Source organism: Bradyrhizobium sp. WSM1253, assembly GCF_000244935.1.
GTDB classification, from domain to species: domain Bacteria; phylum Pseudomonadota; class Alphaproteobacteria; order Rhizobiales; family Xanthobacteraceae; genus Bradyrhizobium; species Bradyrhizobium canariense.
Genome location: NZ_JH600073.1, coordinates 8,134,742 through 8,190,864, shown reverse-complemented (window position 1 = coordinate 8,190,864; position 56,123 = coordinate 8,134,742). Strand labels below are relative to the sequence as shown.

Below are 56,123 nucleotides of genomic sequence, written 5' to 3'. Positions count from 1 at the left end.
TCGATCACGCCATAGAGCACGTCGATCAGCAGATTGATGGCGAGAAAGGACAGCACCACGACGAGAATGGAGCCCTGCACGGCCGGAATGTCGCGCTGCAGGACACTGTCGACCAGCAGCGAGCCGATGCCCGGCCAGGAATACAATTTCTCGACCACGACCGCCTGCCCCATCAGCCCGCCGAACTGCAGGCCGACGGTGGTGAGAATGATGACAAGCGCGTTGCGCATCACATGCCACTTCACGACCCGGGTCTCGCTCATGCCCTTGGAGCGCGCGGTGCGAACGAAATCCGCGGTCATGATCTCGAGCACGGCGGCGCGTGTCGTCCGGGCGAACAGCGCCATCGGCGAGACGCCGAGCGTCACGGCAGGCAGGATCAGATATTTCAGACCGCCATCGCCATAGCCGAAACTCGGCAGCCAGCCGAGCTTCAACGCAAACAAATACATCAGCACCAGTCCGAGCCAAAATTTGGCGATCGAAAGTCCTGACACCGCCACGACCATGGCCAGCGTGTCGACGATGCCCCCCGGCTTCAGCGCGGCGATGAAACCCAGGGGTACCCCTATCACGACAGAAAACACCATGGCGGTGAAGATGAGCTGGAGCGTCGGCCATATCCGTTTGGCGATCATGAACGTCACAGGCTCGCGCGTGCGGAACGACGTTCCGAAATCACCGGTCGCAAGCTTGGCGATGTAGGTGCCGAAGCGGATATAGACGGGATCGTCGAGGCCGAGCTGCTTCTTCATGCGCAGCTCGACCTGCGGATCGGCATCGTCGCTCATGGACGAGACGATGCTGCCGGGAACGACGCTGAACAGCACGAACACCAGAGCCACCACCGCGAGCACGGTCGGAATGGTCTGCAGCAGGCGGCGGAACAGGAAGGAGAGCATCGGCAGTTTTCCTCTCTCCCTCCGTCGTTCATCTCGACGGAGGGAGCGCGAGAGCGTGTGTCACTTCGCGGGCGAGCTCTCGTCGACCCAGAGGTCTTCGACGTTCTGATGGGTGAGTTCCGTCGCGTTCAGCTGAATTCCCTTGAGCCACGGCTGCACCGCCATGACCGCCTTGTTGTAGTTGAAGAACCAGACCGGCGCCTCCTCGTAGAGGAGCGCGTTGGCCTTTTGCAGCAGCTGGGTACGCTTTGCAGCGTCATCGGACTGTCCGGCCTCGTCGATCAGCTTGTCGAACTCGGGATTCTTGAAGTTCATGTAGTTGCAGGCTGATTGCGGCGTCGCCGAGTGGAAGCATTTGAGGGCGGCCTGGGGATCTGGTCCGGTCGCCTGCGAGTAGATGAAGGCCTGGTAGTCGCCGCTGCGAACCACCTCCGCCAGCACCGCGGTCTCGACCTGCTTGACCTTGGCCTTGATGCCCACCCGGTCCAGCATCGGGATCACGGCCGAGACGATCGGCAGACCCCAGCTCTCGTTCTGGCTGGTGGTCCATTCGAATTCGAAGCCCGTGGGATAGCCGGCGTCAGCGAGCAGCTGCTTGGCCTTGGCGGGATCGAAGGCATAGGGCTTCATGGCCTTGTCGTAGGCGGGAGAGGTCAGCGGCAGCCAGCTGGTGGCCCGGTAGGCCTTGCCCTTGACCAGCTTGTTGATGATCAGGTCAGTGTCGATCGCGTAGTTGATCGCCTGCCGGACCCGCTTGTCGGCGAACGGCTTGAACGCGGGATTCATCCCCATGTAGCGGGTGAAGACCTCGGCGACTTCGACGACGGTGCCCTTGAGGTCGGCGTCGTTCTGATAGGCGACATATTGCGCCGGTCCCAGCACCGAGGTGTCGATCTCCTTGTTGCGGAAGGCGACATCGCGTGCCGCGGCCTCGCCCATGACCGACACGATGATCTTGTCGGCGTAGGGCTTGCCGGCCTTGTAGAACCGGTCCCACCGCTCCAGAACGATGCGCGATCCCGGCACGTGCTCGACGAACTTGAACGGCCCAAGACCGATCGGCTTCTGGAGAAAGCTGTCCTTGGCGGCTTCGTCGGCGGGATAGATCGACGTGATCGCGTTCCAGAAGTAGAAACCCGGATCGACTTTCTCGGTCAGCTTCATCTCGATTGTAAAGTCGTCGATTTTCTTCAGGCCGGAGATCTCCTTGGCCTGCCCCTTCTCGACCGCCGCCGCGCCCTCGATCACGCGGACATAACGCGCGCCGGGATAAGCCTTGGTGCCGTCCATGATGCGGTTGTAGGTCCAGATGACGTCGTCGGCCGTCATCTTGCGGCCGTTGTGGAAATAGGCGTCGTCGCGCAGCTTGAAGGTGTGAACGAGACCGCCGCCCGAGATCACATCTTCCTTGGCAAGCTCCAGAACCGGCTTGCCTTCCGCGGAATTCCAGATGTAGAGCGACCGGTGCAACGCCTTGGCGTAGATCTCGTCCTGGGCGCGCTGCGTGGTAAGAATGTCCAGGCTGGTGAAACTCGAGCCATAAGGCGCGGTCATGCGGATGGTTCCGCCCTTGCGCGGCGTCTGGGCCTCCGCCGAGGCGACGAGCGCCAGTCCCAAACCCGCGACGATCGCCACTATCCTGAACATCATGGTCCCTCCGACAACGCAAGCCGTGCTCTGGTCCGAGAGTTGATCATCCGCGGCACGTCGAGCGCAAGCGCCTTGAAGGGGTTGACGTATGCGCGGGTCGCGCCGATTTGCGAGGACGCCCGCTAGAACTCCGGCTGCCAGTCGCGCAATTTTCGCGCTGCGGCGGTGACGTCCGCGATGGTCGGAAACGCCCCCGTCTCCAGCATCATCGTCCTTGCCAGCCGCACGGCGCGTGCTTCGCTGATCGCGCGCCGGCGCGGATCCTCGATCAGCTCGAAATCGATATTGTGGGCGAGACCGAAGATGCGGCGGATGGTTTTTGCCGCGGCGAAGCCGACCGTGTCCGCAAACAGCCGCTGCATGTAGGCCTGCCGCTCGGCCTCCAGTCGTGCCGCGCCTGTCTCGCCGGCGAAGAGCGAGGCGGGATAGGCATCGCCTGCGGCGCCGGCGCGCCAGAGCTCGAGGAACTTGCGCGCGAACGCGTTCCAGACGTTCTCGACCGTCTCCAGCACCCAGGCCTCGAACGCACGCCGCTCGCCCGGCGAGCGCTCGTGACCGGCGGAGGCAAAATAAGCCATCAGGAGGTTCGCCAGCACCGCGCCGACGTCGAAACCCATCGGGCCGTAGAATGCGAATTCGGGGTCGATCACCCGCGTCTCGCCGTCCGTGACCATGATCGAGCCGGTGTGCAGGTCGCCGTGGAGCAGCGCCTCGGGGCTGGCCATGAACTTCAGCTTCAGCCGGGAGATCGCGACATGCAGGTCCATGTCCTCGCGGAGCTCTGCGGCGAGCGCATCGAGATAGGGCGCGGTCCAGCGGTTCTGCTCGGCGATGCGGTAGGGATCGGTGAAGATCAGATCCTCAGTGATCTTGCACAGTGCATGGTTGCCGGCGAAGGCTGCGATGGCTTGCTTCTTTTCGGCCGCCGACAGCGCGAGGTCGGAGGTGAAGAACAAGGTCCGCGCCATGAAGGTGGTGATGTCATCGACAAAGCGCGGGTACTGAGTCCCCGCAACCATCCCCTTGCGCATGATGATGTGGGGCTCGAGCAGCTCCATCACTGTCAGCGCCAAGGCCTCGTTGTGATGCAGCAGCGCCGGCACGAGGCCGGGCGCGAGCTCGGCCTGCCGCGACAAAGCGAGATATTCGTAATGAGCCCGGGACAGCGGCAGTGGCCAGCTTTCGCCGACGAGGCGGACATAGGGCAGCGCCTGCTTGACGGCGACGCCGCCGCGGCCGCCCTTGACGATGAAGACGAGATTGAGATTGCCGTCGCCGACTTCGGTGATCGACCAGGAGGCCGGCTCGCCACCGAGGGTCCCTGCGAGGTCCGGAACGCCTGCGAGATAATCCCGCAAGTCAGCCTCATGCAGAATCCGATAATCCCCTGCCCCGTCTCCGGTCATGACGATCCCATCCCATCTAGGGGCCGGATCGTTACTCCCGCTCCAGGAAGCTCGAGCCGATCTCGGCCTTTCTTTTGATCGGATCGTAATCACAATAGACGCTGTCCGCCACCAGCGTGTAGCTGGCGCTGACGGTGTATTTGTCTGTTTTGACCGAGTTCAGGCCGATCACCGCGGTGCTCTTGCCGCCGTTCCATTTGAACGGCGTCGAGCTCTTGGCCTGCTCGCAGGCGATCACGGCCTCGTTGAAAACGTAGCCCTCGACAAACGCCTTCAGGGTGCGCACCTGCACGGCCATCTTCCACTCGAAATAGCCGATGGCACCGAGGCCGGCGACGATCAGCACCAGAAGCGCGACGACGATCCTCTGAAAAGTCATTGGTCCCCCAACAAAGCCAACCACGAAATCCTAAAACGGCATGCCCATCAATTTCGACAGGCGTTCGATCGAGAGATAACCGGCGTGATAGGCGACCATGGCGATCCCGTAGATGATCGCCGAGATGATAGTGGTCCAGATCAGCTTGCTCCTCATCCGCGTCAGGATCGGCGCGCCGGGGTCGCTGCCCGGCACTCCGACGCCGTCCTCGTGCTGGCTGCGCACGCCGAACGGCAGCGTCAGGAACAGCGCGATCCACCAGATGACGAAGTAGATCGCGATTGCCGTTGAGATCTGGATGGCCATGGCTTCGGCCTATGCCTGCTCGATTTCGACCAGCGCGCCGGAAAAGTCCTTCGGGTGCAGGAACAGCACCGGCTTGCCATGGGCGCCGATCTTCGGCACGCCGTCGCCGAGCACTCTTGCGCCCTCCTTCACCAGCGTGTCGCGCGAGGCGATGATGTCGACCACCTCATAGCAGACGTGGTGGATGCCGCCGTCGGCGTTGCGGTCGAGGAACTTTGCGATCGGCGAGGCCTCGCCAAGCGGCTCGATGAACTCGATCTTGGTGTTGGGCAACGTCGCGAACACGGTGGTGACGCCATGCTCGGGCAGCGCGACGGCCTCCGAAATCTGGGCCCCGAATGCGGCGCCATAGATTTTGGCGGCCTTGACGGCGTCCTTGGTCGCGATCGCGACATGATTGAGCCGGCCCAGCATGTTTCTCTCCCGTTACACTGTCAGCACATGTACCAGACAGGGGGGCTTCTTACCCCAATGTTCGTTGATCACCGAACGGACAGCGCGTCGCACAGATTCAGCCAGCGCATCCGCGTCGCGACGGCGCGCCTTCGGCAGACCTTCGATGGTGGAGACCACGGCGTCGAAGACGATGTCGTCGAAGGGCTCGCCCGCTTTGTTCTTCTCGGGGATGCCGATCAGATCGACCTCGGGATCGTCGACGAGTTCACCTTGCTGCGTCATGGCAATGGCGACGAAGGCGCAGCCGGAGAAGGCCATGCGGCGCCGCTCCACCACGGCGCGGGACTTGGAGTCCTCCAGAATCGTGCCGTCCTTGTAGAGACGGCCCGCAGGCACCTGCCCAATGATGCCGGGATCGCCGGGGCCGAGCTTGACGAGGTCGCCGTTGCGGCAGACCAGCACGCGCGGCACGCCGGCGGCACGCGCGAGCTTGGCGTGCTCGTTCAGGTGCAGGGCCTCGCCGTGGACCGGGATCAGGAGCTGCGGCCTGGTCCAGGCGATCATGTCGCGCAATTCGTCGCGGCGGGGATGGCCGGAGACATGGACCAGCTGGTCGCGGTCGGTGATGACCTCCACGCCCTGCAAGACCAGGCCATTGATGATCGCGCCGACCGCCTTCTCGTTGCCGGGAATGGTGCGCGAGGAGAAGATCACGCTGTCGCCGCGGTTGAGCGTGATCTCGGGATGGTCGTCATTGGCGATCCGCGCCAGCGCGGCACGGGGCTCGCCCTGGCTGCCGGTGCAAAGCGCCAGCACCTTGTCCTGCGGCAGATGACCGTAGACCTCGGCGGAGCGGAAACTCTGCACGCCGTCGAGATAGCCGGTCTCGCGGGCGACCTGCACCACGCGTTCCATGGCGCGGCCGACCACGACGACCTCACGGTCGGCGGCCTTCGCAGCGATGGCGACGGCCTTCAGACGCGCGACGTTGGAGGCAAAGGTCGTGACTGCGACGCGGCCCTTGGCGGCCTTGACGAGCTCGGTGATGGACCTGGCAACCTCGGCTTCCGAGGGTGAGCGGCCGTCGCGCACGGCGTTCGTGGAATCGCCGATCAGGGCGAGCAGGCCCGCATCGCCGAGCTCCCGCAGCCGCTTTTCGTCGGTCGGGCGGCCGATGATCGGGGTCGGATCGATCTTCCAGTCGCCGGTGTGCAGCACCGTCCCGACGTCGGTGTGAATCGCCAACGCATGCGACTCCGGAATCGAATGCGCGACCGGAATGAACTCGACGTTGAACGGGCCGATATCGACGCGCCCGCCCGACGGCACCACCGTCACCGGGATCTTCGGCGCATTGCGCTCGGCGGCACACTTGGCCTCGAACAGCGCGGCGCTGAACTGCGTCGCGTAGATCGGGCATTTCAGCTTCGGCCACAGGTCGATGATGGCGCCGAAATGGTCCTCATGGGCGTGGGTCAGCACCAGCCCCATCAGGTTCTTGCGTTCCTTCTCCAGGAAGCTGACGTCGGGCATGATCAGGTCGATGCCCGGCAGATGCTCCTCGTCGCCGAAGGAGACGCCGAGATCGATCGCCAGCCAGGCCCGCTGCTGGCGGTTGCCGAGGCCGTAGATCGACAAATTCATGCCGATCTCGCCGACGCCGCCGAGCGGTGCAAATACCAGTTCTTCAGGCTTCGCCATCACGCAGCTCCCACGGAGGCGGCCGTGCCGAAGAACACCTCGCCCGCGGCCACCGGCACGCGCCGGCCCTCCGCAGTGCGGACGATCAGGCAGCCGGTGTCGTCGATCGTGTCAAAAATGCCTTCCAGCGTCATCACTCCCGTGTGGATCGCGACCCGCTCGCCGAGGCCGGCGGCGCGCTCCAGCCACAATTTGCGAATTTCGGCAAAGCCGCGGCCATTGTCCCAGATACCGCGGAACTCCACCCAGGCATCGGAGAGCGCCGAGAACAGCTCTTCAGCGCTGATCTGGACGCCGAGCGCGGCCAGTGACACCGCCGGTGTGGGCGTGCCCTCGGGCGCGGCGACGACATTGGTGCCGATGCCGACGACGATGGCAAGGCGGTCGCCGATGGCTTCGGCCTCCAGGCCGATGCCGACCAGCTTCTTGCCGCTGGCCAGCACGTCGTTCGGCCATTTCAGGGTGTAGCGGGGACGGCCCTCGCCAAGGCGCAGTGCCGCCTCCAGGCTGACCTTCTCCAGGGCGGCCTCCTCGGCCAGCCCGGCCGCAAAGCCGATCGTCGCGGCGACGGAAGGGGCGACGTCGAGGACTTCGAGGACGCTGGCGGCAAGGTTGCCCTTTGGCGCGATCCAGGCGCGCTGGCGGCGGCCACGGCCGGCGGTCTGCTCCGACGTCACGAACCACATCGGGCCACGTTCGCCGCGCCTCGCGTGCTCGATCGCCTCGGTATTGGTCGAGCCGGTCCGTTCGAAAGCTGCGAGCTTGTAGCCCGCCGACGCCGCACGAGGACCGAGCGCGAATGCCATCCTAGAACAGCGACTTGGCCGCGGCGGAGGCGACGCTCACCACCGGGCCCGCGAACAGGGCGAAGAGGATGTTGAACAGACCCGCAACCGCCAGCACCGTCTTGACTTCGACGCGCACCGGATCGACCTGCCCGGCCGGCTCGTCGAAATACATCGTCTTGACGATGCTGAGATAGTAGTAGGCGCCGACCACGCTGGTCAGCACGCCGATAACGGCGAGCGTGAACAAATTCGCCTTGATGGCGGCGACGAAGACGTACCATTTGGCGAAGAAGCCGGCCAGCGGCGGGATGCCGGCGAGCGAGAACAGCAGCATCGCGAACATGAAGGCGAGCAGCGGATTGGTCCGCGAGAGACCCGCGAAATCGCTGATCTGCTCGACCGGCTGGCCGTTGCGCTTCATCGCCAGGATGATGGCGAAGGAGCCCAGCGTCATCGCGACATAGATCACGATGTACATCAGCACGCCCTGCGCGCCCTCGACCGTGCCTGCGGCGAGGCCGACCAGGGCAAAGCCCATATGGCCGATCGAGGAATAGGCCATCAGGCGCTTGATGTTGCTCTGCCCGATCGCGGCGAACGAACCCAGCGCCATCGAGGCGATCGACACGAACACCAGGATCTGCTGCCACTGCGAGACGATCCCCGGGAATGCGGTCAGCGTGACGCGCGTGAAGACCGCGAGCGCGGCCACTTTCGGGGCCGAGGCGAAGAAGGCGGTGACCGGGGTCGGTGCGCCCTCGTAGACGTCGGGTGTCCACATGTGGAACGGCACGGCCGAGACCTTGAAGCAAAGGCCGGCGAGCAGGAAGACCAGGCCGAACACCAGGCCGACATTCGAGATCGTCGCGGCCGCCGCGATGCCGGTGAAGGCGACGGTGCCGGTGAAGCCGTAAATCAGCGAGGAGCCGTAGAGCAGCATGCCCGACGAAAGCGCGCCGAGCACGAAATACTTCAGGCCGGCTTCGGTCGACTTGGCGTTGTCACGGTTCGAGGCCGCCACAACGTAGAGCGCCAGCGACATCAATTCGAGGCCGAGATAGAGCGAGATCAGATCGCCGGCCGAGATCAGCACCATCATGCCGAGCGTCGAGAGCAGCACCAGGATCGCGTATTCGAAGATGCGGCGCGACGGATCCGACAGGAACTCGGTCGACAGCACCAGCGTCACGGCCGAGCCGATCAGAGCCAGGATTTTCATGAAGCGGGCAAAATCATCGACGATGAAGCTACCGCCGAAGGTCACGTGCTTGCCCGCGGGCAGCATGTATTCGAGCACGCCGACCACGATCAGGAGCAGCACCGCAAGCGTCGTGACCGTCTTGGTGGTCTCCTGCCCGCGATAGGCGCCGAGCATCAGGAGTGCCATGGCTCCGACCGCGAGCACGAGCTCGGGCAGCACCGGCGCCAGTTGATAACCTGCAGTCTCAAAGCTCATGGCGATATCCTGACCTGCCCGCTCACTGGAGCAGTGCGGCGGCCTTCACGGCCGTCACAGCGGTGTTGTAATTGTTGACGAGTTGCTGGACCGAGGCCGCCGACATGTCGAGCACCGGCTTCGGATAGATGCCGAACAGGATCGTCAGCGCGATCAGCGGGAACAGCGTCAGGCCCTCCCGGAAGGTGAGATCCTTCATGCTCATCAGCGACGGCTTGACCAGCGCCCCGAAGACGACCTTGCGGTAGAGCCACAGCGCGTAGCAGGCCGACAGGATCACGCCGAAGGTGGCGAAGAACGCGGTCGGGATCGAGACCTTGAAGGTGCCGAGCAGCGTCATGAATTCGCCGACGAAGCCGGAGGTGCCGGGCAGACCGACATTGGCCATGGTGAAGACCATGAAGGTCAGCGCGTAGAGCGGCATCCGGTTGACGAGGCCGCCATAGGCCGCGATGTCGCGGGTGTGCATGCGGTCGTAGACGATGCCGACGCAGAGGAACAGCGCGCCGGAGACGATGCCGTGCGAGATCATCTGGAACACGCCGCCGGCGACGCCCTGCATGGTACCGGCAAAGATACCCATGGTGACGAAGCCCATATGCGCCACCGAGGAGTACGCGATCAGCTTCTTCATGTCCTCCTGCATCAGCGCCACCAGCGAGGTGTAGATGATGGCGATGGTCGAGAGCGTGAACATCAGCGGCGCGAAGTCGTGCGAGGCCAGCGGGAACATCGGCAGCGAGAAACGCAGGAAGCCGTAGCCGCCCATCTTCAGCATGATCGCCGCCAGGACCACCGAGCCTGCGGTCGGCGCCTCGACGTGGGCGTCGGGGAGCCAGGTGTGCACCGGCCACATCGGCATCTTCACCGCGAACGAGGCGAAGAAAGCAAGCCACGCCCAGGTCTGCAGCGAGCGCGGCACGGCGGTGTGCATCAGGGTCGGGATATCGGTGGTGCCGCCGTTCCAGTACAGCGCCATGATGGCGAGCAGCATCAGGACCGAGCCGAGCAGCGTGTAGAGGAAGAACTTGAAGGACGCATAGACCCGGCGCGGACCGCCCCAGACGCCGATGATCAGGAACATCGGGATCAGGCCGCCTTCGAAGAACAGGTAGAACAGCACGAGATCGAGCGCCGAGAAGGTGCCGACCATTAGCGTTTCTAGGATCAGGAACGCCATCATGTATTCGCGGACGCGGTTGGTGATCGCCTTCCAGCTCGCGATGATGCAGAACGGCATGATGGCGGTGGTCAGGATCACCAGCGGCAGCGAAATGCCGTCCACGCCCATGTGGTAGGTGATGCCGGTGGCGAGCCAGTTCGCCTTCTCGACGAACTGAAAGTCGGCGCTCGACGCGTCGAAGCGCATGACCAGGATCACCGACACGGCGAAGGTGATCAGTGTGGTCCACAGCGCGATCCAGCGCGAGTTGCGCCGCGCCGCCTCGTCATCGCCGCGGCTGAGATAGACGATCAGCGCGCCGACCAGCGGCAGGAACGTCGTGACGGATAGAATTGGCCAGGTCGTCATTTACTGGCCTCCAAAGCCGAACATGAACCAGGTGATCAGGCCGGCGGCACCGATCAGCATGGCGAACGCGTAATGGTAGAGATAGCCGGTCTGGATCTTCACGACGTTGCGGGTGACGTCCAGCACGCGGGCCGAGACACCATCGGGGCCGAGGCCGTCGATGATGAAGCCGTCGCCCTTCTTCCAGAGCTGGTAGCCGATCCACTTCGCCGGACGGACGAAGATGATGTCGTAGAGCTCGTCGAAGTACCATTTGTTGAGCAGGAACTTGTACAGCATCGGCTGCGTGTTCGCGAGCTCGACCGGCAGATAAGGCCGGCGGATGTAGAACAGGTACGACACCAGGAAGCCCAGCACCATCATCACCGTCGGCAGGAAGGCGATGGTCTCGGGGATGTGGTGCATCTCCTCGATGATGTGCGGGTTCATCTTCACGGATTCGCGGAAGAACTCCTCGATGCCGTGACCGGCGAACAGCTCCTTGAACGGGAAGCCGGCCAGGATGGAGCCGACCGCGAGCACACCGATCGGAATCAGCATCCAGATCGGCGCTTCATGCGCAGCCTCGTAGTGATGCTCGTCATGCGGCTCGCCGTGGAAGGTCTTGAAGATCAGGCGCCACGAGTAGAACGAGGTCAAGCCGGCCGCGATGACCGTCATCAGGAAGCCGTACATCGCGAATGGATTATGCGAGGCGTAGGCAGACTCGATGATCGCGTCCTTGGAGAAATAGCCGGCGGTCAGCGGGAAGCCGGTGAGCGCGAGTGTGCCGACCACCATCACCGCGTAAGTGTAGGGGATCTTGCGCCACAGGCCGCCCATGTTGCGGATGTCCTGCTCGTGGTGCATCGCGTAAATCACCGAGCCGGAGCCCAAGAACAACAGCGCCTTGAAGAAGGCGTGCGTGAACAAATGGAACATGCCGACCGAATAGGCCCCTGCTCCCATCGCCACGAACATGTAACCGAGCTGCGAACAGGTCGAGTAAGCGACGATGCGCTTGATGTCGTTCTGGACGAGGCCGATGGTCGCCGCGAAGAACGCCGTGGTGGCGCCGAAGAACATCACGACGGCCTGCGCGTTCGGCGCGAGCTCGAATAGCGGCGACAGGCGCGCCACCATGAAGACGCCGGCGGTGACCATGGTCGCGGCGTGGATCAGCGCCGACACCGGGGTCGGGCCTTCCATCGCGTCCGGCAACCAGGTGTGCAGCAGGAACTGCGCCGATTTGCCCATCGCGCCCATGAACAGCAGCAGGCAGGTCAGGGTCAGTGCGTCGGCATGCCAGCCGAGGAAGTCGATGGTCTTGCCGGTCAGGCCGGGCGCAGCATGGAAGATGGTCTCGAAATCGGTCGAGCCGGCCAGCAGGAAGATCGCGAAAATGCCGAGCGCAAAGCCAAAGTCGCCGACGCGGTTGACCACGAAGGCCTTGATGGCGGCAGCGTTCGCCGACGGCTTCTGGTACCAGAAACCGATCAAGAGGTAGCTCGCCAGACCCACGCCTTCCCAGCCGAAGAACAGCTGCACGAGGTTGTCCGCGGTCACCAGCATCAGCATGGCGAAGGTGAACAGCGAGAGATAACCGAAGAAGCGCGGCCGGTTCGGGTCCTCGTCCATGTAGCCGATGGAATAGAGGTGCACGAGCGAGGACACGGTGGTCACCACCACCAGCATCACGGCGGTGAGCGTGTCGACCCGCAGCGTCCAGTAGACCTGGAGATCGCCGGAGAGGATCCACGGCAGCAGCGGAATGCGCATGTCATGGTGCATGAAGCCGACATCGACCAGCGTCATCCAGGACAGCGCCGCCGACACGAACAGCAATGCCGTGGTGATCAGCTCGGCGCCGCGCGAGCCCGCCGCGGGCGGCTCGGAGACGTGGTGGTCATCGTGGCCGTCGCCGGGCTCGTGATGTGTCTCGTGGATGACCGACGCATCCTCATTGATCGTGTCGGACGCATGGGCGTGTGCGCCATGGCCGTGATCATCGTGATGCTCGACCGTGTCGCCCGAGGGGTTGCGGGCATGCGCGCCGAAAAGCGCGATCAAGCCGGCCAGAATGGCGCCCAGCAGAGGCAGGAAGACGATTGCCTGGACCATGATTTAATCTTTCCGCATGATCTGGTCGGAAAACCGGTATCCACTTTTCCGGATCATGCGATCAGCCCTTCATCAGATTGACGTCCTCAACCGCGATCGAGCCGCGGTTGCGGAAATAGACCACCAGGATGGCGAGACCGATCGCGGCTTCAGCGGCCGCGACGGTGAGCACCAGGAGCGCGAACACCTGCCCGACGATGTCGCCGAGGAAGGTCGAGAACGCCACGAGGTTGACGTTGACCGCGAGCAGGATCAGCTCGATCGACATCAGGATGACGATGATGTTCTTGCGATTCAGGAAGATGCCGAGGATCCCGAGCGTGAACAGGATCGCGCCGACCGCAAGATAGTGTCCGAGCCCGATCGTCATTTCACCCACTCCGCCGCGTCAGAATCCTGGAGCCCCTGCCCCGGCGTCACCTTGCGTATCGCCATCGCTATTTCGGGCGTGCGCGCGTTCTGAACGTTGATGTCCTGCCGCTTGACGCTCGCCTTGTGCCGCAGCGTCAGCACGATGGCGCCGATCATCGCGACCAGCAGCACCATGCCCGAGAGCTGGAAGTAGTGGATGTACTTGGTATAGAGCACCAGGCCCAGCGCCTCGGTATTGGAGACGTTGGTCGGGATCGCCGCCGTGATCGTCTTGGCGACGCCGGGGTTGATGACCCAGAAGCCGACCGTGAGCAGCAGCTCGAACAGGAAGATGCCGCCGATCACGAGGCCGACCGGCAGGTATTCGATGAAGCCCTCGCGCAGCTCGAGGAAGTCGACGTCGAGCATCATGATCACGAACAGGAACAGCACCGCGACCGCGCCGACATAGACGACGATCAGGATCATCGCGAGGAATTCGGCGCCCATCAACACGAACAGGCCGGAGGCGTTGACGAAGGCCAGGATCAGGTACAGCACGGAGTGCACGGGATTGCGCGAGACAATCACCATCACCGCCGAGGCGACGCAGACGCCGGCGAACAGATAGAAGAACAGCGCGGGAAGGATCATGCTCTCATCTCACCGGTACGGCGCGTCGAGTTCGATCGCTTTCGCGATCTCGCGTTCCCAGCGGTCGCCATTGGCGAGCAGCTTGGCCTTGTCATAGAACAGTTCCTCGCGGGTCTCGGTCGCGAACTCGAAGTTCGGACCTTCGACGATGGCATCGACCGGACAGGCTTCCTGGCAGAGGCCGCAATAGATGCACTTCACCATGTCGATGTCGTAGCGCACGGTCCGGCGGGTGCCGTCGTTGCGGCGCGGACCGGCCTCGATGGTGATGGCCTGGGCCGGGCAAACCGCTTCGCACAGCTTGCAGGCGATGCAGCGCTCTTCACCGTTCGGATAGCGCCGCAGCGCATGCTCGCCGCGGAAGCGTGGCGAGATCGGCCCCTTCTCGAAGGGATAGTTCAGCGTCGGCTTCGGCTGGAAGAAATAGCGCATGGCGAGGAAGAACGCCGAGACGAATTCCGACAGCAGAAGCGAGCGTGCAGTGGCGTTGATGTTGATACCCATGACGGCCCTCACTTCGGCGCGATGCCGGCAAAGTGCAGCACACCTGCCACCACGATCACCATCGCCAGCGACAGCGGCAGGAAGACTTTCCAGCCGAGACGCATCAGTTGATCGTAGCGGTAGCGCGGCACGATCGCCTTGGCCATCGCGAACAGGAAGAACATGAAGAACAGCTTTAGCGAGAACCAGATGATGCCCGGCACCCAGTTGAAGGGCGGCAGGTCCACCGGCGGCAGCCAGCCTCCGAGGAACAGGATCGTCGCCATCGCACACATCGTGGCAATCGCGACATACTCGCCGAGCATGAACAGAAGATACGGCGTCGAGCCGTACTCGACCATGAAGCCGGCGACGAGCTCGGATTCCGCTTCGACGAGGTCGAACGGCGGACGGTTGGTTTCAGCCAGCGCCGAGACGTAGAAGATCACGAACATCGGGAACAGCGGCCAGACGTACCAGTTCAGGATGGTGAGCTGCGGCAGCCCGATCAGGCTGGCGAGGCCGCGGACATGCTGCGCCTCGACCACGGCCGAGAGGTTCAGCGTGCCGGCGCAGAGCAGCACCGTGATGATGACGAAGCCGATCGAGACCTCGTAGGAGACCATCTGCGCCGCCGAGCGCAGCGCCGCGAGGAACGGATATTTCGAGTTCGACGACCAGCCGGCCATGATGATGCCGTAGATCGACAGCGACGAGATCGCGAAGATGAAGAGAACGCCGACATTGATGTCGGAGATCACCCAGCCGAGATTGGTCGGGATCACCGCCCAGGCCGCGAGCGCGAGCACGCATGAGACCAAGGGGGCAAGGAGAAACACGCCCTTGTTGGCGCCGGACGGGATGATCGGCTCCTTCAGCACGAACTTCAGGAGGTCGGCGAAGGATTGCAGCAGGCCCCAGGGACCGACCACGTTCGGGCCGCGGCGGATCTGCACCGCCGCCCAAATCTTGCGGTCGGCGAGCAGGATGTAGGCGATCGCCACCAGCAGGACGACCAGCACCAGGACGCTCTCCGCGATCATGATGATCAGCGGCCAGAGAAACCCGGTCCAGAATGCGCTTTCGAAGAATTCCATCGGCTCACTCCGCTGCGGTCAGCATCTGCCCGGAGGCAAGCCGCGAACACTCCGCCATCACGGCGGACGCACGCGCGATTGGGTTGGTCAAATAGAAGTCCTCGACAAGCGGCTTGAACGGAGCCTTCTCCGTTGTGCCGCCCTTCCCCGCGAGCTTCTTGATCTGATCGGCCGAGCCGGCCTCGATCTGATCGAGACGGATCAGATGCGGCACGGCCTTGAAGATCGCCTGGCGCAGGGCCGAAAGCGAGTCATAGCCAAGCTTCTTGCCGAGCGCCTCCGACAGCGCGCGGACAATCGCCCAGTCCTCGCGAGCCTCGCCCGGCGGGAATGCGGCCCGTCCGGTCATCTGCACGCGGCCTTCGGTGTTGACGTAGATCGCCGACTTCTCGGTATAGGCGGCTGCCGGCAGGATCACGTCGGCGCGATGGGCGCCGCGGTCGCCGTGGGTGCCGATATAGACGACGAAGGTGCCGTCCGACGGCTTGATCTCGTCGGCGCCGAGCAGGAACAGCAGATCGAGCGTCCCGAACGTCGTCATCTGCGCCGCGTTTAGCCCGCCCTGACCGGCGACAAAGCCGATGTCGAGCGCACCGACGCGCGAGGCACTCTCATGCAGCACGCCAAAGCCGATCCAGCCGTCCTTGAGCGCGCCGACGTCGAGCGCGAGCTTGGCCGCGGCTGCGAGAATGGCGGCGCCGTCGTGGCGCGAGGCGGCGCCGGCACCAACCAGGATGATCGGGTTCTTGGCGTTCTTCAGCACGTCCATGAAGGAGTGCTTGCCGGCCGCGAGTTCACCGAGCGTGTCGGTGCCTGCGCCGAGATGGTCATAATCGTAGGTCAGGTCGGTCTTGGCGCCGATCACGCCGACCTTGAAGCCGCCGGCGCGCCAGCGCTTGCGGATGCGGGCGTTGAACACGGCCGCCTCTTTCCGCGGATTGGCGCCGATGATGAGCAGCGCATCGGCCTGCTCGACGCCGGCGAGCGTCGGATTGAAAATGTAGGAGCCGCGGCCGAGCGCGGGATCGAAGGCATCGCCACCCTGCACCGCCAGATTGGCCGAGCCGTATTTGGCCAGCAAATCCTTCAGCGCGAACATCTCTTCGACGCCGGCGAGGTCGCCCGCGATCGCGCCGATCCGCTTGCCGTCGGTGCGGGCCGCCTTCGCGGCGATCGCGGCAAAGGCCTCAGGCCAGCTCGCCGCGCGCAGCTTGCCGGCTTCGCGGATATAGGGCCGGTCGAGGCGCTGCGTGCGCAGGCCGTCGACGACGTGGCGGGTCTTGTCGGAGATCCACTCCTCGTTCACGGCCTCGTTGATGCGCGGCAGGATACGCATCACTTCGCGGCCGCGGGTGTCGACGCGGATCGCAGAGCCCACGCCGTCCATCACGTCGATCGATTGGGTCTTGCCGAGCTCCCACGGACGCGCGGCGAAAGCATAGGGCTTCGAGGTCAGCGCACCGACCGGGCAGATGTCGACGAGATTGCCCTGGAGCTCAGACGTCAGCGCGTGCTCGAGATAGGTCGTGATCTCCATGTCCTCGCCGCGGCCGGTCGCGCCCATTTCGGGGGCGCCGGCCACTTCCGCCGAGAAGCGGACGCAGCGGGTGCACTGGATGCAGCGGTTCATCGAGGTCTTGACCAGCGCGCCGAGATATTTGTCCTCGACGGCGCGCTTGTTCTCGGCGAAGCGGCTGGTGTCGACACCATAGCCCATCGCCTGGTCCTGGAGGTCGCACTCGCCGCCCTGGTCGCAGATCGGGCAATCCAGCGGATGGTTGATGAGAAGGAATTCCATCACGCCTTCGCGCGCCTTCTTCACCATCGGCGAACGGGTGGAGATTTCCGGCGGCTCGCCCTTGGGACCCGGACGGCAATCGCGCACGCCCCAGGCGCAGCTCGCGACCGGCTTCGGACCGCCCTTCACCTCGACGAGGCACATCCGGCAATTGCCGGCGATCGACAGCCGCTCGTGATAGCAGAAGCGCGGAATCTCGGCGCCGGCCGCCTCGCACGCCTGAAGCAGCGTGTATTCGGCGGGGACATCGATCTCTTTACCGTCGATGATGAGCTTGGTCATTGTCTCTACTCCGCCGCGACCATGTTCACGGGATCGCGGACGCCGGCATCGTCGATGTCGGCCTTGTGCGAATATTGGTCGATGCGCGCTTCGATCTCATGACGGAAATGCGCGATCAGGCCCTGGATCGGCCATGCCGCGGCGTCGCCGAGCGCGCAGATGGTGTGGCCTTCGACCTGCTTGGTGACTTCCAGCAGCATGTCGATCTCGCGCTTGTGGGCGCGGCCTTCGGCCATGCGGGTCAAGACGCGCCACATCCAGCCGGTGCCCTCGCGGCACGGCGTGCACTGGCCGCAGCTCTCGTGCTTGTAGAAATAGGAGATGCGGGCGATGGCGCGGATCAAATCGGTCGACTTGTCCATCACGATCACGGCCGCGGTGCCGAGGCCGGAGCGCAGCTTGCTCAAGGAGTCGAAATCCATCGGCGTGTCGATGATCTGCTCGGCCGGCACCATGCGCACCGACGAGCCGCCCGGGATCACGGCCTTGAGATTGTCCCAGCCGCCGCGAATGCCGCCGCAATGCTTCTCGATCAGCTCACGGAACGGAATGCCCATGGCCTCTTCGACGTTGCAGGGCCGCTCGACATGGCCGGAGATGCAGAACAGCTTGGTGCCGACATTGTTGGGACGGCCGATGCCGGCGAACCATGCCGCGCCACGGCGAAGAATGTCCGGCGCAACGGCGATCGACTCGACATTGTTGACGGTGGTCGGGCAGCCATACAAGCCGACATTGGCCGGGAACGGCGGCTTCAGCCGCGGCTGGCCCTTCTTGCCTTCGAGACTCTCGAGCAGCGCAGTTTCCTCGCCGCAGATGTAGGCGCCGGCGCCGTGGGCGACATAGATGTCGAACGGCCAGCCGTTGATATTGTCCTTGCCGACCAGCTTGGCCTCATAGGCCTGGTCGATCGCCGCCTGGAGATGCTCGCGCTCGCGGATGAACTCGCCGCGGACATAGATGTAGCAGGCATGCGCATTCATCGCACAGCTCGCGATCAGGCAGCCCTCGATCAAGAGATGCGGATCGTGCCGCATGATCTCGCGATCCTTGCAGGTCCCGGGCTCGGATTCGTCGGCGTTGACGACGAGATAGCTCGGCCGGCCGTCGGTCGATTCCTTCGGCATGAACGACCATTTCAGGCCGGTCGGGAAGCCGGCGCCACCGCGGCCGCGCAACCCCGACGCCTTCATCTCGTTGATGATCCAGTCACGGCCCTTGTCGATGATGTTCTTCGTTCCATCCCAGGCGCCGCGGCGCCGAGCGCCCTCGAGCCCCCAATCGTGGAGGCCGTAGAGGTTCTTGAAGATGCGGTCCTTGTCCTCGAGCATGTCAGTGCTTTCCGATCAACGGTTGGCTTGCTTGTAGGCAAGCCCGGCGGCGCAGACGGCAAAGGTCAGCGCCCAGAGCAGGCTGGATTCCAGCGACGCGCTCAGGGCGAAGCGCTGAAGCAGGAAAATGAATGTGGCCGCCACGGCGGAATGCATTGCGACGAAGCCCCACTTCTTCACAACACTGCTCCCTTCAACTCGCGGCGCCGAGAGATCACGCATCAGGTGATTTCCTTCAGCGTGGTCGGCCCACCGGTCGGCGCCGAGAACTGGCGGCCGTTCTGCGGACCGGGCTTGGGCGGATTGCCCGAAGCAAAACCGTCAAGCACCTTGCCGAAGCTTTCCTTGGTCAGATCCTCATAGGTGTCCTTGCCGATCAGCACCATCGGCGCATTCACGCAGGCACCGAGGCACTCCACCTCTTCCCAGCTGAAATTGCCGTCCTTGGAGAGATGGAAGGGCTCGTGATGGATGCGGTGCTCGCAGACGTGGATCAGATCCTCGGCGCCGCGCAGGCGGCACGGCGTGGTGCCGCAGACCTGGACGTGGGCCTTCTTGCCGACCGGGGCGAGCTGGAACATCGTGTAGAAGGTCGCGACCTCGAGCACGCGGATATAGGGCATGTCGAGCAGGTCGGCGACAGCGCGGATCGCGGCCTCCGAGACCCAGCCTTCGTGCTGTTCCTGAACGCGCCAGAGGATGGCGATGACGGCCGAAGCCTGGCGCCCGGCCGGATATTTCGCGATCTGCTGCTTGGCGAACGCGAGGTTCTCCTCCGTGAACGCAAAGCTCGCGGGCTGGACTTCCTTCGGTGCTAATCGGCGAACGGACATCTCTTCAATCTCTCATTGCATGCGGCGCGCGGTTTTCGCATTCAGGGCATTGATCCTGTCCTGCCAGAATGCGCTTGCGGTGCCGAAAACATTGTAGCCGACGTGGGTCGAGACCTTGATGCGGTCGAGGATCGACAGCTCGGTCACCGTTTCCATACGCCTTGTGCTGGGATCGTAGACGATCAGCTTCAGCGGGGTGTGTTCGAGGATGTAGCGCGAGACCGCATGCGAGCGGTCGCTGCCGTGCTCCTCGCACATGACGACGCTGTCGGCCTGGAGCAGCCGGGCGCCGCCCTTGATCGCCTCGATCTCGACGCCCTCGACGTCGAGCTTGATCAGGTACTTGCCGGTGCTAGCGACCTTGCCGTCGTCGATCAGATTGTCGAGCGCGATGACCGGCACGTCCTCGCCGACCGCCGACGCATCGCCGGCAATGCTGAAGGCCTCGTGCTTGGTGCCTGACAGACGCGCGGTGCCACGGGCCGCGCCGATCGCGCATTTCATGGTCTCGAAGCGGCTGCCGTTGATGCGGGCGTTGTTGGCGAGCTTCGGATAGTTCTGCCCGGACGGCTCGATCGCGATCGCCTTGTGCGAACCGAACGGCTTGCTCGACACCAGCACCGACCAATAGCCGTAATTCGCGCCGCAATCGAGCAGCGTGTAGTCGACGTCGATGGAATCGGCGAACAACAGCTCCAGCTCGTCCTCATAATTGTAGGAGCGGTTCAGCAGCTTGCTCCAATAGCCGTCGCCGTAGGGAAATTCGAACACGGCGTCGGGGTTGAGCTTGATCGCGATGTTGCGCTCGGGCAGCGTCTTCCGCAGCAGATTGGCGCAGGCGATGTAGCCCATATGCGAGAAGTGCGACGAGATCTTCGATCCCGTCACCAGCGCCAAGGCAGCCGTCCGCTCCCACAGGTTGGCCCCTTCAAGGGCCCCCGAGGCGCGGTCAAACTGGATCGGCGCCTGCGCCATCACCGATCGACCTCTCCGAACACGATGTCGAGCGAGCCGAGGATCGCCGAGACGTCGGCGAGCAGATGACCGCGGCAGATGTGGTCCATGGCCTGCAGATGCGCAAAGCCCGGCGCGCGGATCTTGCACTTGTAGGGCTTGTTGGTGCCGTCCGAGATCAGGAAGACGCCGAACTCGCCCTTCGGCGCCTCGACCGCGGCGTAGACCTCGCCGGCCGGCACGTGGACGCCTTCGGTGTAGAGCTTGAAGTGATGGATCAGCGCTTCCATCGAGCGCTTCATCTCGCCACGGCGCGGCGGCGCGACCTTGTTGTCCTCGACGACGACGGGGCCCTTCCCGTCGGCTGCGTTCAGCTTCTGGATGCACTGCTTCATGATGCGCACGGACTGGCGCATCTCTTCCATGCGGATCAGATAGCGGTCGTAGCAGTCGCCGTTCTTGCCGATCGGGATGTCGAAATCCATCTCGGCGTAGCATTCATAGGGCTGCGACTTGCGCAGATCCCAGGCCGCGCCCGAACCGCGCACCATCACGCCGGAGAAGCCCCACTCCCAGGCTTCCTTCAGCGAGACGACGCCGATGTCGACGTTGCGCTGCTTGAAGATGCGGTTGGCGGTGAGCAGCCGGTCGAGATCTTCGACCACTTTCAGGAACGGATCACACCAGGCGTCGATGTCGTCGACCAGCTTCTGCGGCAGGTCCTGATGCACGCCGCCGACGCGGAAATAGGCTGCGTGCATGCGGCTGCCGGAGGCGCGCTCGTAGAACACCATCAGCTTTTCGCGCTCTTCGAAGCCCCACAGCGGCGGGGTCAGCGCGCCGACGTCCATCGCCTGCGTGGTGACGTTGAGCAAATGCGACAGGATGCGGCCGATCTCGCAATAGAGCACGCGGATCAGCTGCGCGCGGCGCGGCACCTCGATGCCGAGCAGCTTTTCCGCAGCCATGCAGAAGGCGTGCTCCTGGTTCATCGGCGCGACGTAGTCGAGACGGTCGAAATAAGGGATCGCCTGCAGATAGGTCTTCTGCTCGATCAGCTTTTCGGTGCCGCGGTGAAGCAGGCCGATATGCGGGTCGACGCGGGCGACGACCTCACCATCCAATTCAAGCACAAGACGAAGAACACCGTGCGCAGCTGGATGCTGCGGTCCGAAGTTGATCGTAAAGTTGCGAAGCTGTTCGGGTTGCTCGTTCATGATCAGACCTTCGGCCCCGCTTTTTCATCGCCCGGAAGGACCGGATAGTCGGCGCCCTCCCACGGGGACAAAAAGTCGAACTTGCGGAATTCCTGGTTGAGCCTGACCGGCTCGTACACCACCCGCTTCTCCTGGTCGTCATAGCGGACCTCGAGGAAGCCGGTGGTCGGGAAATCCTTGCGCAGCGGATGACCCTCGAAGCCGTAATCGGTCAGGAGGCGGCGCATGTCGGGATGACCGACGAAGATCACGCCGTAGAGGTCGTAGGCCTCGCGCTCGAACCAGTCGGCGCCGGGAAACACCTCGATCAGCGACGGCACCTGCGTGGTCTCGTCGGCCTGGGCCTTGAGCCGGACCCGCGCGTTCAGGGTCGGTGACAGGAAGTGATAGATCACGTCGAAGCGCTTCTCGCGCGAGGGATAGTCCGCCGCCGTGATGTCGGTGAAATTGATGAAGCGGCAGTTCGGGTCGTCGCGGAGGTACTTGACCACCTCGACGATCTTGCTGACCTCGACATCGACCGTGAGCTGGTTGAAGGCCACCGAATGACCGATGGCGGCGCCCGGAAGCGCGCTAACGATCGTCTGCCCCAGGGCGTCGAGCTTGGCGTCGTCCATGACGTAAAACCTTAGCGTTCGATGGTGCCGGTGCGGCGGATCTTCTTCTGCAGCAGCAGCACGCCGTAGAGCAGCGCTTCCGCCGTGGGCGGGCAGCCCGGCACGTAGATGTCGATCGGCACGATACGATCGCAACCGCGCACGACCGAGTAGGAATAGTGATAGTAGCCGCCGCCGTTGGCGCAGGAGCCCATCGAGATGACGTAACGCGGCTCGGGCATCTGGTCGTAGACCTTGCGCAGCGCCGGCGCCATCTTGTTGGTCAGGGTCCCCGCGACGATCATCACGTCCGACTGACGCGGCGAGGCGCGCGGCGCGAAGCCGAAGCGCTCGACGTCGTAGCGCGGCATCGACACCTGCATCATCTCGACCGCGCAGCAGGCGAGACCGAAGGTCATCCACATCAGCGAGCCGGTACGCGCCCAGGTGATGAGGTCGTCGGTCGCGGCCACGAAGAAGCCCTTGTCGGACAGTTCCGAATTGACCTCGAGGAAGAACGGATCATTGGCCCCGACCGGCTTGCCGGTCGACGGGTCAAGGATGCCCTTGGGGGCCGGCGCGAGAACCGGACCGGCGGACGACACAGGGTTCAATCCCATTCCAGTGCGCCTTTCTTCCATTCATAGGCGAACCCGACCGTCAGCACGCCAAGGAACACCACCATGGACCAGAAGCCGGTCGCGCCAAGCTTGCCGAACGCCACAGCCCAGGGAAACAGGAACGCCACCTCGAGGTCGAAGATGATGAAGAGGATGGCGACGAGATAGAAGCGGACGTCGAACTTCATGCGGGCGTCGTCGAAGGCGTTGAAACCGCACTCATACGCCGACAGCTTTTCCGGGTCAGGCTGCTGGAACGCCACGATGAACGGCGCGATCAGCAGCACCAGGCCAATGAGGCCCGCTACCCCTATGAAGACGACGAGTGGAAGATAGTTCTGCAGAATGCCGCTCATTGACGAGCCCTTTTTCCCGCAGCCTCGGGACAGCCACGGATTCGTCCAGTTTGGAATTGTTCTGAGCCTTAGCGCAGTGCACCAATGGGCGCAAGACACGCTCTTTTTAGGCCCTTTGTCGCCCTCAGAACGGTGGAAATCCCGGAATCACCCCGCGGCTGGTATGGAGCAGATCGACCGCCCCAGCAAGGGCGCCCCGATCAGTCCACACGCGCTGGGCCGTGACGTCCGTGATTGGGAAGGCTCACTCTATCTAGGCCGCGACGCTGCAAAGTCCAGATTACAACGAGGCCAAGCGCGCCCATTATCGGGCGAGCGACCCGGGAGCCATGCATCACGATCGGACCCGGGCTCGTCTGGCGAATGCGTCGGGCAGGAGGCGCCCGCTTCGCCGCAGCGAAAAATGGGTGGCGAGCGCGGCGGCAACGTGGCTGGGTCGTCGCGCGCCGCGCTCGCATGAGCTTCGGGCCGGGGGGCATGGCCCGCGAGCTCATCGATCTCGTGGTGGAAGCCGGGTGACGAGCCGGTCAGGCTCTCACGATCGCCTTTCGCCTTTCCCCACCATTTGGCCTGTCCTCACCATTTGTAGGAAACGCTGGCGGTGACGCGCCGGCGGTCGCCGTAGAAGCAGGAGGACGCCGCCGCGCAGCTGGCGACGTAGATCTTGTCGGTCAAATTGACCACGTTCAGCGCGGTGCGCCAGTTCTGCCATTCATGGTGGAGCGCGAGATCGCCCAGCACGACCGCGGGAACCTCAAGGGTATTGGCCGCATCCGCCCACGACGAACCGATATAGCGGATGCCGCCGCCGAAGCCGAAGCCCGCCAGCGGCCCGTCCTTGAAGGTGTAGTCCGCCCAGCCGGACACCAGAAGCTCAGGCGTGTTGGTCGGGGTCTTGCCGACCAACGCCGGGTCCAGATCCCTGCTGTTGAACAAATGGTAGGCCGTGAACGAGCCGATCAGCTTCAGCTCGCGCGTGGCGTTCGCCACCGCTTCGAGCTCGATGCCGCGCGAGGTCACCTCCCCGGTCTGGTTCTGCAAGGTCGTGACGACAGGGTCGGTCGTTGCCACATGCTGACGTTTCAAGTCGAACACCGAAGCGGTGAAGTAGCCGTCAAATCCCCGCGGCGCGACCTTGACGCCGATTTCCGCCTGCTGGCCGGTCTCCGGCAGGAACAGCTGGTTTTGCGCGTTGAGGCCGATAATTGGATTGTAGCTTGTGGCGTACGACACATAGGGCGCGATGCCGTTGTCGAAATTGTAGATCAGCCCGGCGCGCCCGCTGAACCTGCTGTCGTCGCGGCTGGCGAGCGTGGCGCCGGTATCACGGCCAGCCTGCGTCGTCTCGACCCAATCGTTGCGGCCGCTCAGCACCAGCGTGAAGTTGCCGAGCTTCATCTGGTCCTGAAGATAGGTACCGGCCTGCTTCTGCGTGATCTGGAAGTTGCGGAACGGCGCGCCCGTCAACGGAATGTCAAATCCATAGGCGGGATTGAAGACGTTAATCGAAGGAACGGTGCCGAAGTTGAATGCCTGATAGTCGTCGATCTGGTAGCCCTTCAAATCGACCCCGAACAGCATGGTGTGACGCAGCGCGCCGGTGTTGAAGCGGTACTCCAGCTGGTTGTCGAGATTGGCTTGGTTCGCGGTGTTCTTCGCATACCAATTATAGCGACCAAGACTAGCCGTGTTGATGTCAGCCCAATTGTTGCCGACGTAGCCGCGATAGGTCACGTCGACATGGGCAAACCGCGCATTCTGCCGGAACGTCAAATCGTCGGTGAGATTGCGCTCGAACTGATAGCCCAGCATCTCCTGCTCGCGCGTGAACTTGTCGACGCTGGGATCGCCGGCGAAAAAGCTGGTCGGGATCTTGCCGAACCGAGCGTTGGTCACCGTGCCCTCATAGGGCAGGAAGTTGATGCCACGGGTTTCCTGCCGGGAAGCTGAAGCCAGCACCGTGAACGTCGTGTCGGCGTCCGGCTTCCAGGTCACCGAGGGCGCGATGAAGTAGTTGTTATCCGGCGTGAAATTGACCTGCGTGGGGCCGTTCTGGACCTGGCCGACGACGCGGTAGAACAGCTTGCCGTTCTCAGGGCTCGTCGCGACCGGACCGCCGACATCGAAGCCGACATAGGCATTGCCGAAATTGTTGACGCCGGTCTCGATGAAACGGACGGGCTCCGCGGGCGGCATCTTGCTGATGACGTTGACGATGCCGCTCGGGCTCGATCCGCCATAGAGCACGGCCGACGGACCGCGCAGCACCTCGACGCGCTCCATGTTGGGCGTCTGAAGCTTCCAGCTCGCATAGGACGTGTAGAACAGCTGCATGCCGTCGAGGAACAGTCCGACATCGTCGGACTTGAAGCCGCGGATCAGCCACCAGTCGTTGCGCGTGTCCGCGCCGAAGGTCCCGGCGCGGACGCCGGCGGTATAGCGCAGGACCTCGTCGAGCTTGTTCGCCTTCTGGTCGCGGATCTGCTCCGCGCCAATCACCGACACCGCCTGCGGCGTCTCCATGATCGGCGTGTTGGTCTTGGTGCCGGACGAGCTGCGGCCGGCGACGTAGCCGTGCACCGGCCCGCGTGGCGTCTCGACGAAACCGACATTGCGCGGCGGCGGCCTGCTCCGGCTGGCGGTCTGCTCGGATGATCGCGGCGCGCGGCGCTGGACGGAGGGCGCCGCCCGGCGGCGCGCTTCCGGCGCGGTGACGGTCACCGACGGAATGTTCTGCGCGCCACTCTGCGCAGGAGATTGTGCAAGCGATGCCTGCGGCAGCAAAACCCAGGCGGATGCGGTCGCCAATACGGCCGACCGCAGCATTCCAAGACTGTTCACGCGCAACCCCAAAACTGCGTGTTTTGATTGCACATGCTGTCGGCCAATGACGGCATGCGCTTGCGGTGACGCTTAGGGGAGCGCGCGCGAATTCCCTAATTGAAAGCCTCTTAGAAGGAGTCTTAGAAAGAGTCTTGGAAAGGGTCTTGGAAGCGATCCAACATGTTCCGGGATCGCCGAAACGTCAGCGCGAAATCTTCTCGCTCTCGAGCATCTCGGCGGCGATCGCCGTCAGCTGATCGACCTGCTGCAGCAAGGTCGCGAACTCGGCTTCGCTCAGATGTTCGCGCAAACGCCGATTGCGCTCCTGCGCACCGGCGACGATCGCATCATGTGCCGCAAGGCCCGTTGCGGTCAGCGAGACCAGCACCTCGCGGCTGTCTTTCGGGTTGGCCGATTTCGCGATCAGCTTGCGCGACACGAGTTCCGCAAGCGCGCGGCTGATCTGCCCCTTGTCCTGGCCGACGGCTTCCGCAAGCCGCGCCACGCTCATCGGCGGCCGCCGGCCGAGCGAGGCGACCAGGCCGAACTCGACCGATGACAATCCGGCGAGGCGCTTGTAGCGCAGGATGGCACCGCGCTTGAGCAGATTGGCCAGCACCATCAGCCGCGACGATAGCATGACGGTGATCGGCGCCGGCGACTGACTTTCGTCCGCATCGGACGATGTGCGCCCGGCCCTGCTTGATGTCTGGCTCATGGTCCACCTCTGCCAAGAAAGCCGCGGCGTGCCAAGTCTTGGTAGCGCGACCTCCCCAGCCTGATCCGAATGCGACTAAGAGGCATTTAAAAATCGTTGACATTGTCATCTATCTAATCTTCACTTGGCACAAGGCATCAAAAATGGCCCGGCCGGTACGGCCAACTGCGGGAGGACCGGTATGAGCATCACCCAGCGGGATCGCGATCTCGGCACGGCCTATGCGATGAAGCCGGCGCACACCCGCACCGAGCTCACCTCGGTCGTGCGCGGCACGCCGATGGGCGAACTGCTCCGCCGCTACTGGCATCCGGTTGGCCTCATCAGTGACGCCACCGACACGCCGAAGAAAGTCCGCACGCTCGGCGAGGATCTGGTGCTGTTCCGCGACAAGCACGGCCGCGCCGGTTTGCTGCACGCTCGCTGCTGCCACCGCGGCACCACGCTCTATTATGGCAAGGTCGAGGAGGACGGCATCCGCTGCTGCTATCACGGCTGGAAGTTCGACACCGAGGGTCATTGCCTGGAGCAGCCCTGCGAGCCGGACGGCGGCCAGTTCAAGGACAAGGTGCGCCAGCCCTGGTATCCGGTCGAGGAACGCTACGGACTGATCTTCGCCTATATGGGCCCGGCCGAGAAACGTCCGGTGCTACCGGCCTATGAATGCCTGGAGACCATGGACGACGGCGAGTTCGTCGAGGCCGACGATTCCTCGATCGGCGGCGGCGGTCCCGCGATCATCCCCTGCAACTGGCTCCAGCATTTCGAGAATGTGGTCGATCCCTACCACGTGCCGGTGCTGCACGGCTCGTTCTCGGGTCCGCAATTCACCAACATGATGGCGTCGATGCCGGAGGTGACGTTCGACAAAACGCCGCGCGGCATCGCCGTACGCTCGATCCGCAAGCAGGATGACGGCCGTGTGTTTTACCGCGTCACCGAGGCGGCGCTCCCCACCTTGCGCGTCGTGCCGAACCCTCGCGTGGCGCAGTTCGCCCGCGTCGAGTCGCTTGGCTGGACGCTGCCGATCGATGACACCTCGTTCCGCATCTACGTCGCCGGTCGCGTCAAGAGCGCCGGCGACATCGGCCGCATGCGTTCGAAGTTCAACGGCAAATTCTGGTGGGACATGACCGAGGAAGAGCACCAGCAATTTCCGGGCGATTACGAAGCCCAGGTCGGCCAGGGACCGCAGACCATCCATTCCGAGGAGCATTTCGGCCAGAGCGACCGCGGCATCCTCATGATCCGGCGCATGCTGAGCGAGCAGCTCGAAGCGATGGAAGCAGGCCGCAATCCGATCGGAATCTCATTCGATGTGAACGCGCCTCCGGTCGAATTCGAAGCGGGGAATTACATCCGCGAAGGCTGACATGCCAGCTCCAATCAGGGCTGGACCGACAACGAGAACAACGACAAATTGGGGGAAGCGATGGTCGATGTGACGTCACAGATGTCGGTGCAAACGGCCGCCGCGGCAAAACCCTCGGCACGGCGCTATTACGTGCTCGGCCTGCTCACGATCATCTACGCGCTGAACTTCCTCGACCGCACGATCTTCAACGTCCTGATCGAGCCCATCAAGAAGGAATTCCAGCTCAGCGACACCATGATGGGCCTGCTCGCGGGCTTCGGCTTCGCCCTGTTCTATTCCCTGCTCGGCATTCCCATCGCGCGCGTCGCCGACCGGCTCAACCGGCGCAACATCGTCGCCGCTGCGTTCGCGTTCTGGAGTGCGATGACGGCGTTGTGCGGCGCCGCTTCGAGCGTCACTTCGCTGGCGCTGGCGAGGATCGGCGTCGGCATCGGCGAATCCGCGGGCTCTCCCGCCTCGCAATCGATCGTCGCTGATCTCTTTGCCAAGAATGAGCGTCCGCGCGCGCTCGGCATCTACGCCGTCGGCACCTATCTCGGCGTCTTCCTCGGCTATTTCGTGGGCGGGTACGTCAACCAGCACTATGGCTGGCGGATGGCATTCTACGTCGCGGGCCTGCCCGGTATCCTGCTCGCTATTGTCCTGTGGCTGACGATCTCCGAGCCGAAGCGCGGCGCCATGCAGGAGACTTTCGTGCCTGAGCCGCTCGGGCCGACCCTGCGCTTCCTGGCCTCGCAGCAGAGCTTCATCATCGTGCTGATCGGCTTCTGTCTCACCACTTACACGAACTATGCGACCGCGGCGTGGATACCGCCGTTCCTCGCGCGCGTGCACCATCTGTCGAGCGCCGAGATCGGCACCTATGCCGGCACCTTCAAGGGGCTCGCCGGCATGGCGGGCACCCTGCTCGGCGGCTTCGTGGTGGCGCAGATCAGCCGCCGCGACGATCGCTGGAAGCTGTGGGCGCCCGCCATCACCTCGGGCCTTGCCGGCCCGGTGTTCGCGCTGTGCATGCTGACGCAGGACTTTGCGATGATGGTGGCCACGCTGGCGCTGACCTCGTTCCTGGTCGGCTTCCATCTCGGACCGATCTTCGCGATCGCGCAGACGGTGGCCAAGCCGAGCATGCGGGCGCTGGCCTCCGCCCTGATCGCGCTCACCGCCACCTGCTTCGGCCAGGGCGTCGGGCCGCTCGCGGTAGGCGTGGTCAACGATGCCCTGAAGGGCGCTTACGGCGCCGAGGCCGTGCGCTATTCCCTGCTTTCGGCGGCGGTCACGACCACGCTGGGGGCGCTCCTGTTCGTCTGGGCGGCGCGCTCGATCCGGGACGATATCGGCCGGGCGGCCGTCTGAGGCCGGTGCAGACCGCAAGCCCGGCGAAACCAACCGGGCGTATTCATGAAACCATTTTGCGGAACCCGCGAAACCATCCGGAAACAGACGGTCCTTACAAGAAGAGCCATAGACGGCGGCAAAGCCCGTCGGGAGGCTCAGATGAACCACTCAATTCACTCTGCTGATCGTGCGACCCACCTGAAGATCGTGGTGGTGGCGCTGGTGGCCGGCATCACGGTGGCCGCCTTCGGAATCGCAGCCCGCACCAATGCCGATTACAGCCAGACCGCCCAGTCCGCCCACGTGATCAAGGCCGGCAAGCCGGTCGTGGTCACCAGCGCCGGGACGTCGGAGATCCGCTGAGGACCAAAAAGGTCCGGTTTGATACCGAACGGCCGCCTTCGGGCGGCCTTTTTGATTCAGGCGATGGGGGTGATGCTCCGATATGGATCGGGTCAATAGCTGCCGCAGCAGTGCTTGAATTTCTCGCCTGAACCGCAGGGACAGGGATCATTGCGGCCGACACCGCTCTGCCCATAACGCAGCCGGTTGAGGGCCTTCCTGTTCTGCTCCAGGATCATCTTGCGGCGCGTCTCCTGCACGCCGATCACGGCAGCATTGTCGCCGGCGTCCCAGAACGCCTGCGGCTTCAGATGGGCGAGCTTGCCGCTGACATAGACCGGGTAGAACCAGCCGAGCGTTCCGTCGCGCAGGCGCTGCAGCGTCGTCAAATCGTAGAGGAAGAAACCTGCGTCCAGCAGCATCGCGTTGATGTCCTGGAAGTCGTCAACGTCAGTCTCGCAGACGACCACGCTGCAATTCTCGAGCACGTACCGCGCGCCCTTCAGTGCGGCCTGTTCCGCGCCCTGCACATCGAGCTTGAGCAGGAACGGCGGCTTGAGCGACAGCTCCTCGACCAGCGCATCAAGCGTCGTCGCCGGCACTTTCACCTTGCTGGTGGAGAGGTCGTTGACCCGCGACCAGTAGACGTCGCCGGCGGGGCGCAGCGATGACCAGTAGGGATGCACGGATTCCGTGATCTCGATCTCGCCCTCGTGGTCGGTGATGGCGCAAATGCGATAGTGCCCGCCAAGCACCTCCTTGATCGCCTTGAGGGAGTCCTCGTAGATCCTGTTAGCATCGACGTTCAGTGGCACCGCACCGCCGAGGCACGACTGATGGTTGAGCACGAAGTGCCCATCGGCGCAGCCCAGATCGATGACGGTCCCGTAGCGCACGCCCTTCGCGAACAAATTCTGCAACGTCGCGCTGAAATCGGCTGCCTGCATCAAATCGATCCGAACAATCCCGGATTGAGCGGTACCATGCGATCGACGGCGCGATCAATCCGGCGCCTGACGGCCGTCGCGCGGGCGAGGAATTTTTGCGGAGGTCGAAGACCAAAAAGCGTGCAGGCGTCGGGTCGCGCGTGACCCGGGATCGAAGCGAGATCAGGATTTGAAGATAAGGGTATGAAAGGATTGCCAAAAATGGCGCGAGAGACGGGGCTCGAACCCGCGACCTCCGGCGTGACAGGCCGGCGCTCTAACCAACTGAGCTACTCCCGCGTGACACGCAAATGTCTGCGGAACGAGGGGGGACTTAAAGGCCGGACCTGTTGAAGTCAAGGATGTTGCATCCACAGCCGGAACGATCGGTTTTCCGCTGAGAGCGCGCACGAACGTGACCCTCGCCCGCGGGCCTGACGTGTCAGTCCAGCCCCGAATCGTCTACCCCTCCGGGAACTTGCGGGGTTTGGGGGCCGTCATCCCGACCACCGGCAGGAATCGAGGAGGCCAGACATGGCTAAGAAAGACTCGGCCAAGAAGGATTCGGCGAAGAAGGCAGCCGCTCCCGCCACCATCACGCTCAAGCACCTCGCCGCCGACATTGCGGAGAGCCAGGACCTGTCGAAGAAGCGCGCCGAGGCCGTTCTGACCGACATGGTCGACCTCATCACCAAGCATCTGAAGAAGGGCGACCGCGTCCGGATCGTCGGGCTTGGAATCCTGCAGGTGCGCAAGCGCGCCGCCCGCACCGGCCGTAATCCTGCCACGGGCGAGCCCATCCACATCAAGGCAAGCAAGAAGGTCGCCTTCCGCCCGGTCAAGGAGCTGAAAGAGGCGATCTGACCACTCACGTTTCGTTAAGCCTGATCGGCGTGCTCCGGCCGCAACGCGGCCCAGTTTTCTGGTATACCGCCTCTCTCACCTCACTCGGCGGTTTGACCAGAAATGTCCTCCCTCACCTTTTCGCACACCGTGACCGAGCGCTTCCTGCGCTACGTCACCATCGACACCCAGTCCGATCCGGAATCCCCGAGCTCGCCCTCGACGGAGAAACAGAAGGATCTCGGCCGTGTGCTCGCCGCCGAGCTCAGGGAAATGGGCGTCGAGGACGCTCATCTCGACGATTACGGCTACGTCTATGCAACGATCCCGGCGAACACGGCCAAGAAGGTGCCGGTGATCTGCTTCTGCTCGCACATGGACACCTCGCCCGACGTCACCGGCAAGGACGTCAAGCCGCAGATGGTGAAGAACTATCGCGGCGGCGATATCACCCTCCCAGGCGACACCAGCCAGGTGATCCGCTTCGCCGAGCATCCGGCGCTGAAGAACCAGATCGGCAACGACATCATCACCACCGACGGCACCACGCTGCTCGGCGCCGACAACAAGGCCGGCGTCGCCGAGATCATGGATGCCGCGCATTTCTTCATCAACAACCCGCAAGTGAAGCACGGCACCATCAAGATCCTGTTCACGCCTGACGAGGAGATCGGCCGCGGCGTCGACAATGTCGACATCAAGAAGCTGGGCGCCGAGTTCGGCTACACCATGGACGGCGAGAGTGCGGGCAGCGTCGAGGACGAGACCTTCTCGGCGGACGGTGCCACCATCACCATCAACGGCGTCAGTGCCCACCCCGGCTACGCCAAGGGCAAGATGGAGCATGCCATCAAGATCGCCGCCGCCATCGTCGAGCGCCTGCCCCGGGAAGGCTGCTCGCCCGAGACGACATCAGGCAAGCAGGGCTTTCTGCATCCGATCGGCATCGAGGGTGCGCTGGAGCAGGCGACGCTCTCCTTCATCGTGCGCGACTTCACCGAGGAAGGGCTGAAGGAGAAGGAGATCCTGCTCGAGAACATCGTCAAGGACGTGATGAAGGATTTTCCGCGCTCGACCTACACATTCGAAGTGCGGGAGCAGTACCGCAATATGAAGCAGGTGATCGATCGCCACCCGCACATTCTCGAATACGCCATCGAAGCGATCCGCCGCGCCGGCCTGCGCCCGATGCGCACCGCGATCCGCGGCGGCACCGACGGCTCCCGCCTGTCCTTCATGGGCCTGCCCTGCCCCAACATCTTCGCCGGCGAGCACGCATTCCACTCGCGGCTCGAATGGGTCAGCCGGCAGGACATGGAGAAGGCGGTTCAGACGATCGTCCACCTCGCCATGATCTGGGAGGAGAAGGCCTAGCGCCTCTCGTCGCGCCTCTGGTCAAAGCACACCATGGCCGGGATCGCTCCCGGCCATGTTCTGAACGTTACGGCACCGGCATCGCGCGCGGATTGCGATGGAAGCGGTTCGAGCTTGCCATCCAGTTCGGCAGCGGTTCGCCGTCGCGATGGCGACCGCCGGCAACCGCCGCAGCCCAGGCCACCGCCGCGCCGATCAGGGTTGCTGCCGCAACGGAGAAGGCGACGATGATGGAGTTACGCCGCGCCCGATTGATCGCCGTTCTTGAATCCGCGATCACGGCGTCGACCCGTCGTTCCGAGTCGGGTGCCGCGAGTCCCGTCAGCGCGGCCACCTGCTGCACGAGGTAGGCCCGATCATCGGTGCTGACGCCGCTGTGGCTCGATGACGTCATCAGGATGCGTCCTGCTTCGGCACGAGGTTCCCTGAGGTCGGTGTTGGGGGGCCGCCGCGCTACGCGAAACAGCTTATCCAGCTCGTAACTCAACAAGGGCTCGGCGGCGGAGGTATTGCTGGCCGAACTGCGCATCGGCGAGCGGTCAATCGCTGCTGCGCCGAGCATCGCGAGCAGAGCGGCACCAAGCAGCACGGCAAGCGCCCAGGACATCAGCCCATGCACGCCATCCCGTCGTTCGCCATCGTCTTCGATCGTCGCAATCGCCGGCGCTGGTCGCGCTGTACGGCCGGCGACATAGCCGCCAAAGCCGAAGCTGATAATCGCCTGGATGATCAAATAGAAGCCGGACAGCAGCGCAAGCGCCGCCGAAGCATCGCGCCATGTCGGCGAGGCTGAACTGACGCCTAGCCCGACTGCGACTCCAAAGCCGACCAGGATGAACGACATAGCGCCGGCAGCCAAAGCGCCTGCGATGACCGAGCTCCACTGGATGGTGCGCCGGTCATCGGCAGCGACGCCGCCGCCTTCCATGATGTCTTCCCGTATGAGAGTTTCCATCGTCATCACCGCCCTCTCAACGCAGGCCGAAGAACGACAGGATCGCCATGATCACGACGATCAAGCCGATGAGATAAATCAATCCGTCCATGGTCCGTCCTCCTCAATGTCTCCTCGTCGCTAATCACAACGAATAAGGAACGTTCCAAATTGGACCGAGCCTGCGGGAACGAACCGGCGCGATGCGGATTATCTGTCCAAGTCCCAAGGATGAAGTTTGTGAGCACGAAAGCCCCAGCCGGTCGGTCCCGGCTGGGGCTTTGTTTTTGGGCGGCGGTTCCTGTCCTATGTTAACGACGCCGGCTCTCCGATCATCAAGGATGCGATTGGGGCGGAACCTCTGGATTGGGAGAGCCGCGTGGATCGCAGAACCGCGTGCCTTCATCAGGCAGATGCATTCCGGGAAAAGGCAATCGCCGATCCCGAGCACCACGACCAGTGGATCGACGAAGCCATCAAATGGCTGGAACGGGCCATGGAAGCGGGCTGTCACGCCGTCGTCACCGTCGAAGACGGCGACACCAGCGATGTGCCGGAAGCAGCACGCGGAGCGGCAGCCGATGCTCAGCTCAGCCTGATCACGCGCCAATGATGAAGAGCTGCCGTCTTCGCGACCGCTGCGGCAATTGTTCCAGGGACGTAACAATGTTGCGGGTCGACACTGTTCCCGCCCCCATGCTAGGCCGGACGCAGACCGCAACCAGAGTGAAATCGTGCTCGCGAACCGCCAGCCCTCAGGATCATGCCGGCCGCGCAACTGGCGCGGGCTGCTGTCTGTGCTGATCGCGGTTGTCTACCTGCTCGCGGGAGCGCTGCATGGCCTGCATGACATCGACGTCACCACGCCCGGTGGCGGCTCGGAGATCAGCGCGGTCCTTGACGGCTCCGCAGATCACAACGACCACAAGGCCATCGGCGGACATCATTGCCATGGCTGCTTCTCGGTGACGGTGGCGCAGCCGGCGCCACCGGCCGCATCGATCGGGCTCGTGTCCGTATCGCGCCCACAACGCGCACCCCGGCTCGCCGGAATTGTTCCCGACACCGACTCCCCGCCTCCCAAACATATGGCCTGAACGGATTGGTCGGGCGCCGCGCGCGCCCATTCGGTCATCCTTCACAGGTCGGTTTCATGTTTTGCAGGGGAATGGCCGCGCGCCTGGCGTGCGCGGCAGCGTGTCTGATTGCCGGATTGGCGCTTGCGCCGTCTCACGCCCAGACTCTGACGATGCGGAGCGCGCTCTCGCGCGCGCTGGCCACGAGCCCGCGGCTGACTGCGGCGGAGCGCGATGTCGGCATCGCCACGGGCCAGCGCATCCAGGCAGGTGCGCTTCTCAATCCGGAGCTGACCTACGAACAGGACAATTCGTTCGGGTCCGGCATCTATCGCGGCACGCGATCGGCCGAGACCACGCTTCAGATCAGCCAGGCCTTCGAGCTGTTCGGCAAACGCGACGCGCGGATTGCGGCGGGTGTCGCCGGCATCGAGGTGGCCGCGATCCAGCGCAAGGCCGTCAGGCTGGAGGTGCTGTCGGAGACCGCGATTGCCTTCCTTAGCGTACTCGGCGCGCAGCGGCGCATCCAGATCCTCGACGAGCAGATCACCGCCATCGATCGGCTGACGCCGCTCTTGCGCCGCCGCGTCGAGGCCGGCGCCTCCTCGCCGGCCGAGACCGGCCGTGCGGAAGTGGCATCCGCCCTGGTGAGGGCCGACCGCGAGCGCTTCAAGGCGACGCTGGCCAGCGCCCGGCGCGAGCTGGCGGTACTGATGGGCGACGCGGCACCGAAATTCGGCGAGGTCTCCGGACGGCTCGACACGATGGGACGGCCGCCGACATTCCAGTCCGTCGTCGCCGCGATCGATGCCAATCCGCAGTTGGTGCGCTGGACCGCGATCTATGCCCAGCGCAATGCCGAGCTGTTGCTGGCGCGGCTGCGGCCCTATCCCGACGTGCGGATCGCCGCCGGCTGGCGCCATTTCAACGAGACCAATGACGACGCGGCGCGCCTCACCGTCTCGGTGCCGATCCCCGTGTTCGACCAGAACCAGGGCAATATCCTCTCGGCGCAGGAAAGCCTCGCCAAGACCAAGGCCGAGCGCGAGGCCAACCGCAACACGCTGATCGTGGTCGCCGGCCGCGCCTACGACTCGCTCCAGGGCTCGCTGCGCGAGCTTGCGGTGCTGCGCGAGAGCGCCATTCCCAAGGCCACCGAAGCGTCTGACGCCATTGCTCAAGGCTACGGCCAGGGCCGTTTCAGTCTGCTCGAAGTGCTCGACGCCCAGGCCAGCGTCACCCAGGCGCGGCTGCGCGAGCAGGAGGCGCTGCAGAATTTCCACGCGGGGGTGGCGACCATCGAAGGCCTCGTCGGCAACCCCTTCACGCTGGCGCGGGAGAGCGCACGATGAAGACGTCCTCCACCATCCTCGTCGCATTCGTTGCCGCCGCGCTTGGCACCGCACTTGGCGCTTACGGCTATTCCCTGCTCGGCCCGGCCAGGGTCGAGCATGCCGAACACGCCGCAGACAAGAAGCCGGAGAAGCCGAACGACCATGTCGAGCAGGACGAGCACGGCGCCGACCGGATCCGCATCTCCGACGTCAAGCTCGCAGCCGCCGGCGTGACGTTGGCGGAAGCCGCGAGCGTCACGCTGACCGACACGCTCGCCTTCAACGGCATCCTGCGCGCCAACCAGGAAGCCGTGGTGCAGGTGACGCCGCGCTTTCCCGGCGTCGCCAAATCGATCCAGAAGCGCATCGGCGATAGGGTCGGCAAAGACGATCTGCTCGCCGCAATCGAGAGCAACCAGAGCCTCACCGTCTACGAGCTCAAGGCGCCGCTTGCCGGCACCATCATCGAGCGGCAGATCTCGCTCGGCGAATATGCCTCCGAGCAGAAGCCGGCCTTCGTCGTCGCCGATCTCTCGACCATCCGGGTCGACCTGTCGATCTACCGGCAGGACCTGCGGCGCGTCCGCCTCAACGACGAGGTGCTGATCGATCCCGACGACGGCCGCGGCGAGATCAAGGGCACCGTCTCCTACATGGCCCCGATCGGCTCGAGCGACACCCAGACCGCGCTGGCGCGCGTGGTGCTGCCAAATCCCGACGGGCGCTTGCGTCCCGGCCTGTTCGTCACGGCACGGCTGATCCTCGCCGCGCGCGACGTCGCGGTCGCCGTGCGCAAAAGCGCGATCCAGACGCTGGAGAACAGGACCATCGTTTTCGTCCGCGAGGACGGCGACAAGATCGAGGCGCGCCCGGTGGAGCTTGGCGATTCCGATTCCCGCCATGTCGAGATCAGGGCCGGACTATCGGCCGGCGAGCATTACGTCGCGGAAAACAGCTTCGTCGTGAAGGCGGAGATGGGCAAGGGCGAGGCCGAGCATGATTGAGCGTCTCATCGCGGTCTCGCTGCAGCAGCGCTGGTTGGTCCTGCTGCTCGCGCTCGGCGCCGTCGCCCTCGGAGTGTGGAATTTCCAGCGCCTGCCGATCGACGCCGTGCCTGATATCACCAACGTCCAGGTCCAGATCAACACCCGCGCCCCCGGCTATTCGCCGCTGGAGACCGAGCAACGCATCACCTTCCCGGTCGAGACCGCCATGGGCGGGCTGCCGAAACTCGACTACACCCGCTCGCTCTCGCGCTACGGCCTGAGCCAGGTGACGGTCGTCTTCAAGGACGGCACCGACATCTATTTTGCCCGCCAGCTCGTCGGCGAACGGATCCAGCAGGTGAAGGACCAGCTTCCGGCCGGCGTCGAGGTCGCGATGGGACCGGTCTCGACCGGGCTCGGCGAGATCTTCATGTACACCGTCGAGGCCAAGGCTGGCGCGAAGACGCAAGGCGGTCACGACTATTCGCTGACCGATTTGCGCACGGTGCAGGACTGGATCATCAAGCCGCAGCTTCGCAACGTGCCGGGGGTGATCGAGGTCAACACCATCGGCGGCTTCGAGCGGCAATTCCACGTGCTCCCCGATCCCGGCAAGCTGATGGCCTACCGGCTTGGCTTCCACGACGTCATGACGGCGCTCGCCGCAAATAATGCCAACGTCGGCGCCGGTTATATCGAGCGCAACGGCGAGCAATATCTGGTTCGCTCGCCGGGCCAGGTCGGCAATGTCGGCGAACTCAGGGACATCGTCATCGGCTCGCGCGGCGGCAATCCCGTCAGGATCAGGGACATCGCGACCGTCACCGAAGGCCGCGATTTGCGCACGGGGGCCGCAACGCGCGATGGCGAGGAAACCGTGCTCGGCACCGCCATGCTGTTGATCGGCGAAAACAGCCGCACCGTGGCGCGCCGTGTCGCGGCCCGGCTCGAGGAGATCGCCAAATCGCTGCCCGACGGCGTCGTGACGCGGACCGTCTACGACCGCACTGATCTGGTCGAAGCCACCATCCGCACCGTCGAGAACAATTTGGTGGAAGGCGCGGCCCTGGTCGTGGCCGTGCTGTTCCTGATCCTCGGCAACATCCGCGCAGCGCTGGTAGTGGCCTGCGTCATTCCGCTGTCCATGGCCATGACGGTCACCGGCATGGTCGAGACCAGGGTCAGTGCGAACCTGATGAGCCTCGGCGCGATCGATTTCGGCATCATCGTCGACGGCGCCGTGATCATTGTCGAGAACTGCCTGCGCATGCTGGCCGAGGCCCAGCGCGAGAAAGGCGGCCTGCTCACGACCTCCGAACGGCTGCGTGCGATCCGGCGCGGTTCGAGCGAGGTGATCAAGCCGAGCCTGTTCGGAACGCTGATCATCGCGGTGGTCTACCTGCCGGTGCTGACGCTGACCGGCGTCGAAGGCAAGATGTTCACCCCGATGGCGCTGACGGTGCTGATGGCGCTGGGCGCCGCGGTGCTGTTCTCCATCACCTTCGTGCCGGCCGCGGTCGCCATCTTCGTCACCGGCAAGGTGTCGGAACACGAAAACCTGTTCATGCGGCTGGCGAAGCGCGCCTATCTCCCCCTGCTCCGGCTGGCGATCGACCATCGCCTCAGCGTCGCAATCATGGCCGCCATCATCGTGGTCGCAAGCTGCGTTGCCGCCGCGCGCATGGGCGGTGAGTTCATTCCGAGTCTGGATGAAGGCGACGTCGCGCTCGCCTCGATCCGGATTCCCGGCACCAGCCTGACCCAGTCGCTGGACCTGCAAAAGGCGCTGGAAAAACGCATCACGCAGATTCCGGAGGTGAAGGAATTCTTCACCCGCATCGGCACCGCGGAGATCGCAACCGACCCGATGTCGCCGGCACAGACCGACGGCTACGTCATGCTGAAGCCGCGCGCCGAATGGCCCGACCCGGGCAGGCCCAAGTCCGACGTGATCGAGGCCATCGACCGTGCCGCCGACGACATCCCCGGCAGCGCCTATGAAATCTCCCAGCCGATCCAGTTCCGTGTCAACGAGCTGATCTCCGGCGTGCGCAGCGACGTCGGCGTCAAGATCTTCGGCGACGACCTCGACATCCTGCAAGGCGCGGCAAAACAGGTGGAGGCCGCGATCCGCCGTATTCGCGGCGCCAGCGACGTCAAGATCGAGCAGGTCTCGGGCCTGCCGATCCTCACCGTCCGCCTCGACCGCCAGGCGCTCGCCCGGTACGGGCTCAGCATCAGCGAGGTGCAGGGCATTGTCGAGATCGCCGTGGGCGGCAAGTCGGCCGGCAAGCTGTTCGAGGGCGACCGCCGCTTCGACATCGTCGTGCGCCTGCCGGAACATCTGCGCGGCAATCTCGAGGCCATCAAGGCGATCCCGATCCCGCTGCCGCCGGGTGAGGAAGCGGCAATCGGTGCGCCAATCCGGACGGCATTGCCCGCCCCTCCTCTTGCTCAGATGCGCTATGTGCCGCTGTCGTCGGTTGCCGCCGTCGATGCGACGCCCGGCCCGAACCAGATCAGCCGCGAGAACGGCAAGCGGCGCATCGTCGTCACCGCCAATGTCCGCGCGCGCGATCTCGGCTCCTTCGTCACCGAGGCGGAGGCAGCCGTCGCGGAGAAGGTCAAACTGCCACCAGGCTACTGGATCGGCTGGGGCGGACAGTTCGAGCAACTGGTCTCCGCCACCAAGCGGCTGACGCTCGTGGTGCCGGTGGCGCTGCTGCTGGTGTTCCTGTTGCTGTTCATGGGCATGGGATCGGCGGCGGATGCGGCGCTCGTGTTCTCCGGCGTGCCGCTGGCGCTGACTGGCGGCGTTGCCGCGCTGCTGCTGCGCGGCATCCCCTTATCCATCAGCGCCGGCGTCGGCTTCATCGCGCTGTCGGGCGTGGCCGTGCTCAACGGCCTCGTCATCATCGCCTTCATCGAGCGGCTGCGCAGCCAGGGCCACCCCGTTGCCGATGCCGTGCGGGAGGGCGCGCTGACACGCCTGCGTCCGGTGCTGATGACGGCGCTGGTGGCGTCCCTCGGCTTCGTGCCGATGGCCCTTGCGACCGGCGCCGGTGCCGAGGTGCAGCGGCCGCTCGCGACCGTGGTGATTGGCGGCATCATCTCCTCGACCGTGCTGACGCTGCTGGTGCTGCCGGCGCTCTATGTGCTGTTCCGCGGTGACGGGGGCGCCGAAAGGCCTACAATGGCGCCTGATTTGGCAGCTTCCGGGGAGCGCTAGAGGTGGGCAACCACGACCATCACGGTCATCATCACCATGACGACAGTGCCGATCATGGTCACGATCATGGCGCTGGCCATGCGCACGTCCACGCACCCGCCAGTTTCGGCAAGGCGTTCGCGATCGGCATTTCGCTCAACACCGCGCTGGTCGTGGCCGAGGCCGTGTACGGCTACATCGGCAACTCTACGGCCCTGCTCGCCGACGCCGGCCATAATCTTAGCGACGTGCTCGGCCTGGTCGTGGCCTGGTGCGCGTCGATCGCGGCGCGGCGCGCGCCCAGCGGCCGCTTCACCTATGGCCTGCGCGCCTCCACCATCCTGGCGGCGCTGGCGAACGCGGTGTTCCTGCTGGTCGCAACCGGCGCGATCGGCTGGGAAGCGTTTTTGCGCCTGCGCGAACCGGAGCCGGTCGCCGGGATCACCGTGATGGTGGTCGCCGGCATCGGCATCGTCGTCAACGGTTTCACGGCCATGCTGTTCGCGCGCGGACGCAAGGACGACATCAATATCGAAGGCGCCTATCTGCACATGGCGGCCGATGCCGCGGTCTCGCTCGGCGTCGTCATTTCGGCGGCGCTGATCATCTGGACCGGCTGGCTCTGGCTCGATCCCGTCACCAGCCTCGTCATCTGCGTCACGATCCTCTGGAGCACCACCAGCCTGCTCCGCGGCTCCATCGACATGTCGATGGCGGCTGCGCCCAAGGGCACCGACATTGCCGCGATCAAGATCCTTCTGCTGGGGAGGCCCGGTGTAACTGCGATCCACGATCTCCACATCTGGCCGATCTCGACCACCGAGACAGCGCTGACCTGCCACCTCGTCATGCCCACCGGCGCCGCCGGCGATGCATTCCTGATGGAGACCGCGCAGATGCTGAAGAGCTCCCACCGCATCGGCCACACCACCCTTCAGGTCGAGACTCATCCCGACAATGGCTGCGCGCTGGCGCCGGATGATGTGGTGTGAGGAGCTGCGCGGCTGCGTCCCCGTCGTCATTGCGAGGAGCGAAGCGACGAAGCAATCCAGACTGCCTCCGCGGAGAACAGTCTGGATTACTTCGCTGCGCTCGCAATGACGGGGACAGAGCGGCGCCTACGCCGCCTTCGCCGTGACGATCCAGATCGCGCCCTGCAACGCCACTGACTGCCCCTTGAGGAACGGCGCGAGCATCTCGCGGATCGAGGCTTTTGCCGCGGCATATGTCTCCGGAGGATGGCCCTGCAGAGCGCGGCTGGCGGGGCCGATCTGGAGCGAGCCCTCGACCGCGGCATCGAGCCCGCCACCGATCGCGACATCCATCGCGAGATTGTGCGGCTCCATGGCGACGTCGACGAAGCCCGCGCCCTTCAGGATGCGCGTCACGCGCTCTTCGGAGGCAAAGGCGAACGGGCCAGGCTCTTCCGGCCCGACCGGCGGCATCTTGGGCACATGTTTGTAGACCGCCATCAGCGGCGCCATCATCCAGGGATTTTCCTTCGGCTCGCGCCAGCAGGCAAACGCCAGCCGCCCCGTCGGCTTCAGCGCGCGGCGGAGATTAGTGAAAGAGGCGATAGGGTCAGCGAAGAACATCACGCCGAACCGCGAGGCCAGCAGGTCAAAACTCGCCGGCTCGAACGGATGCACCGTCGCATCCGCCAGCACGAAATCGAGCGGCAGGCCCTTTGGCGCAAACGCGCGCGCCTGCGACAGCATCGGCTCGGAGACGTCGAGCCCGAGCGCAAAGCCATCAGGCGCGACAGCCTTCGCGAACGCGAACGTCGTCGCACCGGAGCCGCAGCCGACATCGAGGATGCGCTCGCCCGGCGTCGGCCTGGCGCGCTCGATCAGCACATCGGCGATGGGGCCGAGCAGGCTTTCCTGCGCCGCATGGCGATCGGCCCAGCGCTGCCCGCTGGGGCCATTCCAATAAGCGATCTGATCGGCGTTCTGCTCGTGTCCGCTAGGGTGTTCCATTGGGGCCTCTGTGGCTCGGTATCGCCCGCCTGCGCCTATTGGCTTCGGCGCGGCAGCCTTCGTTCGCTTCGCGCCAATAAAGTGTGAGGCTGGCTCGCCGAGCCGAAGCTCGCGAAGCGAGCAAAGGCTGGTGGGCGGTGAGAGATTCGAACTCCCGACCCTCTCGGTGTAAACGAGATGCTCTAACCAGCTGAGCTAACCGCCCCACGCCGCTTCTTTATCCCCACCTGCCCCGAACGGGCAAGCGCGGAACGCCAATTCCTGGCCCTCAATCCTGTGGCCGGCCCGCCAGCAGTGGCACCGCGTCGATCCACACTGCCGCCGACTGACACCAGATCTGCCTGACGGGCCGCAATTTGTCGCGCTGGCGGATGCTGCCCCAGCGGATGCCCCAATCGTCCTCCTGGTCGCCCTCGCCGCTCGTGAATAGCGGGGAACCGCAGTCGGCACAGAAGTGCTGGAAGCGCATCCGGCCGTTGTCGCCGCGCTTGCCGTAGATCCTGGGCGTACCGGCCGTCAGCTTGACGTCGGCCTTGGTGCAGATCGCCGTCACCCGGAACGGCGATCCCGTTAGGGTCTGGCAGTCCCGGCAGTGGCAGACCGACACCGTCTCGGGGTCGATCTCGGCTTCAAAGGTAATCTGGCCGCAATGGCATTGCCCGTCGATGTGCATTGTCGTCATCCGCTGCCCCACAGCAAAAACGGCGCCCGAAGGCGCCGTTTTATCATCTTTTCGAGCTGCGATCTCAGTGAGCGGTCAGGCCACCGGCGGCTTCGTCGCCGTCCGGCTTCACCGTCACCTTGGTGTCCTCTTCCCAGACGATCGGCACCGGCTTCTTGACCAGCGCCTTGGCAACGACGTCGTCGAGGCGCGAGACCGGGATGATCTCCATGCCGCCCTTGATCGCATCGGAAATCTCCGTGAGATCCTTGGCGTTGTCCTCGGGGATCAGCACCGTCTTGATGCCACCGCGGGCAGCGGCCAGCAGCTTCTCCTTCAGGCCGCCGATCGGCAGCACGCGGCCGCGCAACGTAATTTCGCCGGTCATCGCGACATCGTGGCGGACCGGGATGCCGGTCATGACCGAGATGATCGCGGTGGCCATCGCCACGCCCGCCGACGGACCGTCCTTCGGCGTCGCGCCTTCCGGCACGTGCACGTGGATGTCGCGGCGGTCGAACAGTGGCGGCTCGATGCCGTAGACGATCGCGCGCGAGCGGACGTAGGACGCCGCCGCCGAGATCGATTCCTTCATGACGTCACGCAGATTGCCCGTGACCGTCATCTTGCCCTTGCCAGGCATCATGACGCCTTCGATCGTCAGCAACTCGCCGCCGACATCGGTCCAGGCAAGGCCGGTGACGATGCCGACCTGCGGCTCGCTCTCGATCTCGCCGTAGCGGTACTTCGGCACGCCGAGCAGCTCTTCCAGAGTCTTCTCGGTGACCTTGACCGACTTCTTCTTAGAGATCATCAGCTCCTTCACCGCCTTGCGGGCGAGTGTGGAGAGCTCACGCTCCAAATTGCGCACGCCCGCTTCGCGGGTGTAGCGGCGGATCAGAAGCAGCAGCGCGTCGTCGTCGATCGAGAACTCCTTGGAGTCCAGGCCGTGCTTGGACACCGCGTTCGGGATCAGGTGCTTGCGCGCGATCTCGACCTTCTCGTTCTCGGTGTAGCCCGCGATCCGGATGATCTCCATGCGGTCCATCAGCGGCCCGGGAATATTGAGCGTATTCGCGGTCGTGATGAACATCACGTTGGAGAGATCGTAGTCGACCTCGAGATAGTGGTCGTTGAAGGTCGCGTTCTGCTCGGGGTCGAGGACCTCGAGCAAAGCCGAGGACGGATCGCCGCGGAAATCGGCGCCCATCTTGTCGATCTCGTCCAGCAGGAACAGCGGATTGGACGACTTCGCCTTCCGCATCGACTGGATGATCTTGCCGGGCATCGAACCGATATAGGTGCGGCGGTGACCGCGGATCTCGGCCTCGTCGCGCACGCCGCCGAGCGACACGCGCACGAATTCGCGCCCCGTCGCCTTCGCGATCGACTTGCCGAGCGAGGTCTTGCCGACACCAGGAGGGCCGACGAGGCACAGGATCGGGCCGGTCAGCTTGTTGGCACGCGACTGCACGGCGAGATACTCGACGATGCGGTCCTTGACCTTCTCCAGCCCGTAGTGATCGGCATCCAGAACCGCCTGCGCGGCTTCCAGATCCTTCTTCACCTTGGACTTCTTGTTCCACGGAATCGACAGCAGCCAATCCAGATAGTTGCGCACGACGGTCGCTTCCGCGGACATCGGCGACATCTGGCGCAGCTTCTTCAATTCATGCTGCGCCTTCTCGCGCGCTTCCTTGGAGAGCTTGGTCTTGGAGATCTTCTCTTCGAGATCGGCGAGCTCGTCGCGACCGTCGTCGTCGCCGAGCTCCTTCTGGATCGCCTTCATCTGCTCGTTGAGATAGTACTCGCGCTGGGTCTTCTCCATCTGGCGCTTGACGCGCGAGCGGATGCGCTTCTCGACCTGGAGCACCGAGATCTCGCTCTCCATCAGGCCCAGCACCTTCTCGAGGCGCTGCGTGACCGACAGCGTCTCCAGGATGCCCTGGCGATCCGCGATCTTGACGGCGAGATGCGAGGCGACGGTGTCGGCGAGCTTGGCGAAATCGGTGATCGCCTGCACGACGCCGACGACCTCGGCCGAGATTTTCTTGTTGAGCTTCACATAGCTCTCGAAGTCGGACACGACCGAGCGCGCCATGGCCTCGGCCTCGACCGACTTCGCATCGGTGTCGGCGAGCGCAATCGCGGTCGCTTCGTAATAGTCGGCGCGATCGGTGTACTTCTGCACGCGCGCCCGCTCGAGCCCTTCGACCAGCACCTTCACGGTGCCGTCGGGAAGCTTCAAGAGCTGGAGCACGCTGGCAAGCGTACCGGTCTCGTAAATGGAATCGGGTGCCGGATCATCGTCGGACGCGTTCTTCTGCGTCGCGAGCATGATCAGCGCGTCGTTCTTCATCACCTCTTCGAGCGCGCGGATCGACTTCTCGCGGCCGACGAAGAGCGGAACGATCATGTGCGGGAAGACGACGATGTCGCGCAGCGGCAGCACGGGATAGGCGTGCGTTTCGCCATGAACGATGGTTGGCCTGGGTTTTGGATTGGTCATGGCCTTTTCCTTTTGCTTTGCCCCCTTGCACGCAGCCCGCCATGCTCATGCGCAACCGCCACAAGGTGCCGAGGTGATCCGCAAAACCGGTCGGTCCTTCTGAGGTTGGACCGGCCTGCCGGATCGGAACTGAGGCGAATCTTGAAGAGAATTTTTGCTCGCCGCCGACATTAGGTGGCTATCGACCCGGGGGGTGTCAAGTCATTGAAAGACGCGCGCCATCAGGCGCTTACGCACGCGAACAAGCGACACAACACCGGCTGCGGAGATATTTTCCGCAGCCCTTACTTGGGGAGACGATTGGAGCGTTCCAGCGCCGTAAAATCAGGCGCTGGCGTTCTCGACGGCGCGATCGGACCGATCGGCATAGATGTAGAGCGGACGCGCCGTTCCTTCCACAACTTCGCGGGAAATCACGACTTCTTCCACACCTTCGAGGCCCGGCAGGTCGAACATGGTCTCGAGCAGGATCGCCTCGAGGATCGAACGCAGCCCGCGCGCACCGGTCTTGCGCTCGATCGCCCTACGGGCCACCGCGCCAAGCGCCTCGTCGGCGAAGGTCAGCTCGATGTTCTCCATCTCGAACAGCCGCTGGTACTGCTTCACCAGCGCGTTCTTCGGCTCGACCAAGATCTTCTTGAGCGAAGCCTCGTCCAGATCCTCCAGCGTCGCCACGACGGGCAGACGGCCGACGAATTCCGGGATCAGGCCATACTTCAGGAGATCCTCCGGCTCGACGTGACGGAAGATTTCGCCGGTGCGGCGGTCTTCCGGCGCGAGCACCTGGGCGGCGAAACCGATCGAGGTCGACCGTCCGCGTGCCGAGATGATCTTTTCGAGGCCCGAGAACGCACCACCGCAGATGAACAGGATATTGGTAGTGTCCACCTGCAGGAACTCCTGCTGCGGATGCTTGCGGCCGCCCTGCGGCGGGACCGAAGCCACCGTGCCTTCCATGATCTTGAGCAGTGCCTGCTGCACGCCCTCACCCGACACGTCGCGCGTGATCGAGGGATTGTCGGACTTGCGGCTGATCTTGTCGATTTCGTCGATATAGACGATGCCGCGCTGGGCACGCTCGACGTTGTAGTCGGCGGCCTGGAGCAGCTTCAGGATGATGTTCTCGACGTCCTCGCCGACGTAGCCGGCTTCGGTCAGCGTCGTCGCATCCGCCATCGTGAACGGCACGTCCAGGATGCGGGCGAGCGTCTGCGCGAGCAGCGTCTTGCCCGAACCGGTCGGACCGATCAGCAGGATGTTCGACTTCGCAAGCTCGACGTCGTTGTGCTTGGTCTGGTGGTTGAGGCGCTTGTAGTGATTGTGCACCGCGACCGAGAGGACCTTCTTCGCATGGTTCTGTCCGATTACGTAATCGTCCAGCACCTTGCAGATTTCCTTCGGCGTCGGAATCCCGTCGCGCGACTTCACCAGCGAGGATTTGTTCTCCTCGCGAATGATGTCCATGCAGAGCTCGACGCACTCGTCGCAAATGAAGACCGTGGGACCCGCGATCAGTTTGCGAACTTCGTGCTGGCTCTTGCCGCAGAACGAGCAATACAGCGTGTTCTTGGAGTCGCTCGTGCCGACCTTACTCATTCATGTCTCCGTCCGCGGTTCGATCCCGTCCGCTCGATCGCCCTATTCCGGCACGACAGCCGGTACAGTCCTTCAAATAGAGCAAATTCCGTACCAAAAAAGACCCTACGCGTTGCATGCCGTGCGAATCACGGTCACTCGATTCTCCGCGATCATAGCCGATCAGTCGTAGCGAACCATGCTGTCACCCGACTATCAAGAATTCGCTAATCGGGGGGCGCCGGCTACCCGTGACAATACCGTGATTTCCGGTCTTGGCACGGGCGAAGTGATCGAAATCACCCCGGCGTTGCTGGATTGCCACGAAAAACAAGCACGAAAGCGGAACTTTCTGCCTGTCGCAGGGCGCAAAACTGCGTTTTGCGACGCGCGCACGTGTCCTTAACGTGAACGCTCCCTGACGGTGCCGGCGATCCCGGAGGGTTCGCCGTCACAGTAGTGCTACGGAGTCTTCGGCGCCGCGGTTTCCTCGGCACGCTTGTCGATGACCCTGTCGACCAAACCGAACTCCTTGGCGTCGCTCGCGGTCAGGAACTTGTCGCGTTCCAGCGCGTCCTCGATCGCCTTGTAGGTCTGGCCGGTGTGCTTCACGTAGATCTCGTTGAGCCGCTTCTTCAGGTTCAGGATTTCCTGTGCGTGCAGCATGATGTCGGTGGCCTGGCCCTGGAAGCCGCCGGAAGGTTGATGCACCATGATGCGCGCGTTCGGCAGCGAGAAGCGCATGTCCTTCTCGCCGGCGCAGAGCAGCAGCGAGCCCATCGAGGCGGCCTGGCCGGTGCACAGCGTCGAGACCGGCGGACGAATGAACTGCATGGTGTCGTAGATCGCGAGGCCCGACGTCACCACGCCGCCCGGCGAGTTGATGTACATCGAGATTTCCTTCTTCGGATTTTCCGCCTCAAGGAACAACAGCTGCGCGACGATCAGCGTCGACATGCCGTCCTCGACCGGCCCGGTCAGGAAGATGATGCGCTCTTTCAGAAGGCGCGAGAAAATGTCGTAGGCGCGCTCGCCACGGTTGGTCTGCTCGACCACCATGGGCACGAGGTTCATGTAGGTTTCAACCGGATCGCGCATGAGTCACCTAGGGTTTTGAAGAGGCGGACATCGCCAGGCCCGGCTGCCAGTCGGGGCTGGATCTGCCGGAAGGCCGATGGACGTCCCGTGATGCAGGAACTTGGTAGAAGAACTTGGTAGAAGCAGAAGGCGTAGCGACAGATATAGCCCAATTCGCGCCTGACAAGTGCGGAGCGAATTAAGGCTTAATCCGTGAGGCAGTTGAAGCTGATTCGTACAAAGAGGCCCAGCCGGCCACCTGGCTAGCTCGACCTCTTCGCTGATCATCCTTAATGCAAGGCTATCCCAAAGGCTCTCCTAAAGGCTCTTCTGGAGCCCTCAGGCGGCGGTCTTTTCCGCCTCGTCGTCCTTGTAGAGATCGTCGCGCGAGACCTTCTTCTCAGTCACCTTGGCAAGCTCGAGGATGAAGTCGACGACCTTGTCCTCATAGATCGGTGCACGAAGCTGGGCCAACGCTTGGGCGTTGCTGCGGTAATAGTCCCAGACCTCCTTCTCGCGGCCCGGCATCGAGCGCGCCCGCTCGATCACGGCGCGGCCGACCTCGTCGTCGGTTACGGAGATCTTGTTCTTCTCGCCGATCTCGGAGAGCACGAGGCCGAGCCGCACGCGGCGGTCGGCGATCTTACGGTACTCTTCCTTGGCGGCGTCTTCAGTGGTGTCCTCGTCGGCGAAGGTCTTGCCGGCGGAGTCCATCTCGGCCTTCACCGAGTTCCACATCAGATTGAACTCCTCGTCGACCAGCGAGGGCGGAGCTTCGAAGCGATGGGCCTCGTCGAGGCGGTCGAGCAGCGCGCGCTTGACGCGCTGGCGCGTCGCGGTCGCGAACTCGGCGACCAGCCGCTCGCGCGCCGCTTCCTTCAGCTTGTCCAGCGATTCGAGGCCGAGTGTCTTGGCGAACTCGTCGTCGATCGCGAGATCCTGCGGCGCCTCGATCAGCGTCGCAGTGGTCTCGAACTCGGCCGGCTGGCCAGCGAGCTTGTCGTTCATGTAGTTCTTGGGGAACGCCACCTTCAGCGTACGGGTCTCGCCCGCGCCGATGCCGATGAGCTGCTCTTCGAAGCCGGGGATGAAGGTGTTGGATCCGATCACGACCTGGATACCCTCGCCGGCGCCGCCCTCGAAGGGCTCGCCGTTGATGGCGCCCTTGAAGGCGACGGTGACGCGATCGCCCGACTCGGCCTTGGCGCCCTCGCCCTTCGCGGCATAGCCACGGTTCGAATCGGCGATGCGCTTGATCGCCTCGTCGACGTCGGCGTCGGTGACTTCGGCGACGGGCTTCTCGACCTCGAAGGTCTTGAAGTCGGCGAGCGCGATCGACGGCACCACCTCGATCGCAACCGTGTAGGTCAGATCGGTTTTGCCGTTGAGCAGCTCCTCGACCTCAGCCTGCTCGGTCGGCATGGTGATCTTGGGTTCGGTCGCAAGGCGGAAGCCGCGCTCGGAGAACAGCTGCGTATTGGTGTCACGAATGGTCTGGTCGATGGTCTCGGCCATCACCGAGCGGCCATAGACCTTCTTGAGGTGCGTGACCGGCACCTTGCCGGGACGGAAGCCGTTGATGCGAACCTTGTCCTTGAGGTCGACGAGCTTGGCACCGGCCTTGGCGTCGAGATCAGACGCGGGAACGCTGATCTTGAACTCGCGCTTCAAACCTTCCGAGAGGGTTTCTGTGACCTGCATGGTGTCCAATCTTCTTCTCGTTCGGTCCCGGCGCGCATGCGTCGGGACGCTGTCATTAATCGATCCGGCGCGAGGCGAACGCCTCAACGCCGGTGGTTCATCGGACCGACTTCCGGCGGACAAACATCCGCGCGGGAGCAGATCGCGTAATCCGTGCAAACGCTGAAAGCGCTTGGTGCGGGCGGAGGGACTCGAACCCCCACAACTTTCGTCACTGGAACCTAAATCCAGCGCGTCTACCAGTTCCGCCACGCCCGCGTAAATTTGCATCAAGACCGGCCGCGATGCCGCGGGCGGCGGGCTTATAGCATGTGCCCGCCTGTTCGCAGCAAAAAAATGGCCCGATAGAGGCAGGGCTTCAACTAGGCACGACGGCTGGACTTATCCAGCACGGCGTGGTCGGGATCGGCCATGAAGACGCGGATTTTCGACCCGACGAGGCGCGAGGTTTTGGCCGTACTTGGAGTCGGCGTTGGAGCCTCTGCGGCCGGGCTGATGGCGGGCGGCGCAGTCCCGGCCATGACCGCCCAGCTCGCCCTTCAAGCGAGGCCGGCGACGCTGGCTCTGAGGCCGGGTCAGCCGGCTACACCCATCTGGGAGCTGGCTGCCGTAAGCCACCTCGGGGATGTCCGTCTCAAACGTGGCGACCGCTGCGAGGTGGTCTTTCGCAACGGCCTGCCCGTACCGCTTGCACCAGTCTGGTACGGCCTCAATGGCCCGGACGCGGCCGACCCGCTTCGAGGACGCAGCCCGACGGCCCCGGACGCGACGGAAACATCAATTATTTCAGTGCCAAACGCAGGAACCCTGCTGGCCGACTTTCGCCTGTTCGAGGACAGCCTGAAGCAGCCCGCGCGCCCGCTTCCGATCATCGCCACCGAGACCAACGCGGTCGCCGCCGATCGCGACGTGGTCCTCTTGATCGAGGAATGGCGGCTGCGGCCGGATGGGACCGCGCTTCTCCCGGGCCGGGACCCGAAGGACACGTCCCCGCTCTATACAATCAACGGAACGACTTCATTCGAACTCTCAGCTTCGGCGAATGAGCGGCTGCGGCTGCGCTTTATCAACGGCTCGCAACGTTCTGTTCTGGCGATCAAATTGGAAAGTCACGAGGTCCAGGTGCTGGCCCTGGACGGACAGCCGGCTGAGCCGTTCCCGGCTCGCAACGGCGCCCTGGTGCTGGCTCCCGGCGCACGCGCCGACGCCTTCGTGGATGCGGCCACATCGGCCCCATTCCTGCTGCATGACGGCAATGAGGCGCGCCAGGTCGGCCGCCTGACGGTCTCCGGCAAGCTTGAGCGGCGCGCGCCGCTGTTGCCGCCGCAGCCGCTCCCTCCGAATGACCTGCCCGAGCGACTCGATCTGAAAGGCGCCCTGCGGTTCGATGTCGCGCTCGGGGCAGCCGACGCCGGGTGGGTACGGCCCGCAAATTTCTCGACGTTCTCCGCCCCCGCCTTTCGCACCAAGGCCGGCCGCACCGTCGTGCTGGCGCTCAAGAACCCCGCACCCGTCGCCATCGTCGTCCATCTGCACGGCCACCATTTCCGCCTGCTCGACAAGCTCGACGACGGCTGGAAGCCCTATTGGCTCGACACGCTCGCGATCGAACCCGGCCAGACTCAGCGCATCGCGTTCGCTGCGGCCTCCGCCGGGCGGTGGCTGATCGAAACCGTCGTAACCGAATGGGCCGCCCCGCGGCTGGTGCGCTGGTGCGGGGTGGAGTGAGGGGCTCCGACTAGGCGTGCGGCTTGGCTGTGAGTTCGATCCCGAGCGCCTTCATCACCGCAATAGTCGTTTTCAGCGTCGGATTGCCGTTGGTGCTGAACGAGCGATAGAGCTGCTCGCGAGAAAGACCAGTCTCTTTGGCGATCTGCGTCATCCCCTTGGCGCGGGCGACGACCCCAAGTGCATGGGCGATATAGGCCGCATCCTCGGTCTTGAACGCCTCTTCCATGAACACGGCAATGGCCTCGTCGGACTGCAGGTCTTCGGCCGGGTCATAGGTCGTCAGCTTCTCGCCCATCTCATTCGCTCCACATCTCGGCAAGGCGCTTCGCCGCCTTGATGTCTTTCACCTGCGTGCTCTTGTCGCCCCCGCACAGCAAAACGATGGTCGCGTTGCCCCGCTTCCGAAAATAGATGCGATATCCGGGCCCGTGATGAATACGCAGCTCGCTCACACGGTCGCCCACCGGTTCGACTTCGCCTGCGTGCCCATGAGCCAACCGATCCAATCGCGAAGCAATCAGCGCTCTGGCACGCTCATCCTTGAGACGTGATCGCCACTTCCGAAACGTCTCAGTCTGCTTTCAATCACATGTAGTTTCTAGACTACAATGTTCACAAATGAAGTGGTCTACGCATCCAGAGGTACCGAGCGTCGGGTTCTTTCTCCTCGTTTCGGGTCCCGTTGGTCTGCTCGATCAACGTAAACTGGCGCGCTTCATAGAAGCGCCTTGCGCGCGCATTGCACTGGAAGGTCCAGAGCTCCAGCCGTTCGTTGGCATGCTTGGCGACGTCGAGAAGTTCGGCGCCAGTCCCCCGCCCTTGAACAGCAGGAAGCACGTAAAGCTGCTCGATCCAGCCGTCACGGAAAGCGATGATCCCGCTCAGTACATCGCCGTTGAAGCGTCCCCACACGCGGCACGTCGCGAACACATGCTCGCGGTAGAACCAGTGATCCTCGTCCGGCGTATGCAGCCCAGCGAGCCAGGGCATCGCATGGTTGAATGCAGCCCGGTGAACCTGCGCCGCCGCGCCCATATCGGTGAGCGCGAGCTGCCTGAGCATTAGTACTCGATCCCCAGGGCACCATAGATCCGCCGGTGCACGGCGGGCAGCGTCTCGGTGAGATCCTCCGCGATCAGGCCCGGCCCCGCCTCGCTGCCCGCTTCGCCATGCATCCAGACGGCGATGCTGGCGGCTTCGAACGCCGGGACGCCTTGCGCCAGCAGCCCTGCGATGATGCCGGCGAGCACGTCGCCGGCACCCGCGGTGGCGAGCCAGGGCGGTGCGTTGGCGGCGATGGTGGCGCGGCCGTCGGGCGCGGCAATCGTGGTGTCCGCGCCCTTCAGCAGCACGACCGCGCCGGAGCGTTCGGCGGCGGCGCGCACGCGCTCGATCTTCGAGCGCCCCGGATGTTTATTGCTGAGGTCGGAGAACAGCCGCGGGAACTCGCCCTCGTGCGGCGTCAGCACTACCGCCTTGTCCTGCGACGTCTTGATCGATTCGAACAGGCGCTCGGGATTGGCGGCAAAGCTCGTCAGCGCATCCGCGTCGAGCACCAGGCGCCGCTGCGCGTTAAGCGCCGTGTGGACGAGATCGCAGGTGCGCTCGCCGACCCCCGCGCCGGGGCCGATCATGCAGGTGTTGTAGCGCTTGTCACCGAGCAGCTCGCCGAACTCGATGGCGGTATCGACGGGGCGAACCATCACCGCGGTGAGCGCAGCTGCATTGATCGCCAGCGCATCACGCGGCGTAGCCAGAGTCACCAGGCCCGCCCCGGCGCGCAACGCCCCGCGCGCGGCGAGCCGCGCCGCACCGGTCGCGGCCGCATCGCCCGAGACCGCCAGCACATGGCCTCGCGCGTATTTATGGCCGTCGATGCGCGGCACCGGAAAGGCTGCGCCCCAGAAGTCCGGATCGTTCTCGAAAATCTGCGGCGCGATCTCGTCCAGCACCTGCGCCTCGATGCCGATGTCGGCGACGCGGACGTGGCCGCAATGCATGCGCCCCGGCAGCAGCAGATGCGCCGGCTTCTTGCGGAAGAAGGTGACGGTCTCGGTGGCGTTCACCGCCACGCCCAGCACGGCCGCGCTGGTGCCGTTGATGCCGCTTGGCAGATCGACCGCGAGCACCGGCGCACCGTTGGCGTTGATCGCCTCGATCACCTCACGTGCCTCGCCGTCGACCGGACGGCTGAGGCCCGCGCCGAACAGCGCATCGATGATCAGCGCCGGTCGCCCGATCGCCTGCGGGTTGAACGGGAGCACCGGGTGTTTCCAGCCCCGTGCCGCCGAGGCCGCATCGCCCTGGAGCTGGTCCCGCTCGCACATCAGGATGACCGAGACCTCGCGGCCTTGCGCGGCGAGCTCGGCGGCTGCGACAAAACCGTCCCCACCGTTGTTGCCGGGGCCGGCCACGATCAGGATCGGCCCCTCCTCCACCAGCGCGTTGGCGGCCTCGGCGACCGCCTGGCCAGCACTGAGCATCAGCTTGAAGCCGGGGGTGCCTGCCGCAATGCTGAGCTGGTCGGCACGCTGCATTTCGGCGTTGGTCAGAACTTCCATGCCACTTCCCTGTCCAAAAGCCTTTTCAAGAGGCACGTTCTGCGTCGGGCGATCCGACGGAACAACGATCTGCACAAATATTGGACCATTTGCCTATTCCGTAGTCTGCGGTATTTTGTGCGGGTCGGCGCCACCTATCAGAGCTGCACGTTAAAAGGCTGATAACGCTCCAATAATCAGGGCATTTGCAACTTGGCATAGACCCTGCTTTCGCGGAAGTCGCTTCGGTTCGTCGTGCTCACTGGCATTTATCAGGGTGTGGCCGGCCGTTGTTGCCGGACTGGTCAGGGATCCCGGCATAGCGAAGACAAGATCGTGCGTTAAGAAAAGCGCATCCTGACGAAGACGTTGCTATTTGTTCGAAAGGCCGGGAGGCGCGCAGTGAAGAAGATCGAAGCCATCATCAAGCCATTCAAGCTCGACGAGGTGAAGGAAGCGCTTCAGGAAGTCGGCCTTCAGGGCATCACCGTCACCGAAGCCAAGGGCTTCGGCCGGCAGAAGGGTCACGCCGAGCTGTACCGCGGCGCAGAATACATCGTCGACTTCCTGCCCAAGGTGAAGATCGAGATCGTGATCGGCGACGATCTGGTCGAGCGCGCCATCGACGCAATCCGCCGCGCAGCGCAAACCGGGCGCATCGGCGATGGCAAGATTTTCGTCTCCAACATCGAAGAGGCGATCCGCATCCGAACCGGCGAATCCGGGCTGGACGCTATCTGAGCCGGGTGCTATCCCGCATTTTGCGACATTCTGACAAGAAATAGGCTGCTTCGGCGGCCTCATTTTGTTTGTGCCTCGCGCGCCTCAAGAAGCGTGAACACGGTCGCTTGAAGCTTGGAAACCGACCCGCAGAGCCAAAAGGGGTATGCATGAAGACCGCCAAAGACGTCCTGAAATCGATCAAGGACAACGACGTCAAATACGTCGACCTGCGCTTCACCGATCCGCGCGGCAAGTGGCAGCACGTCACCTTCGACATCAGCATGATCGATGAAGACATTTTCGCCGAAGGAACGATGTTCGACGGCTCCTCGATCGCCGGCTGGAAGGCGATCAACGAGTCCGACATGTGCCTGATGCCCGATCCGGTGACCGCGACGATCGATCCGTTCTTCGCCGAGACCACCATGGTCATCACCTGCGACGTGCTCGAGCCGACCACCGGCGAGCCCTACAACCGCGACCCCCGCGGCATCGCCAAGAAGGCCGAGGCGATGGTGAAGTCGATGGGCGTCGGCGACACCGTGTTCGTCGGCCCCGAAGCCGAGTTCTTCGTGTTCGACGACGTGCGCTTCTCCGCCAACCCCTACAGCACCGGCTTCCGTCTCGACTCCTCGGAGCTGCCGACCAACTCCGACACCGAATATGAAGGCGGCAACCTCGGCCACCGCGTCCGCACCAAGGGCGGCTACTTCCCGGTACCGCCGCAGGATTCCGTGCAGGACATGCGCTCGGAGATGCTCGGCGCCATGGCCAAGATGGGCGTGAAGGTCGAGAAGCATCATCACGAAGTCGCTTCCGCCCAGCACGAGCTCGGCATGAAGTTCGACACGCTGACCTTGATGGCCGACCACATGCAGATCTACAAATACTGCATCCACCAGGTTGCGCACATCTACGGCAAGACCGCCACCTTCATGCCGAAGCCGGTCTTCGGCGACAACGGCTCGGGCATGCACGTGCACCAGTCGATCTGGAAGGACGGCAAGCCGGTGTTCGCCGGCAACAAATACGCCGACCTGTCGGAGACCTGCCTCCATTACATCGGCGGCATCATCAAGCACGCCAAGGCGATCAACGCCTTCACCAACCCGTCGACCAACTCCTACAAGCGTCTGGTCCCGGGCTACGAGGCTCCCGTGCTGCTC

The 56,123-nt window shown here is 64.0% G+C and carries 51 protein-coding genes, 3 tRNA genes and 1 pseudogene (2 of these 55 running past the window's edge); 14 read left to right on the top strand and 41 right to left on the bottom strand.

Going from position 1 to position 56,123, the window contains the following annotated elements:
• The 26 genes from BRA1253DRAFT_RS39740 to BRA1253DRAFT_RS39620 form a co-directional block, all read right to left on the bottom strand.
• Positions 1–902, bottom strand: the 5' portion of a protein-coding gene (locus BRA1253DRAFT_RS39740; protein ID WP_007603579.1) for an ABC transporter permease. The gene continues 22 nt to the left of window position 1, outside the view; only the first 902 of its 924 coding nucleotides appear in the window; it begins with the start codon at positions 900–902; the stop codon falls past the left edge of the window.
• A 60-nt stretch (positions 903–962) separates the two neighbouring features.
• Positions 963–2,552: an ABC transporter substrate-binding protein gene (locus BRA1253DRAFT_RS39735; RefSeq protein ID WP_088941256.1), complete on the bottom strand. Its 1,590-nt coding sequence runs from the start codon at positions 2,550–2,552 to the stop codon at positions 963–965.
• 122 nt (positions 2,553–2,674) lie between these two features.
• Positions 2,675–3,958, bottom strand: coding sequence for an S-methyl-5-thioribose kinase (gene mtnK, locus BRA1253DRAFT_RS39730; RefSeq protein ID WP_007603577.1), 1,284 nt, complete (start codon positions 3,956–3,958; stop codon positions 2,675–2,677).
• A 31-nt stretch (positions 3,959–3,989) separates the two neighbouring features.
• A complete protein-coding gene (locus BRA1253DRAFT_RS39725) occupies positions 3,990–4,337 on the bottom strand; it encodes a hypothetical protein (protein ID WP_007603574.1) in 348 nt (115 codons plus the stop codon).
• Positions 4,338–4,367: 30 nt separating this feature from the next.
• Positions 4,368–4,643: a DUF1467 family protein gene (locus tag BRA1253DRAFT_RS39720; protein ID WP_007603573.1), complete on the bottom strand. Its 276-nt coding sequence runs from the start codon at positions 4,641–4,643 to the stop codon at positions 4,368–4,370.
• Positions 4,644–4,652: 9 nt separating this feature from the next.
• On the bottom strand, positions 4,653–5,057 hold the full coding sequence (gene mce, locus BRA1253DRAFT_RS39715) for a methylmalonyl-CoA epimerase (protein WP_007603572.1): 405 nt from the start codon (positions 5,055–5,057) through the stop codon (positions 4,653–4,655).
• 12 nt (positions 5,058–5,069) lie between these two features.
• The gene (locus BRA1253DRAFT_RS39710) at positions 5,070–6,740 is read right to left on the bottom strand and encodes a ribonuclease J (protein ID WP_007603564.1); all 1,671 of its coding nucleotides are present in this window, start codon (positions 6,738–6,740) and stop codon (positions 5,070–5,072) included.
• Positions 6,740–7,546, bottom strand: a complete 807-nt coding sequence (locus BRA1253DRAFT_RS39705; protein WP_007603563.1) for a biotin--[acetyl-CoA-carboxylase] ligase — start codon at positions 7,544–7,546, stop codon at positions 6,740–6,742. The genes BRA1253DRAFT_RS39710 and BRA1253DRAFT_RS39705 overlap by 1 nt, the downstream gene beginning before the upstream one ends.
• A gap of 1 nt (position 7,547) precedes the next feature.
• Entirely contained in the window at positions 7,548–8,984 is a 1,437-nt protein-coding gene (nuoN, locus tag BRA1253DRAFT_RS39700; protein WP_007603562.1) for an NADH-quinone oxidoreductase subunit NuoN, read from the bottom strand.
• Between the two features lie 22 nt (positions 8,985–9,006).
• Entirely contained in the window at positions 9,007–10,515 is a 1,509-nt protein-coding gene (locus tag BRA1253DRAFT_RS39695) for an NADH-quinone oxidoreductase subunit M (RefSeq protein ID WP_007603561.1), read from the bottom strand.
• Complete coding sequence (nuoL, locus tag BRA1253DRAFT_RS39690) at positions 10,516–12,615, bottom strand: NADH-quinone oxidoreductase subunit L (RefSeq protein ID WP_007603560.1); 2,100 nt, start codon at positions 12,613–12,615, stop codon at positions 10,516–10,518.
• Positions 12,616–12,676: 61 nt separating this feature from the next.
• Complete coding sequence (gene nuoK / locus BRA1253DRAFT_RS39685; protein ID WP_007603558.1) at positions 12,677–12,985, bottom strand: NADH-quinone oxidoreductase subunit NuoK; 309 nt, start codon at positions 12,983–12,985, stop codon at positions 12,677–12,679.
• On the bottom strand, positions 12,982–13,620 hold the full coding sequence (locus BRA1253DRAFT_RS39680) for an NADH-quinone oxidoreductase subunit J (RefSeq protein WP_007603557.1): 639 nt from the start codon (positions 13,618–13,620) through the stop codon (positions 12,982–12,984). Before BRA1253DRAFT_RS39680 ends, nuoK begins: the two co-directional genes overlap by 4 nt.
• A gap of 9 nt (positions 13,621–13,629) precedes the next feature.
• Entirely contained in the window at positions 13,630–14,118 is a 489-nt protein-coding gene (nuoI, locus tag BRA1253DRAFT_RS39675) for an NADH-quinone oxidoreductase subunit NuoI (protein ID WP_026232873.1), read from the bottom strand.
• A gap of 14 nt (positions 14,119–14,132) precedes the next feature.
• Positions 14,133–15,200 carry an NADH-quinone oxidoreductase subunit NuoH gene (nuoH, locus tag BRA1253DRAFT_RS39670; RefSeq protein ID WP_007603555.1) on the bottom strand — a complete coding sequence of 356 codons (1,068 nt, stop codon included), beginning with the start codon at positions 15,198–15,200 and terminating at the stop codon, positions 14,133–14,135.
• 4 nt (positions 15,201–15,204) lie between these two features.
• Positions 15,205–17,280 (bottom strand): NADH-quinone oxidoreductase subunit NuoG, encoded by a 2,076-nt coding sequence (gene nuoG, locus BRA1253DRAFT_RS39665; protein ID WP_007603554.1) that lies wholly within the window; start codon positions 17,278–17,280, stop codon positions 15,205–15,207.
• Between the two features lie 5 nt (positions 17,281–17,285).
• A complete protein-coding gene (gene nuoF / locus BRA1253DRAFT_RS39660) occupies positions 17,286–18,611 on the bottom strand; it encodes an NADH-quinone oxidoreductase subunit NuoF (protein ID WP_007603553.1) in 1,326 nt (441 codons plus the stop codon).
• Between the two features lie 15 nt (positions 18,612–18,626).
• Positions 18,627–18,833, bottom strand: coding sequence for a hypothetical protein (locus BRA1253DRAFT_RS40670; RefSeq protein ID WP_007603552.1), 207 nt, complete (start codon positions 18,831–18,833; stop codon positions 18,627–18,629).
• Positions 18,833–19,444 carry an NADH-quinone oxidoreductase subunit NuoE gene (gene nuoE / locus BRA1253DRAFT_RS39655; protein ID WP_007603551.1) on the bottom strand — a complete coding sequence of 204 codons (612 nt, stop codon included), beginning with the start codon at positions 19,442–19,444 and terminating at the stop codon, positions 18,833–18,835. Before nuoE ends, BRA1253DRAFT_RS40670 begins: the two co-directional genes overlap by 1 nt.
• Positions 19,445–19,456: 12 nt before the next feature.
• A complete protein-coding gene (locus BRA1253DRAFT_RS39650) occupies positions 19,457–20,419 on the bottom strand; it encodes an FkbM family methyltransferase (protein WP_007603550.1) in 963 nt (320 codons plus the stop codon).
• Positions 20,419–21,615, bottom strand: coding sequence for an NADH-quinone oxidoreductase subunit D (locus tag BRA1253DRAFT_RS39645; protein ID WP_007603549.1), 1,197 nt, complete (start codon positions 21,613–21,615; stop codon positions 20,419–20,421). Before BRA1253DRAFT_RS39645 ends, BRA1253DRAFT_RS39650 begins: the two co-directional genes overlap by 1 nt.
• Positions 21,616–21,617: 2 nt before the next feature.
• On the bottom strand, positions 21,618–22,232 hold the full coding sequence (locus BRA1253DRAFT_RS39640) for an NADH-quinone oxidoreductase subunit C (protein WP_007603539.1): 615 nt from the start codon (positions 22,230–22,232) through the stop codon (positions 21,618–21,620).
• Positions 22,233–22,243: 11 nt separating this feature from the next.
• Positions 22,244–22,831 (bottom strand): NADH-quinone oxidoreductase subunit B family protein, encoded by a 588-nt coding sequence (locus BRA1253DRAFT_RS39635; RefSeq protein WP_007603537.1) that lies wholly within the window; start codon positions 22,829–22,831, stop codon positions 22,244–22,246.
• A complete protein-coding gene (locus BRA1253DRAFT_RS39630; protein ID WP_007603535.1) occupies positions 22,822–23,187 on the bottom strand; it encodes an NADH-quinone oxidoreductase subunit A in 366 nt (121 codons plus the stop codon). The genes BRA1253DRAFT_RS39635 and BRA1253DRAFT_RS39630 overlap by 10 nt, the downstream gene beginning before the upstream one ends.
• A gap of 576 nt (positions 23,188–23,763) precedes the next feature.
• Positions 23,764–26,013, bottom strand: a complete 2,250-nt coding sequence (locus BRA1253DRAFT_RS39625) for a TonB-dependent siderophore receptor (RefSeq protein WP_007603533.1) — start codon at positions 26,011–26,013, stop codon at positions 23,764–23,766.
• A gap of 199 nt (positions 26,014–26,212) precedes the next feature.
• A complete protein-coding gene (locus tag BRA1253DRAFT_RS39620) occupies positions 26,213–26,728 on the bottom strand; it encodes a MarR family winged helix-turn-helix transcriptional regulator (protein WP_007603531.1) in 516 nt (171 codons plus the stop codon).
• A gap of 181 nt (positions 26,729–26,909) precedes the next feature.
• Here BRA1253DRAFT_RS39620 and BRA1253DRAFT_RS39615 point away from each other — a divergent pair, with 181 nt between their 5' ends.
• The 3 genes from BRA1253DRAFT_RS39615 to BRA1253DRAFT_RS39605 all read left to right on the top strand — a co-directional run bounded on the left by BRA1253DRAFT_RS39615 (position 26,910) and on the right by BRA1253DRAFT_RS39605 (position 29,801).
• The gene (locus tag BRA1253DRAFT_RS39615) at positions 26,910–28,100 is read left to right on the top strand and encodes an aromatic ring-hydroxylating dioxygenase subunit alpha (protein ID WP_007603530.1); all 1,191 of its coding nucleotides are present in this window, start codon (positions 26,910–26,912) and stop codon (positions 28,098–28,100) included.
• A gap of 60 nt (positions 28,101–28,160) precedes the next feature.
• Positions 28,161–29,456: an MFS transporter gene (locus BRA1253DRAFT_RS39610; protein ID WP_007603529.1), complete on the top strand. Its 1,296-nt coding sequence runs from the start codon at positions 28,161–28,163 to the stop codon at positions 29,454–29,456.
• 141 nt (positions 29,457–29,597) lie between these two features.
• Complete coding sequence (locus BRA1253DRAFT_RS39605) at positions 29,598–29,801, top strand: hypothetical protein (RefSeq protein ID WP_007603528.1); 204 nt, start codon at positions 29,598–29,600, stop codon at positions 29,799–29,801.
• A 92-nt stretch (positions 29,802–29,893) separates the two neighbouring features.
• Here the strand turns inward: BRA1253DRAFT_RS39605 and BRA1253DRAFT_RS39600 are convergent, their stop codons facing one another.
• Both BRA1253DRAFT_RS39600 and BRA1253DRAFT_RS39595 read right to left on the bottom strand, forming a co-directional pair.
• Positions 29,894–30,727 carry an FkbM family methyltransferase gene (locus tag BRA1253DRAFT_RS39600; protein ID WP_007603527.1) on the bottom strand — a complete coding sequence of 278 codons (834 nt, stop codon included), beginning with the start codon at positions 30,725–30,727 and terminating at the stop codon, positions 29,894–29,896.
• 202 nt (positions 30,728–30,929) lie between these two features.
• Positions 30,930–31,006 (bottom strand) — tRNA-Asp (locus BRA1253DRAFT_RS39595).
• A gap of 234 nt (positions 31,007–31,240) precedes the next feature.
• On the opposite strand from BRA1253DRAFT_RS39595, the gene BRA1253DRAFT_RS39590 reads away from it, so the two are divergent.
• Positions 31,241–31,570 (top strand): HU family DNA-binding protein, encoded by a 330-nt coding sequence (locus BRA1253DRAFT_RS39590; protein WP_007603525.1) that lies wholly within the window; start codon positions 31,241–31,243, stop codon positions 31,568–31,570.
• 102 nt (positions 31,571–31,672) lie between these two features.
• Positions 31,673–32,923: a peptidase T gene (pepT, locus tag BRA1253DRAFT_RS39585; RefSeq protein WP_007603524.1), complete on the top strand. Its 1,251-nt coding sequence runs from the start codon at positions 31,673–31,675 to the stop codon at positions 32,921–32,923.
• A gap of 67 nt (positions 32,924–32,990) precedes the next feature.
• Here the strand turns inward: pepT and BRA1253DRAFT_RS39580 are convergent, their stop codons facing one another.
• Positions 32,991–33,884 carry a hypothetical protein gene (locus tag BRA1253DRAFT_RS39580; protein ID WP_007603523.1) on the bottom strand — a complete coding sequence of 298 codons (894 nt, stop codon included), beginning with the start codon at positions 33,882–33,884 and terminating at the stop codon, positions 32,991–32,993.
• 352 nt (positions 33,885–34,236) lie between these two features.
• On the opposite strand from BRA1253DRAFT_RS39580, the gene BRA1253DRAFT_RS39575 reads away from it, so the two are divergent.
• From BRA1253DRAFT_RS39575 to BRA1253DRAFT_RS39550, 6 genes are all read left to right on the top strand, one after another.
• The gene (locus BRA1253DRAFT_RS39575; RefSeq protein WP_007603522.1) at positions 34,237–34,470 is read left to right on the top strand and encodes a hypothetical protein; all 234 of its coding nucleotides are present in this window, start codon (positions 34,237–34,239) and stop codon (positions 34,468–34,470) included.
• Between the two features lie 121 nt (positions 34,471–34,591).
• On the top strand, positions 34,592–34,954 hold the full coding sequence (locus BRA1253DRAFT_RS39570; protein WP_007603521.1) for a hypothetical protein: 363 nt from the start codon (positions 34,592–34,594) through the stop codon (positions 34,952–34,954).
• 56 nt (positions 34,955–35,010) lie between these two features.
• Positions 35,011–36,285, top strand: coding sequence for a divalent metal ion exporter subunit IhpA (gene ihpA / locus BRA1253DRAFT_RS39565; RefSeq protein ID WP_007603520.1), 1,275 nt, complete (start codon positions 35,011–35,013; stop codon positions 36,283–36,285).
• On the top strand, positions 36,282–37,271 hold the full coding sequence (gene ihpB / locus BRA1253DRAFT_RS39560; RefSeq protein ID WP_007603518.1) for a divalent metal ion exporter adaptor subunit IhpB: 990 nt from the start codon (positions 36,282–36,284) through the stop codon (positions 37,269–37,271). The genes ihpA and ihpB overlap by 4 nt, the downstream gene beginning before the upstream one ends.
• Complete coding sequence (locus BRA1253DRAFT_RS39555; RefSeq protein ID WP_007603516.1) at positions 37,264–40,482, top strand: efflux RND transporter permease subunit; 3,219 nt, start codon at positions 37,264–37,266, stop codon at positions 40,480–40,482. The genes ihpB and BRA1253DRAFT_RS39555 overlap by 8 nt, the downstream gene beginning before the upstream one ends.
• A gap of 2 nt (positions 40,483–40,484) precedes the next feature.
• Positions 40,485–41,453 (top strand): cation diffusion facilitator family transporter, encoded by a 969-nt coding sequence (locus tag BRA1253DRAFT_RS39550; RefSeq protein ID WP_007603508.1) that lies wholly within the window; start codon positions 40,485–40,487, stop codon positions 41,451–41,453.
• A 126-nt stretch (positions 41,454–41,579) separates the two neighbouring features.
• Here the strand turns inward: BRA1253DRAFT_RS39550 and BRA1253DRAFT_RS39545 are convergent, their stop codons facing one another.
• From BRA1253DRAFT_RS39545 to BRA1253DRAFT_RS39510, 8 genes are all read right to left on the bottom strand, one after another.
• The gene (locus BRA1253DRAFT_RS39545) at positions 41,580–42,440 is read right to left on the bottom strand and encodes a class I SAM-dependent methyltransferase (RefSeq protein WP_007603506.1); all 861 of its coding nucleotides are present in this window, start codon (positions 42,438–42,440) and stop codon (positions 41,580–41,582) included.
• Between the two features lie 128 nt (positions 42,441–42,568).
• A tRNA-Val gene (locus BRA1253DRAFT_RS39540) sits at positions 42,569–42,645 on the bottom strand.
• 63 nt (positions 42,646–42,708) lie between these two features.
• Positions 42,709–43,113 (bottom strand): GFA family protein, encoded by a 405-nt coding sequence (locus tag BRA1253DRAFT_RS39535; RefSeq protein ID WP_007603505.1) that lies wholly within the window; start codon positions 43,111–43,113, stop codon positions 42,709–42,711.
• Positions 43,114–43,186: 73 nt separating this feature from the next.
• A complete protein-coding gene (lon, locus tag BRA1253DRAFT_RS39530) occupies positions 43,187–45,610 on the bottom strand; it encodes an endopeptidase La (protein WP_007603504.1) in 2,424 nt (807 codons plus the stop codon).
• Between the two features lie 324 nt (positions 45,611–45,934).
• Entirely contained in the window at positions 45,935–47,206 is a 1,272-nt protein-coding gene (clpX, locus tag BRA1253DRAFT_RS39525; protein ID WP_007603503.1) for an ATP-dependent Clp protease ATP-binding subunit ClpX, read from the bottom strand.
• Positions 47,207–47,647: 441 nt separating this feature from the next.
• A complete protein-coding gene (locus tag BRA1253DRAFT_RS39520; RefSeq protein ID WP_007603501.1) occupies positions 47,648–48,283 on the bottom strand; it encodes an ATP-dependent Clp protease proteolytic subunit in 636 nt (211 codons plus the stop codon).
• Positions 48,284–48,601: 318 nt separating this feature from the next.
• The gene (gene tig, locus BRA1253DRAFT_RS39515) at positions 48,602–49,963 is read right to left on the bottom strand and encodes a trigger factor (protein WP_007603500.1); all 1,362 of its coding nucleotides are present in this window, start codon (positions 49,961–49,963) and stop codon (positions 48,602–48,604) included.
• 173 nt (positions 49,964–50,136) lie between these two features.
• Positions 50,137–50,221, bottom strand: a tRNA-Leu gene (locus tag BRA1253DRAFT_RS39510).
• 153 nt (positions 50,222–50,374) lie between these two features.
• Between BRA1253DRAFT_RS39510 and BRA1253DRAFT_RS39505 the strand changes: the two genes are divergently transcribed.
• Positions 50,375–51,691: a multicopper oxidase family protein gene (locus BRA1253DRAFT_RS39505; protein ID WP_007603499.1), complete on the top strand. Its 1,317-nt coding sequence runs from the start codon at positions 50,375–50,377 to the stop codon at positions 51,689–51,691.
• 10 nt (positions 51,692–51,701) lie between these two features.
• Here BRA1253DRAFT_RS39505 and BRA1253DRAFT_RS39500 read toward each other — a convergent pair whose 3' ends face one another.
• The 4 genes and pseudogenes from BRA1253DRAFT_RS39500 to BRA1253DRAFT_RS39485 form a co-directional block, all read right to left on the bottom strand.
• Complete coding sequence (locus tag BRA1253DRAFT_RS39500) at positions 51,702–51,989, bottom strand: addiction module antidote protein (RefSeq protein ID WP_007603498.1); 288 nt, start codon at positions 51,987–51,989, stop codon at positions 51,702–51,704.
• Position 51,990: 1 nt separating this feature from the next.
• Positions 51,991–52,275 (bottom strand): annotated as a pseudogene (locus tag BRA1253DRAFT_RS39495) (type II toxin-antitoxin system RelE/ParE family toxin); the annotation flags it as partial.
• Between the two features lie 31 nt (positions 52,276–52,306).
• Positions 52,307–52,756 carry an N-acetyltransferase gene (locus tag BRA1253DRAFT_RS39490; RefSeq protein ID WP_007603497.1) on the bottom strand — a complete coding sequence of 150 codons (450 nt, stop codon included), beginning with the start codon at positions 52,754–52,756 and terminating at the stop codon, positions 52,307–52,309.
• Positions 52,756–54,255 carry a bifunctional ADP-dependent NAD(P)H-hydrate dehydratase/NAD(P)H-hydrate epimerase gene (locus BRA1253DRAFT_RS39485; protein WP_007603496.1) on the bottom strand — a complete coding sequence of 500 codons (1,500 nt, stop codon included), beginning with the start codon at positions 54,253–54,255 and terminating at the stop codon, positions 52,756–52,758. The genes BRA1253DRAFT_RS39490 and BRA1253DRAFT_RS39485 overlap by 1 nt, the downstream gene beginning before the upstream one ends.
• Before the next feature lie 381 nt (positions 54,256–54,636).
• On the opposite strand from BRA1253DRAFT_RS39485, the gene BRA1253DRAFT_RS39480 reads away from it, so the two are divergent.
• Positions 54,637–54,975: a P-II family nitrogen regulator gene (locus tag BRA1253DRAFT_RS39480; RefSeq protein ID WP_007603495.1), complete on the top strand. Its 339-nt coding sequence runs from the start codon at positions 54,637–54,639 to the stop codon at positions 54,973–54,975.
• Between the two features lie 149 nt (positions 54,976–55,124).
• Positions 55,125–56,123: the 5' portion of a type I glutamate--ammonia ligase gene (glnA, locus tag BRA1253DRAFT_RS39475; RefSeq protein WP_007603494.1), read on the top strand. Its footprint extends 411 nt past the window's final position; 999 of the gene's 1,410 nt are visible here — the first part of the coding sequence; the start codon lies at positions 55,125–55,127; its stop codon lies beyond the right edge, outside the window.

Excerpts from the sequence above, each read along its gene's own strand:
- BRA1253DRAFT_RS39735 (WP_088941256.1), bottom strand. The coding sequence starts at position 2,552 with ATGATGTTCAGGATAGTGGCGATCGTCGCGGGTTTGGGACTGGCGCTC.
- mtnK (WP_007603577.1), bottom strand. The coding sequence starts at position 3,958 with ATGACCGGAGACGGGGCAGGGGATTATCGGATTCTGCATGAGGCTGAC.
- BRA1253DRAFT_RS39725 (WP_007603574.1), bottom strand. The coding sequence starts at position 4,337 with ATGACTTTTCAGAGGATCGTCGTCGCGCTTCTGGTGCTGATCGTCGCC.
- BRA1253DRAFT_RS39720 (WP_007603573.1), bottom strand. The coding sequence starts at position 4,643 with ATGGCCATCCAGATCTCAACGGCAATCGCGATCTACTTCGTCATCTGG.
- mce (WP_007603572.1), bottom strand. The coding sequence starts at position 5,057 with ATGCTGGGCCGGCTCAATCATGTCGCGATCGCGACCAAGGACGCCGTC.
- BRA1253DRAFT_RS39710 (WP_007603564.1), bottom strand. The coding sequence starts at position 6,740 with ATGGCGAAGCCTGAAGAACTGGTATTTGCACCGCTCGGCGGCGTCGGC.
- BRA1253DRAFT_RS39705 (WP_007603563.1), bottom strand. The coding sequence starts at position 7,546 with ATGGCATTCGCGCTCGGTCCTCGTGCGGCGTCGGCGGGCTACAAGCTC.
- nuoN (WP_007603562.1), bottom strand. The coding sequence starts at position 8,984 with ATGAGCTTTGAGACTGCAGGTTATCAACTGGCGCCGGTGCTGCCCGAG.
- BRA1253DRAFT_RS39695 (WP_007603561.1), bottom strand. The coding sequence starts at position 10,515 with ATGACGACCTGGCCAATTCTATCCGTCACGACGTTCCTGCCGCTGGTC.
- nuoL (WP_007603560.1), bottom strand. The coding sequence starts at position 12,615 with ATGGTCCAGGCAATCGTCTTCCTGCCTCTGCTGGGCGCCATTCTGGCC.
- nuoK (WP_007603558.1), bottom strand. The coding sequence starts at position 12,985 with ATGACGATCGGGCTCGGACACTATCTTGCGGTCGGCGCGATCCTGTTC.
- BRA1253DRAFT_RS39680 (WP_007603557.1), bottom strand. The coding sequence starts at position 13,620 with ATGATCCTTCCCGCGCTGTTCTTCTATCTGTTCGCCGGCGTCTGCGTC.
- nuoH (WP_007603555.1), bottom strand. The coding sequence starts at position 15,200 with ATGGAATTCTTCGAAAGCGCATTCTGGACCGGGTTTCTCTGGCCGCTG.
- nuoG (WP_007603554.1), bottom strand. The coding sequence starts at position 17,280 with ATGACCAAGCTCATCATCGACGGTAAAGAGATCGATGTCCCCGCCGAA.
- nuoF (WP_007603553.1), bottom strand. The coding sequence starts at position 18,611 with ATGCTCGAGGACAAGGACCGCATCTTCAAGAACCTCTACGGCCTCCAC.
- BRA1253DRAFT_RS40670 (WP_007603552.1), bottom strand. The coding sequence starts at position 18,833 with ATGCGTGATCTCTCGGCGCCGCGAGTTGAAGGGAGCAGTGTTGTGAAG.
- nuoE (WP_007603551.1), bottom strand. The coding sequence starts at position 19,444 with ATGTCCGTTCGCCGATTAGCACCGAAGGAAGTCCAGCCCGCGAGCTTT.
- BRA1253DRAFT_RS39650 (WP_007603550.1), bottom strand. The coding sequence starts at position 20,419 with ATGGCGCAGGCGCCGATCCAGTTTGACCGCGCCTCGGGGGCCCTTGAA.
- BRA1253DRAFT_RS39645 (WP_007603549.1), bottom strand. The coding sequence starts at position 21,615 with ATGAACGAGCAACCCGAACAGCTTCGCAACTTTACGATCAACTTCGGA.
- BRA1253DRAFT_RS39640 (WP_007603539.1), bottom strand. The coding sequence starts at position 22,232 with ATGGACGACGCCAAGCTCGACGCCCTGGGGCAGACGATCGTTAGCGCG.
- BRA1253DRAFT_RS39635 (WP_007603537.1), bottom strand. The coding sequence starts at position 22,831 with ATGGGATTGAACCCTGTGTCGTCCGCCGGTCCGGTTCTCGCGCCGGCC.
- BRA1253DRAFT_RS39630 (WP_007603535.1), bottom strand. The coding sequence starts at position 23,187 with ATGAGCGGCATTCTGCAGAACTATCTTCCACTCGTCGTCTTCATAGGG.
- BRA1253DRAFT_RS39625 (WP_007603533.1), bottom strand. The coding sequence starts at position 26,013 with ATGCTGCGGTCGGCCGTATTGGCGACCGCATCCGCCTGGGTTTTGCTG.
- BRA1253DRAFT_RS39620 (WP_007603531.1), bottom strand. The coding sequence starts at position 26,728 with ATGAGCCAGACATCAAGCAGGGCCGGGCGCACATCGTCCGATGCGGAC.
- BRA1253DRAFT_RS39615 (WP_007603530.1), top strand. The coding sequence starts at position 26,910 with ATGAGCATCACCCAGCGGGATCGCGATCTCGGCACGGCCTATGCGATG.
- BRA1253DRAFT_RS39610 (WP_007603529.1), top strand. The coding sequence starts at position 28,161 with ATGGTCGATGTGACGTCACAGATGTCGGTGCAAACGGCCGCCGCGGCA.
- BRA1253DRAFT_RS39605 (WP_007603528.1), top strand. The coding sequence starts at position 29,598 with ATGAACCACTCAATTCACTCTGCTGATCGTGCGACCCACCTGAAGATC.
- BRA1253DRAFT_RS39600 (WP_007603527.1), bottom strand. The coding sequence starts at position 30,727 with ATGCAGGCAGCCGATTTCAGCGCGACGTTGCAGAATTTGTTCGCGAAG.
- BRA1253DRAFT_RS39590 (WP_007603525.1), top strand. The coding sequence starts at position 31,241 with ATGGCTAAGAAAGACTCGGCCAAGAAGGATTCGGCGAAGAAGGCAGCC.
- pepT (WP_007603524.1), top strand. The coding sequence starts at position 31,673 with ATGTCCTCCCTCACCTTTTCGCACACCGTGACCGAGCGCTTCCTGCGC.
- BRA1253DRAFT_RS39580 (WP_007603523.1), bottom strand. The coding sequence starts at position 33,884 with ATGACGATGGAAACTCTCATACGGGAAGACATCATGGAAGGCGGCGGC.
- ihpA (WP_007603520.1), top strand. The coding sequence starts at position 35,011 with ATGTTTTGCAGGGGAATGGCCGCGCGCCTGGCGTGCGCGGCAGCGTGT.
- ihpB (WP_007603518.1), top strand. The coding sequence starts at position 36,282 with ATGAAGACGTCCTCCACCATCCTCGTCGCATTCGTTGCCGCCGCGCTT.
- BRA1253DRAFT_RS39555 (WP_007603516.1), top strand. The coding sequence starts at position 37,264 with ATGATTGAGCGTCTCATCGCGGTCTCGCTGCAGCAGCGCTGGTTGGTC.
- BRA1253DRAFT_RS39545 (WP_007603506.1), bottom strand. The coding sequence starts at position 42,440 with ATGGAACACCCTAGCGGACACGAGCAGAACGCCGATCAGATCGCTTAT.
- BRA1253DRAFT_RS39535 (WP_007603505.1), bottom strand. The coding sequence starts at position 43,113 with ATGCACATCGACGGGCAATGCCATTGCGGCCAGATTACCTTTGAAGCC.
- lon (WP_007603504.1), bottom strand. The coding sequence starts at position 45,610 with ATGACCAATCCAAAACCCAGGCCAACCATCGTTCATGGCGAAACGCAC.
- clpX (WP_007603503.1), bottom strand. The coding sequence starts at position 47,206 with ATGAGTAAGGTCGGCACGAGCGACTCCAAGAACACGCTGTATTGCTCG.
- BRA1253DRAFT_RS39520 (WP_007603501.1), bottom strand. The coding sequence starts at position 48,283 with ATGCGCGATCCGGTTGAAACCTACATGAACCTCGTGCCCATGGTGGTC.
- tig (WP_007603500.1), bottom strand. The coding sequence starts at position 49,963 with ATGCAGGTCACAGAAACCCTCTCGGAAGGTTTGAAGCGCGAGTTCAAG.
- BRA1253DRAFT_RS39505 (WP_007603499.1), top strand. The coding sequence starts at position 50,375 with ATGAAGACGCGGATTTTCGACCCGACGAGGCGCGAGGTTTTGGCCGTA.
- BRA1253DRAFT_RS39500 (WP_007603498.1), bottom strand. The coding sequence starts at position 51,989 with ATGGGCGAGAAGCTGACGACCTATGACCCGGCCGAAGACCTGCAGTCC.
- BRA1253DRAFT_RS39490 (WP_007603497.1), bottom strand. The coding sequence starts at position 52,756 with ATGCTCAGGCAGCTCGCGCTCACCGATATGGGCGCGGCGGCGCAGGTT.
- BRA1253DRAFT_RS39485 (WP_007603496.1), bottom strand. The coding sequence starts at position 54,255 with ATGGAAGTTCTGACCAACGCCGAAATGCAGCGTGCCGACCAGCTCAGC.